We start from the raw sequence: 54,632 nt of genomic DNA, 5'->3' as shown, positions 1-54,632 counted from the left end.
CCGCGGGTGTGGCGCCGCGCACGGTCCTGGTGTTCGTGCATGGCGGGGGCTTCGTCAGCGGCGATCGCCGCATGGGCGACAGCCCGTTCTACGACAACGTCATGCTGTGGGCGGCCGAGCAAGGCATGGTGGGCGTCAACATCACATACCGCCTGGCACCGCAGGACACATGGCCGGCGGCGCAAAGAGACCTCGCAGCCGCGCTGCGCTGGGTGCGCCAGAACATCGGTACGTACGGCGGCGACGCCTCGCGCATCGTGCTGATGGGCCACTCGGCCGGCGCGACGCACATCGCCCAATACCTGGGACACCCGCAGTTCCACGTCGCGCCGCACGGCGGCGTGGTCGGTGCAATTCTGGTGTCGCCCCTGCCGCTGTTCGACATGAACATGTCGGACCCGTCGGTGCTGAAGGTCATCCAGAACTACTTCGGGCACGACGCATCGCGCTACGCCGAGCAGTCACCCATGCCCGGCTTGAGCACCCTGGACGTGCCCCTGCTGCTGGCCTTCGCCGAGCTGGACCCTGAGGACTTCCAGCGCCAGGTGCTGAAGGCGCATGAGGCGCTGTGCCAGGCCGGCCGCTGCCCTCCGCTGCTGGAGCTTCGCGGCCACACGCACCTATCCGAGATACAGGCCGTGCACACCGCCGATCACGCGCTGAGTGATGCCACCACCGAGTTCATTGCCCCCCTGCGCTGAGCGGGAAGGTCCGGGAAGCCGGGCTTCCCGAGGTCCCGGACCTCTTTTTCGGCAGTCGGGTGAAAGATGTCGTCTTCAATGCGGACACCCTGCACAACGTGAAGCCGGCTTCCAAAAGCGTTGCGTCGCTCACCGTCGGGATCGCGATCGATCAGGGGCTGATCCACAGCATCAACGAGCCTGTCTTTGACTTCTTTCCCCAGTGCGCGGATTTGCGTACGCCAGAGAAGGATCGACTTCAATTGCTGCACGCGCTCCCAATGACGATGGATCTGGCGTGGGTCGAGGCAACTCCAGCCACCGGAGAGAACAACGACGAGTCGCGCATGCACAGGGCGACGGATCCGTCCCGCTACGTCCTCGGTCTGGCGCCAACTGCGCCGCCAGGCTACGGGACGCCCTCTCGACGAATTTGCCCGAACAGAGTTGCTCAAGCCTCTGGGCATTACCGACTTCGAGTGGAGCCGGGTCAAGGGCGATACCGATGCCGGAGGCGGATTGCGCATGCGACCGCGCGACATGGCGAAGATCGGCCAGCTTGTCCTTGCGGGCGGTCGCTGGAATGACCGCCAAATCGTTTCCAGAGATTGGATCGAGACCTCGACGACATCAAAGATCAAGGCGACGGACGATCAACAACTGCAAAAGCAGGCGGCGATACGGCGGGCTAACCGTTGTGCCGCCAAACCCCTGGTGACACGCCGTACTCTCGCTTGAAGGCGCGGTTGAAGGCCGCTTCCGACTCGTAGCCGACGCCCTCGGCGATGCGCGCAAGGTTGACCTGGTCTCTGCGCAACATGCCTGCGGCCAGGATCATGCGCCAGTGCGCCAGGTAGTGCATGGGCGGCGCGCCCACCAGCTCTGTGAAACGGTCCGCCAGCACGCTGCGCGAGATGTGGGATTCCTGCGCCAGTGCCTCCACCGTCCACGCGCGTGCGGGCTCGCCGTGCATCAGCGCCAGGCAGCGGCCCACGTGGGGGTCGCGCAGGCCGGCCAGCCAGCCGGGGTTGTTGGCGGGCATGGATTCGATATAGCCCCGCACCACTTCCGCGAACAGCAACTCGGCCACCTTGGCGACCAGCAACTCCGAGCCGGGCGCTCGCGCGGCTGCGTCGCCCAGCACAAAACTGACGGATTGCTCGATCCACGGCCCCGCCGGCCTGCTGCGCAGCGCCGTGATGAAGAGGCCCGGAAGATTGGACATGACGGGGTTGGGCGCATCGCCTTCGTACGTGAGCCAACTGCACACGAGCACCGTGCGATCGCCATCGCCGCCGTAGCGAATGCGTTGCACCGCGGGCACCTGCGGGCGCACGACATGTTCGACGTCCACGGCTGCGTGGCGCAGGTGGCTCCCCAGGACATGCGGATCGCCGTGCGGCACGGCGATGACTTCGCCGGCGTTCACGCGAATCGGCTCTGCCCCCTGGAGTTGCGCCCAGCACTGCCCCTGCAGCACCAGATGGCAGATGGCAAGGCGTGGAGCGCCGGGCTTGAGCACCTGGGCCAAGTCCGAGCTCTTGGGGACGTTGAAGCACCAGGGCGCGCGCATGTCTCCGTTCAGGAACAGGGCGCCCTCCAGCCGGATGGTCCGCAGCACGTCCGACAGCACGTCCATAGTCACCTCTCGAGCAGCAAGGCCGGGGTTTCGGTCAATAACTCCGGAGGGGCGGTCAAACCACGGGCCTATCGGTTCGGCACCATGGGGCCTGGTCGCTTTTGGCCGATTCTACAAACAGGAGTATTAATATGCCCAAGTTCGTAATCGAAAGAGACATCCCCGGCGCCGGCAAGCTCACGCCATCCGACCTGAAGGCCATCTCGCAAAAGTCCTGCGGCGTCCTCAGCAGCATGGGCACCGACATCCAATGGATCCACAGCTACGTGACGGGCGATCGGATCTATTGCGTCTACCAGGCGACCGACGAGGACCTCGTGCGCCGGCATGCCGAGCTCGGCGGCTTTCCGGCCAATCGGGTGGACCGGGTGTACAGCGTCATCGACCCGGCCACAGCCGAGTAAGAAGGGCGACATAGCTGCTTCTCGGCTGCCCGATGACCTGATGTTCAACCGCGCGCGGATCGACGACCCGGGCGCCTATGCGCGCGGATGCGGCAGCGCGTCGTGGTTGCTCATCGTCGGCGAGGAATTCGCTTCCATGCCCGGCGGCATGTCATGCGAGCAGGTGCAGGCCGGCACGTCGGGCTTTCCGAGCTGCTTCCACACAACTGGCAGCTTTGGCGGGCCTGCTATCGGGATCGGCCTGCGAGGAGCCTTCGGCCCTACTTGGAATTGGCTTTGCGACCTCGCGAGGCTGTCTTTGTGGGCACGCTGCGACCGTACTGCTCCCACCACGCCGTGAGAGCGGCCATCGTAGGTCCGAGTCCCAGGGCCTTGCCTGTGATCTCGTATTCGACACGGGGAGGCACCTCCGCAAACACCGTACGGGACACCAGACCGTCCGCCTCCAACTCCCGCAGCTGCGCCGTCAGCATGTGCTGGGTTATCCCTGGAATTGCTTTGCGCAGCTCTCCGAAGCGATAGATCCGCTGGTTGAGCAACCACATGATTTCCAGCTTCCATTTGCCGGAAAGCAAGGCGAATGCCCTGCGCATTTCCTCATGCATGTTGGTGCTGCCGGCTGCATTAGTCAGTTTTTCCATACTAGCCACCGCTTTTTCATCCTACTTGTTCTTTTTGATCTTAGACGACATCCTCGCGGCCCTGACTCACCCTGATCTGGAAACCTGATGATCGAAAACTATTTCTACTGGATAAGCACTGCGCTTCTGTGCCTTCTGTATGTGGCTTCTGCGGTGATGTACATCACCAAGAGGAGCTGGGTCCGCCAGGCTCTCGCCGACCTTGGCTATCCCGAATACCTTGTTCCGATCCTGATTGCCGTAAAGCTCCTGGCGGTCGCGGCCATTCTTTCGCGTGTGAGCGTTCGGCTGAGTGACCTCGCTTACGCCGGCGTGTTCTTCCACCTGCTTCTGTCCGCGTCTGCTCACATGAATGTGCGCAAGGCCAGTGCAGCCGCACCTGCCGCGGTGGGCCTCGTGCTGCTGATCTCTTCATTCGCGACGCAGAACGCCGCTCGCGATATTCCGTCGCCGAACATCCCCGCCGCAACGGCGAAACAACCAAGCCTCGACTGAAGGAGATTCCGATGGCTCGACTCAATGGAAAGATTGCTGTTGTGACAGGAGCAGGACGCGGCATTGGCCGCGCGACTGCCAAGCTGTTTGCGGCTGAAGGCGCGAAGGTGGCCGTTCTTTCGCGGACTGCCGCGAATGTCGACCGTGTCGTCGCCGACATTCAAGAGGCCGGAGGCACTGCGCTCGGCGTTGTATGCGACGTGAGCGATGCTGGCCAGATCAAGGCAGCCATTGATACGGTCGTCTCGACCTATGGCGGTCTCGACATCCTCGTGAACGTTGCATTCGACCCTTCTGTCGTGCAAGCGACGGTCATTGGCATGTCGGTAGAGCAACTGCAGCGCAATTTCGAGATGGGTCCGATTGCCTACTTGCGCACCATGCAAGCCTGCCATCCCCACCTCAAGGCCAGCGGCGAGGGCCGGGTCATCAACTTCGCGTCGCTTGCGGGAGTGCTTGGCATGGCGCCCTACGCCCCATACAACATGGCGAAGGAAGCTGTTCGCGCGCTGACGCGATCTGCCGCCAGGGAGTGGGGAGCAGACAAGATCACGGTCAACAACATATTGCCCGTTGCAGACACCTGGGGCGCCGGAGCCGATGCACCTCCCGCAAACAACGCGCTCGGACGGCATGGATCGCCTGAGGATGACATTGCGCCCGTCGTTCTTTTTCTGGCCGGCAGAGATGCACAGTTCCTGACGGGCTACAGCCTGACTCCTGACGGCGGGATGATCATTGACAGCGCGCGCTGATTGACCGTGTTGGCAGCATGAGCGGCAACCCCGCGGTGGAGCAGAATTTCCCCTGGCCGCCTGGCAGTAGACGCCCAAGGCAAACGCCGGGTGCCCCGCATAGACACTTGTGAGAATCCACATGATTCAAATGAGACAACCCGAAGACGCGCCCCAGGCGTTTCAAACCGCCTGGAACAACCACGACATGGAGTCCCTCGGAGCGCTGTTCCATGAGGACGCGACATTCGTGAATCGGTTCGGGCACTACGTGCGCGGCGTCGAGGAAATCGTCAAGCTGCATGCGCCTATCCACGCAACCATCTACAGCGATTCCACGCTCGAGAACGAGCTGATCGACGTGGTCGCCATCAGCGATGGCGCGGCAATCATTCACTTCTGGAGCCGCCTCACGGCTGGTGCGGCTCACCCGGCGGGCCCGCACGCTGTCGACACGCTGATCCTTGCCGTGCTGACGCGGCAGGCTGGCGAGTGGCGAATCAAGGCGCTCGAGAACGTCACCCTGACGAATCCCCGCACAGGAGCAGCCGTGTTGAGGGACGAGCAGGGTTCCTGATCGAGCAGACAATCGAAGAAGCTCAATTCGACTTCACAGCCACACCATGCCCCGCCTCGACGACCCCCTCCACGACGCCGAAATCGGCTCCCGCGACAGCACGCTCGACACCACCCGGATCGACGACGTGCGCATCGGCGCAGTTCGTCCGCTCATCACCCCTGCCCTGCTGCAGGAGCGCGTGCCCGTGCGCGACAACACGCTGGCGCTGGTCGAAAGCAGCCGCAAGGCCATCGCCGACGTGCTGCACGATCGCGACGACCGGCTGGTGGTGGTGGTCGGTCCATGCTCCATCCATGACCACGACCAGGCCATCGAATACGCACAGCGTTTGAAGAAGGTCGCCGATTCCCTGCAGGACGACCTGCTGATCGTGATGCGTGCCTATTTCGAAAAGCCGCGCACCACCGTGGGCTGGAAGGGCTACATCAACGACCCGCACCTGGACGGCAGTTTCGCAATCAACGAAGGGCTGGAGCGCGCGCGGCGCCTGCTGCTCGAGCTGACGACCCTGGGCCTGCCGACCGGCACCGAGTTTCTCGACCTGCTGAGCCCGCAGTTCATTGCCGACCTGATCGCCTGGGGTGCCATCGGCGCTCGCACCACCGAGAGCCAGAGCCATCGGCAGCTGGCGTCGGGCCTGAGCTGCCCGGTCGGCTTCAAGAACGGCACGGACGGCAGCGTGAAGGTCGCGGCCGACGCCATTCTTGCGGCGCGCGCGCCGCACGCCTTCATGGGCATGACCAAGATGGGCATGGCAGCGATCTTCGAGACGCGCGGCAACGACGACTGCCACGTGATCCTGCGCGGCGGCAAGGCTCCCAACTATTCGGCCGCGGATGTCGCGTCCAGCTGCGAAGCATTGCTGGCGAACGGCCTGCGGCCGCAGGTCATGATCGATGTCTCGCACGGCAACAGCAGCAAGCAGCATCAGCGGCAGATCGTTGTCGCTGAAGACGTGGCGGCGCAAATCGCGGCCGGCGAGCGGCGCATCACGGGCATCATGATCGAGAGCCATCTCGAAGAAGGACGGCAAGACCTGAAGCCCGGCGTTGCGCTGAAGCACGGCGTGTCGATCACCGATGCCTGCATCGGCTTTGCCCAGACGGTACCGGTGCTCGAGGGGCTGGCTTCGGCGGTGAAGGCTCGGCGGCGCCTGTCGAAGGCGTGAGGCTGCGGGGGTGCCCGCTCGCCTGCGGGCGCCTTGACCTCAGAAAAGTATCACCCACTCGCCGCGCAGATACCGATACGTGTAGCTGGGGCCCGAGAAGGTGGTGCTGCGGCTGTAGCCGGCGCCAAAGCGAAAGACCTGCGATCCTCTGACTGGGCTTTGCAGACTCAGGTCCAGCAGTCTTGTTGGCTGATTCAAGTCGTGATTGATCGTCTCGTTGCCAAGCCCTGCCGTCAGAGCGGCAGTCCATCCCTGGAAACGATGCCGCCAGCCGACCGCCAGCATCGACTCGCTGTAGTTCTTCGGATTGAAATAGGCCCTGTCCACGTCCTCATGACTGCTCCGGTACGTTCGATAGCGCGCTTGCAAGGTCAGCCCCAGATCGAGCGATGGTTGATAAATCAGCCGCAGGCGGGCGTGGTCACGTCGATTGCTGTCGGAAAAAAACTGCTGTCCCAGCAGCCCCACCAGGGTCACGTGGCTTCCAAGCCCTTGGTCCACGGCAACCCCGACAAATGAAAAATCGATTCCGCGGTCCAGGGATTTCGGGGTTTCCACCCAGTCGCGCGTCACAAGAAACTCCACTGCCGTGCTCTTTGTCGGCGACATGCGGTAGCTGCCGTCGAGCGTCAGCAGCGTGTGCCCTCCCTGCTCGAACAGGCCGGCCTCCATTGCCCCTCCATCGCCGGTTCTGGTTTCGATCGAGCGGGCCAGAAATGAGATCTTCTTTCCGGCTCTTTGCCAGTTATTTTGACGGTATTGATAATCGCCGAGCCGGAATCCGAGAAAGCGATCGGCATTTTCAAAAGCAGGAAAAAACTCGACCGACACTCGCCGCGATTGAAAGTTATCGCTGTCGTTGGTCAGATAGAAATCCGTGCCGAAAGCCATGTTTGTTGTTTCTTCTTTGCTTTTTTCCTCCGCGCCTTCGCAGGGAGAGGCCAGAAAAACAAATCCCGAAGCAACGGCGGCAAAATATTTCAGCGCGTCGATCATTTTGTCCCCCAGGATTTAGGCCTTCTGAACAGTTCATCCAGATATCCGAGAACACTGGCTGGCTGCAGCAACAGGCTATATAGCAATACGTAGAAAAAGAAACCCTGAACATTCTTGCGCACGACCAGCCCTGTTTTCTTGAACGTCCGGCGCTCGATCAAGAACATCAGGAGGCTCAATGCAAATGCAGCCGGTATCAGCGCGAGAGTCATCGGACCCACAATCCAGTAGTAGCCGAAAAGGGCCATTGCCAACCCTGGTATGAATCCGATGGTGAATGCCAGATCCAGCCACGGAAAGAGCAGGTTCCAGTAAATGAAGAATGTCGACAAGCGGGGTTTCAGGAGAATTCCCGGGTGCTTGATAAAGGCTTCCGTCATGCCGCGCGCCCATCGCTGGCGTTGCTTGACCAGTTGCTTGAGGGTGCTGGGCACATTGGTGAACAGGCACGCGTCCTCGCAGTGGCCAACCCGATAGCCGGCCTTCAGCAGGGCCCATGTGAGCACGATGTCTTCTCCCACGCACTCAGGCCACCCGCCAACCTCCACCAGCGCGGCCCGGTCGTAGACAGAAAATGCACCTTGCGCAACCAAAGTGCCCTGAAACAGCGATTGCACCCGCTTGATTGCAGCAATGCCGTGGAAATAGTCCCACTCCTGGCAACGGGTAATCCAGTTTTGCCGTGAGTTTCGAACCAGGATTTTTCCCGCAACGGCCCTCGTATTGGGCGGGTCAGCCAGATAGCGCTCGACAATACTGGCCAGCGCGCCTCGATACAGGAAAGAATCGGCATCAACCGTGACGACCAGATTGTGCAGAACTTCCTTGAACCCGATGTTCAGGGCACGGGCCTTGCCTCCGTTCTTTTTCAGATCGACGAAGGTAAGCCACGGATATCGATTCTGGACGCGCTGGACAACAAGAGAAGTGCCATCGGTGGAGCCGTCATTGATCACGATGACCTGCAGAGGGCCAGGGTAATTTTGCCGGTCGATGCTGATAAGAGTTTCCTCGATGGAAGCTTCCTCGTTGTACGCGGCGACCAACATGGATATCGCAGGATAAGCGGACAAAGAAGGATGCGACGGCCTCTTGTCCAAAAGCAGGCTTATGGCCATGAATGCATTCATGAAGCCCGGAATAATGGCAATGCCATAGACCAGAAAAATGGCCAGCGCGGCGCCGACGTGGTATTTCAAATCGGCCAGCCAGAGTTCGGCGGCCCATATTGAAAACCCCATCCAGGCAATTGCGCCAATCAATGCAATAAGGAATTTCCCCGATACCGGCAGATAAATCCTTGATCGCGGCGCTTTTTGGCCATCTTCGTTCATATCACCCTCGATAGTTTCGGGAAACGTAACACTGATGAAACGCTCCGAACAGTCTATTTACACATTTTGATGCACTCCAACAACCATTAGTCAAGAAACCATGCCCGCCCGGCTCCGATGAAGGCTTCTATTTGTATCTGAGGCAGGCTGCGGAGACCTTGCGCGATGTCAATCGATCGCACGCAAACGCGTCGCAGCGCTGGGGGGCTCATCGGATCGCACCGCTTCGACAACCGCTCGTTGCATGGTGATGCATCAGACCAATGCGAGCGGTTGACGCCTGCATTCGCCCATGGCTACATTCCCCTCAAAAGCTCTTGGGGAGGCCACGTTGCCCAGACATGTGTACTTCGTACTCGCCTTCATTGCCATCGCAGTGCTCGCAGGCAACCTGACCGCAACGGTCGTCGTGTTGCGCAGCGACTTTTATTCGCCACTGCAACGACGACTCCAGCTGGCTCTGGTGTGGTTGATTCCTGTGATCGGGGCGGCCTGCTGCGCAAGTTTCGCATCCATTCACAGGCGTGCAGTTCCCAAGCCCGACAAGAGATTCCCGAGACCCGACTCCTTCGATTTGCCCGGTGGCGAGGCCAACGGTCTTTGAGACTGGCGGTGCCTGCCTGCCATCATTGGCGATCCAGCGCGCAAGGAGCGAATGAAGATGGGTAGTTTTTCGACGGAGCACTGGCTCGTCCTCCTGACCACGGCAGTGATATTCGGCATACCGCTTTGGCGGATCGTCGCGCGCACGGGCCACCCCGGCATCATGGCGATCCTGTTCCTCATCCCTCTGGTGAATATCGGCGTGCTCTGGTGGCTTGCGTACAGCAAGTGGCCCAGCATGCCCGAGCAGTCCTGATGCATGCCCGTGTTTGCTGATACCCAGGCCCTGCGCGAATCGCTGCGCAAGGCCGGGCTGAGCGACTACGCCCGGCGCATCGAGGCCTCGGTGCGGCCCGTGGTGATGTTCGTTCGCCGCCAGGAGAAGGACGACACGCTGCCCGTCGGCACCAGCAAGATGGCCGGCAACCCCGACCTTCCACCCGATGCGCCGTGGCCCATGCGCCCCGCGCTGGCCGCGCCCGAGCGACATCTGGCGCAGCTTCGCAAGCAGATCGAGGACATCCGGCACCCCAAGCCGTCGATGTCCGCAAGCGATGTCGAAGGGCTGCTGCAAACGATGCGCGCCAGCGGCGCCACCGAGAAAGACCTGGCGCTCATGCGCGACGCACTGCGAGGCACCAAGCGGCGCGACCCGAAGGTCGATGCGAGCCGCATCGCGTGGCTGCATGCTCGCATGGCCGCACTGCAGACCGAATTTCCGCTCGCCTTCATCGCGCAGCTCGACCTGAGCCAACTGTCCGCGCTCCCCGGCTTCGATCCGAAGCTACCGCGCAGCGGCGTGCTCTTCATCTTCATGGACGCGATGCGCGACGACGATGGCAAGACGCCGCTTCACCACGTGTACTGGCACGACGCACGGCCGGCCGCGCTGCGGCGCCGCGAATGGCCCGTCGAGCTCCAGCGCTGGAACGACCGCTGGTCTTCCTACGGCCATCCTGCAAGCCCCGAAGAAGCCTGGTCCCGTCTGCCGATGGCCGACCGGCTGCTGCCGCATTCCGGCCTCAGCGTGCCGCATCACTGGAAGACGGCCCTGCCGCAGCACAGCAGCAAGGCGATCTGGGCCTGGTTCCAGGGGGCAGACCCGCTGCAGCTGTCGCCCCACCTGCCTCCAGGCGACACCGCGCACGGCGGCAACTTCGGCGATCGGCTAGGCGGCTGGCCCGACGACATCCAGGGCCACGCCGAAGATGACGTGGACCCGGCGGGCGGGCACATCGCAGTGCCCGGCCAGACGCCATGGCGGCATCTGTTTTCGTACGGCGGTGAATACCATGCCGGCGCCCGCCGATCGGATTCCGTAGCCAGTGGCGACGGCAACCATTTCCTCATGATCCGCGACGAAGACCTCGCGCAACGCCGGTTCGATCGTGTGCGCGATACCTACCAGTCGACCTGAGCACCACGGAGGCAGGATGGCTGACAGCAAGAAACGCCTGTTCTTGAGACTCATGGCAATGCCCCTCGCCATGCTTGGGCTGCCCCCGCCGGCACCCGCAAAGCCCGTGTCGGAAAACATGCAACTGATGGGCGCCATCGCCCGCGCGATCGTGAACAGCGGCAGGCTCCAGGGCATCGACTGGGTCGAGGTTTCGGCGATCTTCGCGATCGATTCCGACGGCGACGTCAACGAGAGCTACGGATACGCCTACGATGCCCAAGGCAAGGCCCACGCGGCAACCTTTCTCGATGACGCCGTCGCACGTGAGGTAAAGGCGTATCGCGAATGGCTGCGCCAGAAAGATGACAAGGGCATCATCAAGATGCTCTTCCAGTTCAATCGGAACACGCGGCGGGTCCGTGCGGATTTCGAATACGACGATCCCCTGCGCTGGCAGGTTACGCCGAGAAATCTCGAGGCAATGATCGAGGCGCTACGGCCCAAGCTCGGATCGGCAAGCGGCAAGTGACGCAGCGATTGAGGAAACGCCGTGACCGAGCGATCTGATCTCCGAATAGGCGACGGCACCGTGCCCGTCATTCCCTACGACACCTTCGAGGCCGCGAACCTGTTCCTGGCGACCGGCCGCACACCCGAAGAAGTGCTGCCGCTGATCGGCCTGAGCCCCGCGCAATGGGAGCGGCTGCGCGAGACCTATCGATGGCTTCCCTACACCTATGGTGAAAGCCAGAGGCGCAGCTACTTCGGGGGGCTGGGTGATGCCGAGATACTGCGGCTCGTTCTGGCGCCGCGGTGGAACCTGAAACCGGGAGACGAGCCCGATCTGCGCTCGACATGGCATGTCCGCGAAGCCGTGCGGCGCAATCCACGCATCGGCCCTTTCGCTGGTTGCGACTGGCCGATCACCTGCATCGCCCCGCATCCCGAAGCGACCCTGTGCTGCTACACGCACGATGGGCGCACGGTCTACTTCGACGGCAAGCCGCTCACCGATCGCAGCGGCGAGGTGCTGGAAGTGGATGCCGGGAGCTTCGAGCCCGTTGGCGGGCGCTGGCTGCGCGACAGGCGTCGCATTTATGGACAGGGCGAGTTCGGATCCAGGCCGACCTTCTATTGGTACGTTGTCGAAGGCGCCGATCACTCGACTTTCAAGGCACTGAACCTTCGTTACGCGCACGACAGGGAGCGCGCCTACTACATCACCGCCAAGGCGATCCGTACGAAGAGCCCGGAGGCCTTCGAGATCGTGCCGGAGATACGGCTCAACTACCGCGACGGTACGCGCGATGAGCTGCATGACATCAGCCACATCGCTCGTGATCGTGAAGCTGTCTATTTCTACGGAACCCGCCTGAAGGGTGCCAGGCCGGAAAACTTCCGCGACCTAGGCCACGGCTATGCGGCCGACGGCACTACCGTGTGGTTTCTTGACGAGAAAAAGGTGATCGAAGGCGCGGATGCGGCCACCTTCACCGTTCCCGGTCCTGGCGAGCCGCATGTGCCCGGCCGCGTGCGAGGCCACGCAGCCACGGATCGCTACCGCGTCTACGTTGGGGCCGAGCTGTGCGACCCGCAAGAATGGATCGAGGATTGGCGCCCGTTCTTCGAGGCGCGGCCCGATCTCGGCGGCTGGTGGTGGCACCAGCTTGCGGGCGAAGCGGCGGGCAACAAGGGCCCGTCGCCCTAGGAGGCCGTCTTGCTCGCTGTTTACGACGGGTCGTAACCCGGCGCCGAACTGATCTCGTTCGGCTTGTAGATCTTGTGCTGCGCTACCCCGCTGCCCGCATCCGTCACCACCAGCAGCCGCCACAGCGGCTCGCGCACCGAACACGCGCTCTCTTCGCTGCTGAGCTTGAAGCTGGGCACCCCGGGCGCCGTGCCCTTCACCACGACGCGCAGGAGCGTCTGCCCCTTGGCGTTCGAGACTTCGAGGTCGAAGCCGATGTTCTGGGCGATCACGCTCTCGGCCTTGTAGCCGTAGCCGGTGAAGTGCTTCGTCACGTACTCGATGGCGGCTGCGTGCACTTCCTCGGGCGAAGCCTGGCCGATTGCGACCGCTGCCGCGGGCTCGGCCACCTTCGGCACGCTGCCGCGCGCCTTCGCGGCTTGCAGGTCGGCCTCGGTCGGAACCCAGCCGCGCGGGCCACGCACCAGCACCGCGAGCTTTTTCTCGGGCTCCCAGGTGGCGACGTGCCATTCGTCGTCGTCGCGCACGCGAGTGGAAACCTTGGCGTCCTTGTTGCTCTCCAGCTCGGCGATGGCGATGCGGTTGGTCTGCAGCACGGCACGGAAACCCTGGCCTGCGTCGAAGGTGCGCTTGAGCAACGCAAGCCGGTCCTTGGCGCGCTGCACCTGCTGCGCGTTGCGCGGGCCGCCGCCAACGCGATGCTGCGTATCGAGCGACTCGATGCAGAACCAGCGCCCGCCCGAACCGACACTCACGAACTCGCCCCAGATGGTGGCGATGACGTTGTCGCCGGTCGCCAGCCAGGCGTGGTCGAATGGCTTGTCCCGCGCGTCGAACACACCCATCTTGGCGACGATCTCGACCGGCGTGAGCCGTGGTCCTTTGAGCCGCATTTCGTCGATGACGGCGAGTACGTGGGGTTCGACTTCCTTGTCCATTCAGTGGAATTCTGGTGAGTTTGAGGGGGGTGGGAGTATGCCGCATCGCTTGCCGCGCCCACCGGGACAGGCGCGATCGTATGGCAGGATCAAAGGATGAACGAGCCCTCACGCCGAATACCGTATCGCACCTGGCCGGGCGCGCTCGCGGTGCTTCTCGCCATTGCCGTCTACGTGGGCGGCCTGACATTCTGGGACCGCCATACCTCGGGCAGCAGGCCGTTGCCCGTGGGGGAGACGATAGATGTCGGCCAGGCCCGGTTCATTCCCGCCGACGGATGGGAGATGGATGTGTCGCGCTCGAAGGCAGGCAAGTCGCTGATGCTGTTCAAGGGCGGCCACAAGTTCCTGGTGACCACGGGCCGGTGGGTGGGCGGACCCGACGGCCCCCTGATACGGCAGCAGCGGCTGATGGAGCGCGGCCAGCGCCTGAGCATCGAGGGCGACGTGTCCGACTTCGTCACCTCCTGGGGCCTGCAGGGCAAGACTTTCGCTTACTACGGCTCAAAGCTGGCCGGCCGGTTCTGGCAGGTGGTCGACCTGCGGCGCAAGTCGCTGGTGCAGATCGACTTCTACGGCTCCAACGACGGCATGGACGATGCGCTGACGGAAGCGCGGCGCATGCTGGACTCGATGGACCTGGAGGCGCCGCAATGAGTTCGCCCGCCTTCGAGCAGGGCGACGCAGGCTGGCCGGTTGGCACCGATTCATTCTTCCAGCCGCAGCGCGCCGCGTTCTGGGTGCTGACGGCGCTGATCGTCAACGGCCTGTTCTACACGGTCAGCATGTTCTCGATGGGGTTCCGCGTAGTGCCCGTTACCGCGTTTCTGGGGCTGCTGGTGTGGGGGCTCTACTCCCTGGCTTTCTTCCAGGCGTTTCGCACGCTGGACTTGCTCGAGCAGCATCCGCCAGAGGCTTATGTGCTGGCCTTTGCGTGGGGCGGCATGGGCGCTGTCTACTTCGCCGCGCCGGCCAACATCGCGATTCAGAGCCTGTGCGCGAAGCTGGTGTCGCCGGAGTTCGTCGCGGTCTGGGGGGCGGCGATTGCGGGGCCGATCACGGAAGAATTCCTGAAGCTGGCCGGCGTCATCCTGCTGGTGCTGGTCGCGCGCAACCAGTTTCAGACTTATCTCTCGGTGCTGATCGTTGGTGCGATGGCGGGGCTGGGTTTTCAGGTGATCGAGAACCTGAGCTACACCGTCAATTCGTCCATGCACTTTCCGCTCGAAAACCAGGTGTATCCGGTACTTCTGAACCTGCTGACGCGCGGGCTGCTGAGCGGGCTGTGGAGCCACGCGGCCTACACGACGATCGCGTCCTTCGGCATTGCATGGTTCCTGCTCCACCCGGAGCGGCCGATGGTGATGCGGATTGCCTGCGCGCTGCTGTGCTTCGGCCTTGCGTGGGCCATGCACTTCGTGTGGAACGCGCCGTTTCTGGAAGACCTCTTCGACGGCGGATACGGCGAGATGGCCGTACTGCTGATCGTCAAGGGCATTCCCGTTGTCATCGCGGCAGGGCTCTTCTGGCGGGTTGCCGTTCGCGAGAACGGCACATACCTGCATGCCCTCGCAGCCTGGTTCGTGCCGGAGCGCGAGTTGATTCGCGACGACGAATGGGTTCGCCTGGGCGCGCCCATGCAGCGCTACAAGGTCCGCAGGGAGATGGGATGGACCTTCGGCTGGAAAGCAAGGCGCCTGAAGACGCAGCTGCAGCGCGAGCAACTACGGCTGATCCGCAAGGCCGGCACCTATGGACGCGGGGCGCAAACGCTGCGGCATGAAGTGGCCATAAGGCGGCTGCGCGCGGAGCTGGATCCGCTCATCGGGGCGAAAGCATGAGGGCGCTGCTGTTGTTGATGCTCGCGGTGTTGGGAGCCGGATGGAGCGCTCCTTCGCGGGCAGTCACGCTCATCGAGCAGGCGCAGCTCACGCTGGCCTTGCGCGGTCAGGCTCCAGCCCAGGCACCGCAGCCGCAGACCGTCGCACTGCCCTATGACTGGGATCAGCGGCAGGGCGCAGTCGACGGCGAGGCACGGTTCGCGTTCGACATACCGGTGGCCGACCCTGCCGCGCCGCTGGCGCTGTTCGTGCCGCGCCTGGGCAACAGTTTTCGTGTGCTGGTGAACGGCCAGGAACTGGCCCGATTCGGCGCCTTCCCGCCAGGCCCCTACGACGATGCCTCCGTTGCGCCGCAGTACTTCGTGCTGCCGGCCTCGGGCTCGACGGCGCCGCATCGCGTTGAAGTCGTCATCGCGGCGCAGGCTGCGAGGCAGGGAGGGCTGTCGCCGGTGGTGGTCGGCAGCAAGGCCGAGGTTCTTCCGTTGTACGAAGACGCCCTGTTCTGGCATGTCAGTGGCGGACGCTTCATTGCCATCGTGAGTGGCGTGCTGGGAGCGCTGTCGCTGCTGGTGTGGCTGCGACAGCGCGAACCGATCTACCTCTACTACGGCCTGGGAGAGTTGTTGTGGTCCGTGCAGACAGCGCGCGTGCTGTTCACGCATGTGCCGCTGCCCTGGCCCTGGTGGGGTGTGCTGCCGCTGGCTGCGTTCCAGGCGGCGGTGCCACTGCTGTGCCGCTTCGCCCTGGCCGTGGTGGGACGCGACGACACCCGCCTGGCACGCCTGCTGGGCCTGATGGCCTGGCTGGCACCAGTTGCAGCCGTGCTGGGCATCATGGTGCCTTTGCTGTGGCTGATGCCGCTGTGGCGGTCGCTGGGCCTGCTGGCCGCACTGGCAATGATGGTCGTCGTAGTGCGCGTGGCGCTGCGCAGTGCCGTGCTGGAACACCGCGTGCTGGGCGTGGCCGTGGTGCTGGTCGTGCTGTGCGGCGCGCGCGACGTCTGGGTGATGCGCACATCGCCGGAGGCCTACGCGATGGTGCCGTGGATCCGCTTCGCCTGGGTCGGCTTCGCCATCACGCTGGCATGGGTCATCGCCGAGCGCATGCGCAAGGACGCCCGGGCGATGGCGGCAATGAACGCCTCGCTGGAAGCGGAACTCGCCGAGCGCAACGCCGCCCTGGAAGCTTCCTTCGCCCGCGAGCGGGAAGGAGAAAAAGCGCGCGGCGCACTGGAAGAACGCCAGCGCCTGACGCAGGACCTGCACGATGGTCTCGGTGGGCAGCTGGTCGGGCTGCTGCAGATGACCCAGCAACCAGGAACGGCCCTCGGCGATGTGGCATTGCACCTGCGCGACGCGGTGGACCAGCTCAAGCTCACGGTGGACGCCATGCATGGCTGCGAGGGCGACGTGGCCTCGGCCCTGGGCAGCGTGCGCTACCGCCTGGGGCCGCGCCTGCAGGCTGCCGGCATCGAACTGCACTGGGACGTGGGCCCCCTGCCGCTGATGACGGGCTGGAGCGTGCGCGAGTCTCATCAGACGCAGATGCTGCTGTTCGAGGCGTTCGCCAATCTGATGGCCCACGCGCAGGCGACGCGGGCCAGCCTCGGCGCAAGACTGGTGCCCACCAGCACCGGCGAAATCATCGAGATCGAGTTGCGCGACAACGGCCGCGGCTTCGATGCAGAAGCCAAGTTCGCGGGCAAGGGACTGACGAACATGCACACGCGCGCCGCCGCGCTGGGTGGCGCACTCACGGTGCGCTCTAAGCCCGGAGAGACTTGCCTGCGCCTGCGACTGCCCGTGCCAGCCGCGACAGCAGCCGGTAAATGAAAAAAGGAGGCGGGCTACACGCCCCCTCCCTTTCGCTTCAGAGCAATGCCAGAGCTCAGGGCTTCTGGGAGAAATCGAGCGCCGCGGTCAGGTCGCCCATCGGACGGCTGCCGTTCTTCACGAGCGCGGCGTCGCGCTCGACAAGGCCCTTCAGCGGCGGCAGCGACCAGCGGTGCGTGATGAAGCGCAACGTGGAGGCGGTGTCGTACTGGGTCTTGTCGATGAAGCCCTTCTTCGCGAACGGCGAGACGATGAGCGCGGGAATGCGCGTGCCGGGGCCCCAGCGGTCGCCCTTCGGCACGGTCGCGTGGTCGTAGAAGCCGCCGTTTTCGTCGTAGGTGACGACCACGAGCATGTTCTTCCACTGCGGGCTGGCCTGCAGCTTGGCGAGGACGTCGGCAATGTGCGCGTCGCCGTCGGCCACGCTGGCATAGCCGGCGTGCTGGTTCAGGTTGCCCTGCGGCTTGTAGAAGCTCACGGCGGGCAGCGTGCCAGCGGCGGCGTCCTTCAGGAAATCGGCATCGAAGTCCTTCAGGTGAGCGGCGCGCGCATCGGGGTGGGCGCTCGGGTCGAACGCGGCGTAGTAGTTGAACGGCTGGTGGTGGAACTGGAAGTTGGGCGTCTGCGCGGCGGGCGGCACTGAGGGCGGGAACACGCGGCTGCCCGTTGCGATGGCCGTGGTGTCCTTCCACGCACCGCCATACCAGGCCCAGCTGAGGCCCTTGGCCGTGAGCAGGTCGCCGATGGTGGCCTGCGTCTGCGCTGGCAGCGTGTTGGCCTTGGTCGGGTCGGCGAAGAGCTTGCTGGTGTCGCTGGTCGCCGGTGCGTTGCCGCTGGGCTGGTACGGCGGCTGCATGGTGTTGACTGCGTAGAAGTTGCCGGCGGCATCCTTCGGCGTCAGTGTGTTGTCGTTCAGGTATGTGGGCGCGGCGTTGAGCACCGAGGTCGACGCACCCGCGGCGGGCGTGAGGCGCACGAAGTTGCCGGCGCCGTCGGTGTCGATGGCCGAGATGCTGGCCTTGGCGGGTGACGAGGCAGCATCTGCGTTGGGGTACAGCGGCGCGCAGGCGCACACGAGGTACTGGTGGTTCAGGAACGAGCCGCCGAATGCGCCCATGAAGAAGTTGTCGGCCAGCGTGTATTGCTTGGCCACTTGCCACAGCTTCATCTTGGTACCGTCGTAGTAGCCCATGCTGAGGCCTCCGGCATCCGAGTAGGCGGTGAACTTGTCGTTCTTGCCGCCGTTGATCTGCATCTGGTTGTTGTAGAAGCGATGCACCAGGTCGCGCGAGATGATGGTCTGGTCGATCTTGGTGCCGGTGTTGTAGAAGCCCGCATCGGCATCGATCTGGAACATCTGGTTGGGCATGCCCACGGTCTGCGCCTGCGTGATCGTGGTGGTCTGGCCGGCCGCGGTGACACCGCCCCAGACAGGCGGCAGGGTCGGCAGCGTCGAGCCGTCGAAGTCCTTCTGCGGTTCCGGCGTTTTGGTCAGCGAAGTCGGGTTCACGCCCGGGATGCCGTTGGCGCCGGGAAACAGGCCGTACAGATTGTCGAAGCCGCGGTTTTCCGCGTAGATGACGACGACGTTGGTGATCTGGTCGAGCGCGAAGCGGTTGCGCAGCGCAGCGATCACGTCGCCGCCGGCACCGGCCTCGGCCACCGCTTCGGCGATGCGCTCGATGGCCTGGTCGATCTCGTTCTGCAGCGCGGTCTTGATGCCGGCGTCGGTGATCTTGTTGTGGTCGGCCAGCAGTTGTGCTTCGCTCACGCCCAGGCGTGCGGCCAGCGCGGTGCGCGCGGCGGCAAGGTTGCCGCCGTTGGCATCCATCAGCGCCACCAGTTCGGTGGTGATGGCGCTCACCACGCCATTGGCTGCGGCCGGTGCGCGGAACACCAGCGGCTGCGTGACGGCTGTCTCGGTGCTGGTCGTGGGGTCGAAGCGCTTGCTCGACGTGCCGATCTCGGCCACCACGGCGCCCTGGCCGGAGAGCGTGAAGGCGCCGTTGGCATCGGTAGTGGTGGCGAGTTCACCGCTGTCGCAGCGACCGTTGTTGTTGGTGTCGATGCAGACCTTGGCGTTGCGGTAGTAGCTGCCGGTGACGACGCCGGAAGTGGTCGTCGTGCTGCTGCCGCCGGAAGGGAACCCGAAGAAGCCCGAGTTGTTGTCGGAACCGCCACAGGCCACGACCATCGCCGCCGCCGCAATGGCTGTCGGCCAGGGAGTCAGGTGGCGCACGAGTTTGCGCCCGCGCAAAGACGCGCTGCTACGTTGGGATGAATTCATCATGAGTGGAGTTATGAGGTGTGGATGAACCAGACCGGCGGCCGGGCGCCGTGATGCTCTGCGTGACGCGTGACAGCCATGTTGCAATTCGTCGTACACCGGGATTGCTAATTCAGGGCTAAGAAATCTCCACCAAATGTCACGCCGCTGACATGTGTGAAACCGATCCTCGCCGGTTGCCTCGCGGTCCGGTCCGCCCATCCTTTCTCCACGTGCCCCCGACGACACGCTCCCTTCGCCGACTGGCCCTGCTTGCCGCGGCTCCCCTGCTGTGTGGCGTACTTGCCGCCTGTGGCCGCGATGCGCCCGCATCGCTGACTGCTTCGACGCCGGTACCGCCCCCCCAAGCCGCGCCAACGCCAGCCCCCGCAGCGCCCCCCGCTCAGCCCGCCTACGTCGGCGCCACCTACGCCCCCGTGCCCGGCCGGCCGCAACCCAGCGCCGCGCAGCTCACTGAAATCGGCCGGCGCATCTTCTTCGACGGCAGCCTCTCGGCCACGGGCAAGGCCTCGTGCGCGAGTTGCCACGACCCGCAGCACGCGTGGGGGCCGCCCAATGCGCTGTCGGTACAGCTCGGCGGCGCCGACGGCAAGCAGGAAGGCCCGCGCGCCGTGCCCTCGCTGCGCTACCTGGAAACGCTCATCGCCTTCACCGAGCACCACCACGACAACGACGGCGACGACAGCATCGACGCCGGCCCCACCGGCGGCCACATGTGGGACGGCCGCGCCGGCTCCGCGCACGAGCAAGCGGGCATGCCGCTGCTCTCGCCCTCCGAGATGGGCAACGCGTCTGCGGCTGAAGTGGCGGCCAAGCTCGAACGCGCGACCTATGCCGATGAACTGCGCAAGGCCTTCGGCGACGACGTGTTCAAGAACCCGGACGCCGCCTTCAAGGCCGCGGGCCTTGCGCTGGAGGTGTTCCAGCAGTCGCCGAAAGACTTCTATCCGTTCACGAGCAAGTACGACGCAGTGCTGCGCGGCGAAGCCAAGCTCAGCGTCGCCGAGACGCGCGGGCTGCGGCTCTTCAACGACGAGAACAAGGGCAACTGCGCCTCGTGCCATATCAGCGTACGCACGCAGGACGGCGCTTTTCCGCTCTTCACCGACTTCGGGTTGATCGCGCTGGCCGTGCCGCGCAACCGCAAGCTCAAGGCGAATGCCGATCCGGCGTTCTACGACCTCGGCCTGTGCGGCCCGTACCGCACCGACATGAAGGACCACCCCGAGTACTGCGGCCTGTTCCGCACGCCCACGCTACGCAACGTGGCGGTGCGGCAGAGCTTCTTCCACAACGGGGTATTCCATTCGCTGGAGGAAGCCATCCGCTTCTACGCGCAGCGCGACACCACGCCGCAGCGCTGGTATGCGCGTTCGGCCAAGGGCATCGTGCAGCAGTACGACGACCTGCCGCCGCAGTACCACGCCAACATCAACACCGATGCGCCCTTCGGGCAGAAGCGTGGCGACAGGCCGGCGCTGACCGAGGCGGAGATTCGCGACGTGGCGGCGTTTTTGCGCACGCTGACCGACGCGGACCAGAAGAACGCGCCGGTCAACGCTGGGCGCTAGCCTCCGCCCATGCGCTCGACGTTCGCGTTGAGCCGCACCAGCAGCGCTGTCAGTTGCTCGACTTCTTCGGGGGAGAAGCCGGCCAGCGCCTCTTGCGTGTGCGCATCCATCACGGCCTTGGCCTTGGGCAGGCGCCTGGCGGCCAGCGGGGTCAGCGAGATGAGGCGGCTGCGCTTGTCATCGGGGTCGGGCACGCGCTCGACCAGGCCGTCGCGCTCCATGCGGGCCAGAAGCTGCGCCATGCTGGGCTGCTCCACCTGTGCGATGCGCGCGAGCTCGGCCTGCGACAGCGCCTTGCTTTTCTTGAGCGACACCAGCACCGGCAGCTGACCCACGGCAAAGCCGAGTTCACGAACCCCGACGTCGGCAATGCGGGAGAAGCCGCGCGTCACGCGGCCGATGAGTTTCAGGGGATTGGGTGTCTCGGTGTCGGTCATGCCGGATATCTTACATGCATAGCCTCCTATGCTAATATAAATAGGAACCTATCCTTTATTGAGAAGTAATCCGAATGCACACCAATCCCCGCATTGCCATCATCGGCGCCGGCCCCGGCGGACTCACGCTGGCACGCATCCTTCATCTGTCCGGCATTCATGCCACCGTGTTCGAACGCGAAGAGGGCCCGCTCGCGCGGCCGCAAGGCGGCACGCTCGACCTGCACGAAGACTCCGGCCTGCTGGCCGTGCAACGCGCCGGGCTCGACAGCGAGTTCCAGCGCATCGCGCGCTACGACGACCAGGGCTCGCGCCTGCTCGACAAGACCGGCCGCGTGCTGTTCGAGGAGCCCGATGCCTCCGCCGGCAACCGCCCCGAGGTCGACCGCACCGCGCTGCGCGACATGCTGCTGGCGTCGTTGCCGGCCGGCTGCGTGCAGTGGGGCCGTGCGCTCAGTGACATGCGGCTGCAGGAAGGCGGGCGCTGGAACCTCTCGTTCACAGGCGGCAGCGAGGCAGGCCCGTTCGACCTGGTCGTCGGTGCGGACGGCGCGTGGTCGCGCGTGCGGCCGCTGCTGTCGCCCTACAAGCCGCAGTACAGCGGCCTGACCTTCATCGAGTTCGGCATCGACGACGTCGACCGCAGCCATCCGGCCATCGCGCAGCTCGTCGGCCGGGGCAAGCTGGATGTGCAAGGCGATGGAAAGGCAATCATCGTGCAGCGCAACGGCAACGCGCATATCCGTGGCTATGCGATCTTCCGCGCGCCGGCGGACTGGGCAGCGAAGCGCTTCGACTTCTCGTCGCCAGCAGCGGTGCGCAGCGCGCTGCTCGCGGAGTTCGCGGGCTATGCCGATGCCGTTACCGACCTCTTCCGGATGAGCAACGACCAGTTCGTCCCTCGTCTCATCCACGCGCTGCCGGTCGGCCATTGCTGGGCGCCCCGGCGCGGGCTCACGCTGCTGGGCGATGCGGCGCATGTGATGTCGCCGTTCGGCGGCGAAGGCGTGAACGCCGCCATGCGCGACGCCGCCGAGCTGGCCGCCCTGCTCGCCGGACAGGAAGACTGGGCCGCAGCGGTTGCCACTTACGAAATGGAGATGTTCGAGCGCGTCATCGAAGCGGCGGAAGGCTCGGCCGAAGCCGCCGCCGTGCAGATGTCGCACATCGGCGAGGCACTGTCGCTGGCGCACCTGCAGGAGCACCGCGCCGGCGCTGCCTGACACGCATCCCGGGTATCCGGTGCATATCGATTTGACTTTATTTTAGATATATCTAAAATAATTCCGATACACATCACAAAGGGCACCCACCATGAGGCATTTCCATCTCAACCATCACCACTGCCACACCGCCCGCGGCGAACATGAAGACGGCCTTTCCGGCGGTCGCGGACACCGTGGCGGCCGCGGCGGCGGACGCGTGTTCGGCCATGGTGGCCTGCGCTTCGTGCTGCTGCAGCTCATCGCCGACAAGCCGGCCCACGGCTACGAACTGATCAAGGCCATCGAAGACCGCCTCGGCGGCAGCTATGCGCCGAGCCCCGGCGTGGTCTACCCCACCCTAACGCTGCTCGAGGAAATGGGCTACCTCAGCGTGGAAACCGCCGACGGCAGCGGCCGCAAGCGCTACAGCATCACGGCCAGCGGCCAGGAATTCCTCACGGCCAATCGCGAGATGGCCGACGCCATGATGTCCCGCATGAGCGGCGGCGTCGACGGCGCCGGCCCCCGCGGTGGACGCCCGCCGCAGGTCACGCGCGCCATCGAGAACCTCAAGCTCGCAATGCGCATGCGCCTGTCGGGCGTGCTGACCGAGCAGCAGGCCCACGACTTCGCCGCGGTGCTCGACAGCGCCGCGCAGCAGATCGAAAAGATCTGAACCCCATCTCAACCCGCCCTGCTCACCCAGGACTTCTGCAATGACTGACTTCAGTACTTCATCTGCTTCCACCGCCCCCGACCGCACGCCGCGCCGGGTGCGCCACGACCTGCGCTTTCGCCAGCTCACGGTGAAAACCGCGCAGCGCGTGACGCCGCACCTGATTCGCATCACCCTCACGGGCGACGACCTCGCGGGCTTCACCAGCCCCGGCTTCGACGACCACGCGAAGATCTTCTTTCCCGATGCCACCACCGGCAAGCTCACGCTGCCCACCGCCGGCCCCGAAGGCCCGGTGTGGCCCGCAAGCGGCCGCCCCACCATGCGCGACTACACGCCGCGCCGCCACGACGCCAAGGCCGGCACGCTCGAAATCGACTTCGCGCTGCACGAAGCCGGCCCCGCCACGCAGTGGGCCGAGCAGGCCAAGCCCGGCGACATTGTCGGTGTGGGCGGCCCGCGCGGCTCGTTCATCGTGCCGACCGAGTTCGACTGGCACCTGCTGATCGGCGACGACACCGCCCTGCCCGCCGTCTCGCGTCGCCTGGCCGAGCTGCCGGCCGGCTCGCGCGCGGTAGTGTTGGCGGAAGTCGACAGCGAAGCCGACGAGATTCCGTTCGACACGCAGGCCGAACTCACGTTGAAGTGGGTGCACCGCCGCGGCACCAAGCCGGGCCTGAGCCCCGTGCTGCTCGACGCGCTGAAGGCCATGCAGCTACCGGCCGGCGATTTCCATGCGTGGGTAGGCTGCGAATCGGCCATCGCCAAGGCGCTGCGTGCGCACCTGGTGGGCGAGCGCGGCGCGAATCCGAAGTGGACGCGGGCCTCGGGCTACTGGCGTCGCGGTGCGGTGGCAACGCACGACACGCACGACGAGTAAGACGGGTCTTTTCAGTGCGGCACTTCGGCCGGGCCTGAGGCGGCCGCACTGCGCCTCGGGCTCTTGATCAGCAACAGCAGCGGAATCGCCAGCACCGTGATGATCATCATGATGGCGAAGTCGTCTAGGTAGCCGATCAGCGCGCCCTGCCGCGTCACCTCCGCATTCAGCAGCGCCAGCCCCGTCATCGTGTCGGGCGACATCATCTGCGGCAGCGTCGACAGCGCGGTATTGCCCGGCGCCACGGTCGACGCGATCTGCGCATGCGCCTTGCTCGAGCCTTCGGTCAGCAGCGCCTGCACGATCGAGATGCCCACGCTGCTGCCGATGTTGCGCAGCAGGCTGAAGATGGGCGTGCCCTGGTTGCGCAGCCGCGGCGCCAGCGTGGCGAAGGTGGCGGTCGACAGCGGCACGAAGGTGAAGCCGATGCCCAGGCCCTGGATGAAGCCCGAGACAATGATCAGCGTGCTGTCCATCTGCAGCGTGAGCCGCGTCATCTGGTAGAGCGAGAACGCCGTGAGGCCGAAGCCCACAGCCATGATCGCGCGCACGTCCACCTTCTGCACCAGCCGGCCCACAATGATCATCGCGATCATCGTGCCGACGCCGCGCGGCGCCGTCACCTCGCCCGTGTAGACCACCGGATAACCCATCAGCCCCTGCAGGAAGTTGGGCAGCAGCGCCATCGTCGCGAACAAGATCATGCCGACGATGAACGCGAACAGCAGGCCGGTGACGAAGTTGCGGTCTTTCAGCAAGTCGCGGTCGAAGAAAGACACGCCCTGCACCGTCCACGTGTGGACCACGAAGAAGCCGAAGGCCACCAGCGCGGCGGCGGCTTCGAGCTTGATCTCCCACGAATCGAACCAGTCGAGCTGCTCGCCGCGGTCGAGAAACAGCTGCAGCATGCCGATGGCCAGGCTCAGCGTCACGAAGCCGAAGATGTCGAGCTTCTCGCCCTGCGGCCGGCTCTCGGGCAGGTAACGTGCGATGCCCCAGAAGGCGAAGATGCCCACCGGCAGGTTGATGAAGAACACCCAGCGCCAGTCGAAATTCTCGGTGAGCCAGCCGCCCAGCAGCGGCCCGAGGATGGGCCCGACCATGATGCCCGCGCCCCAGATCGCCATTGCCTGGCCGACTTTCTCGCGCGGGTTGATGTCGAGCAGCACCGCCTGCGACAGCGGCACCAGCGCCGCGCCGAAGATGCCCTGCAGCAGCCGCGCGGCCACGATGCCGACCAGCGAGGTCGCAAGCCCGCACAGCGCCGAGGCCACCGTGAAGCCGATCACCGAGATGATGAACACGCGCCGCCGGCCCCAGTGGCCGCACAGCCAGCCGGTCAGCGGCAGCGCGATGGCCGAGGCCACGATGTACGAGGTGAGCACCCAGGTGATCTGGTCCTGCGAGGCCTGCAGGCTGCCCTGCATGTGGGGCAGTGCGACGTTGGCGATCGTGGTGTCCAGCGCCTGCATGATGGTCGCCAGCATGATCGAGATGGTGATCATGCCGCGGTGCGGCACCTTGGTTCCGGGCGCGACGCTCATGGCTTCTTGCCCTCGCCCGAGGTGATTTCCACCAGGCTGCCTTGCACCTTGGCGAGCAGGCTCAGCAGTTGCGCGCGCTCGGGCTGCGACAGCACCGCCATCACGCGGGCATTGAGCCCGTCGCTGAGGCTGAGCGCGCTGTCGAGCGCCTTCTCGGCGCTGGGCTCCAGATGAATCTTGTTGACGCGGCGGTCCGTGGCGCTGGGCTCGCGGCGGATCCAGCCGGCCGCAGCCATGCGGTCGCACAGGCCGGCCACGGCCATCGGGGTCAGGTCGAGCCGCTGCGCGAGTTCGGCCTGAGAGAGGGGTTCTTCATCGCCGTGCATGGCCAGCGCGCCGAGCAGGCGGCACTGGGCGCTGGTGAGGCCGATGCGTTCGCGCGCGAGGCGGTCGAACTCTTCGCTGTAGAGCTTGCCCACGCTCTTGACGAGGAAGCCGAAGCGCTGGGTGAAGTCCCTTTTCATAAGGGACTTGATTATCTACATGTTTATTAGTTGGGCCTTAGCAGGCCCCGCCCACACTCGCAGTCAAAGCCAGCCGGCGCGCCGGAACCGGTAGTAGAGATAGCCGCAGGTGCTGACGATCAGCCCCAGCGCCACCGCATAGCCGTAGCGGAATTTCAGCTCCGGCATGTTCTCGAAGTTCATGCCCCAGATGCCGGCGAAGGCGGTGCACACCGCAAAGATGCTGGCCCAGGCCGCGAGCCGCTTGGTGACTTCGCTCTCCTCGATGGTGACCATCGACAGGTTCACCTGGATCGCCGTGCCGATGGTGTCGCGCATCGCGTCGATCGAGCCGTTGATGCGCCCCAGGTGGTCGCCCACGTCGCGAAAGTACTCCTGCGAGCTCATGCAGATCTGCGGCACGCGCCCGCCGTGCATCTTGCCGGACGCCTCCAGCAGTGGTGCCACCGCGCGCTTGAGGATCATGCTGCGCCGCTTCAGGTCGTAGAGCTGCTTGATCTTGTCGCGCGCCGCGCCGCCCTGGCCGAAAAGCTGCTGCTCGATGGCTTCGAGCTCGTCCTCCAGCGCATCGATCACCGGAAAGTAGCGGTCGACCACCGCGTCCATCAACGCATACAGCACGAAGCCCGCGCCGTTGCGCAGCAGGTCCGGCTCGCGCTCGCAGCGCTCGCGCACGCCAAGAAAGCCCTGCTTGCTGCGGTTGCGCACCGACAGCACGTAGTTGCTGCCGACGAACACGTCGACCTCGCCCACGTTCGTGCAGTGCTCGCCCTCGGGCGATGGCTCGACCATGTGCATGACGACGAAGAGCGAGTCGCCGTATTCCTCCATCTTCGGCCGCTGGTGGCCGTTGCGGGCATCTTCCACCGCGAGTGGATGCAGGCCGAATTCGTGCTGCATCACGCTCAGTTCTTCCGGTGAGGCGTCGCTCAGCGCCACCCAGACGAAACAGCCCGGCCGGCTGATGTAGTCGCTGATGGCCTCGACCGAGATGTCGGCGAGCTTGGCGCCGTTTTCATAAGCGACGCAATTGATCAGCATCGGTACTCTTCCATGTTCAATCTGGACGTCGATCAGGTCGTCGCGTTGGAATTCGAAGTTGCGGCCAGTTGGGCGGTGGCCGCCAGCGAAGCCTCGATGGCTTGCGTTTCGCTCCTGAGCAGCGCGAGCCCCTTTTCAGCCAGCGCGGAATGGCTCGCAACATCGGCCCACAGGCTGGCCGCGGCTTCGGAGCATGTCAGCGATGCGAATCGGATGCGGCCTTTCGCGAGATCGACGAAGCGCGCCTCGCGCAGGGGGTCGGTCCGGTCCCAGGCACCGCCGATGATCACGCGCTTGCCGCGCTTGATGCGGGGTTCGAGTTCCGCGAAGAAAGGCAGCTTCGCCGACACCCAACCCAGCATGCCGGCGCTGGCCGCGGTGTCGAAGGCGGATGGAGCGGCGTGCGCTTTCGCAAAGTCGCGCAAGGCACCCAAGTTGTAGAGCACCGGGTCCTTGGGCCCCGCTGCGCCGCCTTCCACCGGCCTGATGACAGACGGGCTGTGGCCCGCGCGCCCCTCGGGCCGTTTCGCCTTTCGCAGCTCCGCAAGCTGGGCCGGTGTTATGCACAGATACAGCGCGGCAAGCTCTGCGGGCAAGGTGGCGCTGCCGGGCAGCGCAGCCGCGTTCGCTTCAAGGCCTTTGAAATCATCCAGCTGGGCCATGGGCGCCTTGTTTGTTCTTCACGCGGGGGTCGCGTCGGGGGATTTTAGAGTGGTGGGTGCGGGCCCAGCCGGCGCCTTGCGGATGTCCCATACAAGATAATCCGAGCCAAGGCTCGCTCGGATACCCCGACACAGACACAAGGCGAAATCATTGAATTCGAAGGATAAATCGACGGCATCCCCCGGCGGGGCAGAAGCAACGCTCGGGCACACCCCGATGATGGCCCAATATCTAGGCCTCAAGGCGGACCATCCGGACACCCTGCTGTTCTACCGGATGGGCGATTTCTACGAACTCTTCTGGGCCGACGCCGAAAAGGCCGCGCGCCTGCTCGACATCACGCTCACCCAGCGCGGCCAGTCGGCCGGCCAGCCGGTGGTGATGTGCGGCGTGCCCTTCCACGCGGTCGATACCTACCTGGGCCGCCTCATCAAGCTGGGCGAATCGGTCGCCATCTGCGAGCAGGTGGGCGAAGTCGGCGCCAGCAAGGGCCCGGTCGAGCGCAAGGTGGTTCGCGTGGTTACGCCCGGCACGCTGACCGACTCCGAACTGCTCAACGACAAGAGCGAATCGCTGCTGCTCGCGGTGCATGCGGGCTCGCGCAATTTCTGCGGGCTGGCATGGCTCAGCGTGACCGGCGCCGAACTGCGGCTGGCTGAATGCCCGGCCGACGCGCTCGAAGCCTGGATCGCTCGCATCGCGCCCAGCGAGCTGCTGTACAGCGCCGAAGTAACGCCTGCCTTCGAGCAACGCCTGAAAGCCGCGCGCAGCGCCACGCCCTTTACGCTGTCGATCCGCCCGGCGTGGCAATTCGACGGCGGCCTGGGCGAGCGCAAGCTGGCCGAGCAGATGGGCAGCAACAGCCTCGCCGCCTGGAACGCCGAATCGCTGACCAACGCGCATGCCGCAGCCGCCGCGCTGCTGGGCTATGCCGAGCACACCCAGGGCCGCGCGCTTTCGCACGTGCAGCGCCTGTCGGTCGAGCGCGACGGCGACCTGATCGAGCTGCCGCCCACTACGCGCCGCAACCTCGAACTGGTGCAGACGCTGCGTGGCGAAGACTCGCCCACGATGTTCTCGCTGCTCGACACCTGCATGACGGGCATGGGCAGCCGCCTGCTGAAACGCTGGCTGCTCTCGCCCCGGCGCGACCGCTCCGAAGCGCAGGCCCGGCTCGAAGCCATCGGCGCCCTGCAGTCGACCGTGCTCGGTGGCACTGCCGCACCGTGGCGCACGCTGCGTGAGCAGCTCAAGAACACGAGTGACGTGGAGCGCATTGCAGCCCGCATCGCGCTGCGGCAGGTGCGCCCGCGCGAACTGCTGGCGCTGCGGCTGGCGCTATCGAAAGCGGAGCAGCTTGCGCCCTTGCTGCCTGCGTCTGCAAACCTCCTGGCCCAGATCACCGAACGCCTGGCCCCGCCGCCCGGCTGCGCCGACCTGCTGACCAGCGCCATCAAGCCCGACCCGTCCGCGCTGGTGCGCGACGGCGGCGTGATCGCTACCGGCCACGACGCCGAACTCGACGAGCTGCGCGCCATCAGCGAGAACTGCGACGACTTTTTGCTGAAGCTCGAAATCAGCGAACGCGAGCGCACCGGCATCAGCAACCTGCGGGTGCAGTTCAACCGCGTGCACGGCTTCTACATCGAGGTGACGCAAAGCGCGCTCTCGAAGGTGCCCGACAACTACCGCCGCCGCCAGACGCTGAAGAACGCCGAGCGCTTCATCACGCCCGAGCTGAAAGCCTTCGAGGACAAGGCCCTGAGCGCGCAAGACCGCGCGCTGGCCCGCGAGAAGTGGCTGTACGAGCAGCTGCTCGACGCGCTGCAGCCCTCGGTGCCCGCGCTCACGCAGCTGGCCGGCGGCATCGCCACGCTCGACGCGCTGTGCGCGCTGGCCGAGCGCTCGCACACGCTGCACTGGCGCGCACCGAGCTTCGTGGCGCACCCCTGCATCGAGATCCAGCAGGGCCGCCACCCGGTGGTGGAAGCGCGGCTGGCCGAGAAGTCGTCGGGCGGATTCATCGCCAACGACACGCAGCTCGGGCCGCAACAGCGCATGCAGGTCATCACCGGCCCCAACATGGGCGGTAAGTCGACGTACATGCGGCAGGTGGCCATCATCGTGCTGCTGGCCTCCATCGGCTCGCACGTGCCGGCGGCAGCCTGCCGGCTCGGGCCCATCGACGCCATACACACCCGCATCGGCGCGGCGGACGACCTGGCCAATGCGCAGTCGACCTTCATGCTCGAGATGACCGAGGCTGCGCAAATCTTGCACAGCGCCACCGCGCAGTCGCTGGTGCTGATGGACGAGATCGGCCGCGGCACCAGCACCTTCGACGGGCTTGCGCTGGCCGCCGGCATCGCGGCCCAGCTGCACGACCGCAGCAAGGCCTTCACGCTGTTCGCCACGCACTATTTCGAGCTGACCGAGTTCCCGGCCACGCACCATGGCGCGGTGAACATGCACGTGAGCGCGACCGAGGCGGGCCGCGACATCGTGTTCCTGCACGAAATGCAGCCCGGCCCGGCCAGCAAGAGCTACGGCATCCAGGTGGCGCGGCTCGCGGGCATGCCCGCGGCTGTGGTCAACCATGCGCGGCAGGCGCTGGAGGCGCTTGAATCGCAGCATGCGCAAACTCGTGCACAGGTCGACCTGTTTGCACCGCCTCCGGTGGCCGAGACACCGCTGGCCAGCGCCGTAGAATCCGCGCTGGCCGCGCTCGACCCCGACACCATGAGCCCGCGCGAGGCCCTCGATGCCTTGTATGCCCTTCAAAAACTGAATAAACGTGAACTCGGTGCCGCATGATCCGGCGCCGGTCATGCCAGACGAACCCATGACTTACTGCGTAGGCATCAAACTCAACGCCGGCCTGGTGTTTCTCTCCGACTCGCGCACCAACGCGGGCGTGGACCACATCAGCACCTTCCGCAAGATGATCGTCTACGAGCAGCCGGGCGACCGCGTCATGGTGCTGCTGTCGTCGGGCAACCTGAGCATCTCGCAGTCGGTGCGAGAAATCCTCCAGGTCGAGGAGCTGCGCGAAACCCGCGAAGACGGTACGCAGGGCGAGCCCATCACCATCTGGAACGCGAAGAGCATGTTCGATGCCGCGCGCGTGCTCGGCTCGGCGGTGCGCCACGTGTACGACCGCGATGCCGAGGCACTCAAGCATGCGGGGCTGGACTTCAACGTGTCCTTCATCTTCGGCGGGCAGGTCAAGGGCGAAGGCATGCGCCTCTTCCTGGTCTACGCGGCCGGCAACTTCATCGAAGCCACCACCGAGACGCCCTACTTCCAGGTCGGCGAATCGAAGTACGGCAAGCCCGTGCTCGACCGCGTGCTCACGCCCGAGACGCCGCTCGACGAGGCAGCCAAGTGCGCACTGGTGTCGATGGACTCGACCATGAAGTCGAACCTGTCGGTCGGCCTGCCGCTCGACCTGGTGGTGTACGAGGCCAACAAGCTCGAAACCGACCGCGTGATCTGCATCGACGCCGACAACCCCTACTACCGCATGGTGCACAGCAGCTGGGGCCAGAAGCTGCGCGAGGTGTTCGACAGCATCGAAGACCCGGTGTGGGACGACAGCCAGACCGAGCATCCGCTGAAGATGCCCGCAACGCGCCACAGCCCGCTGCGCAAGATTTCCACGCCAGACGAAAAGCTGATCTGACCCCCGTGCCTCCGGTCGTCTTCTCGCACGGCAACAGCTTTCCCGCGAGCACCTACCGCGTCGTCCTCGACAGCCTGCGCAACCGCGGCTTCGAGGTCGATGCCATCGAGAAATTCGGGCACGACCCGAAGTACCCCGTCACCGACAACTGGCCGCACCTGGTGCAGCAGCTGGCCGACTTTGCGAAGCTGCGTGCCGACCGCGCAGGCGGACCGGTGTTCCTGATCGGCCATTCGCTTGGCGGATTCCTGAGCCTGATGTGCGCGGCGTTGCACCCGGAGCTGGCGCGCGGTGTGGTGCTGATCGACTCGCCCATCCTCGGCGGCTGGCGCGCGAACACGCTCAACGTGGTCAAGCGCACGCCGCTCATGAAGAGCATTTCGCCCGGCGCCATCAGCCGCAAGCGCAAGAACAGCTGGGAGCATCGCGAGGCGGTGTTCGAGCATTTCCGCAGCAAGAAGGCGTTCGCGAAGTGGGACGAGCAGGTGCTGCACGACTACATCGACCACGGCACCTTCGATGCAGACAAAGCTGGCGAGGACGGCCGGTCACTGAGCTTCGACCGCGACGTCGAGACCGCCATCTACAACACCCTGCCCCACAACCTCGGCGCGCTTCTGCGCGCGCACCCGCTCAAGTGCAAGGCGGCCTTCATCGGCGGGCGCCAGTCGGCCGAGATGAAGCGGGTGGGCATGGCGATGACCGAGCAGGTCACCAAGGGCCGCATCGCCATGATGGACGGCACGCACCTCTTCCCGATGGAAAAGCCGCTGGCAACAGCCGCGGCCATCGAAGCCGCGCTGCGCAACCTGCTCTGAGCGACCGCGCCGTCACCCCTGGGTGACGTGCACCCCGGGCCGCCGGCCCGCATTCCACTTGCCATCTAGCGCCCGCTCGATCTGCGCGGCCAGCTGCAGCAGCAGCCCGTCGTTCGCCTGCGCCGCCTGTGCCTGGATGCCCAGCGGCATGCCGTTTTCCTGCGAGGCCATCGGCAGCGAGATGCCCGGCATGCCGCACAGGTTGGCCAGCGGCGTGTACGCGAAGTTCTGCCAGAGGTTGGCGAACCAGTCGTAGACGGACGGGTTCGTGCTCGTCGTCAGGTACTCGCTGGTGCCGACCTTGGGCGTGGGCAGCGCGGTGATCGGCGTCAGGATGATGTCCCAGCGCTGGAAGAAGTCGCCGAAGGCGCGCGAGGTGGTGTTGAACACCGCCTGCATCTTCGAGCGCTCGGTGTACGAGGTGTGCAGCCCGGCTTCCCAGATCTTGATGTTGATCGGCTCCAGCAGCTCGGCCGGCGGGCGCTCCAGCCCCAGCCGGTGCAGGTGGCCGTCGATGACCTGCGCGAAGTTGCTGATGTAGCAGGTGGTCTGCGCGGCAAAGGCGGCTTTGAAATCGACCTCGGGCAGCACCCATTCGACGTGATGGCCCAGCCCTTCGAGAAACTTGCCGACGCGCTCCAACTCGGCCACGAAATGCGGCGTTGCACGGAAGTCGCCCCACTCGTGCGACAGCGCGATGCGCAGGCGGCCCGGGTCGCGCCGGATGAGTTCGCTGTACGGCTCGGCCGGCGACCAGAAGGGCATGAACTCGCCGGGCGCGCCGCCGCGGCAGTGGTCGACGAAGGCGGCGGTGTCGCGCACCGTGCGGCTGTGGCAGCCCTGGATCGACACCAACCCCGAGAGGTCCGACAGGCCCGGCGCCAGCGAGAACACGCCACGCGACACCTTCAGGCCGATGTTGCCGTTCACGCCCGCCGGAATGCGGATGGAGCCGCCGCCGTCGGTGGCATGCGAGAGCGGCAGCACACCGGCGGCAACGGCGGCGGCCGTACCGGCCGACGAGCCGCAGGTGGTGTATTCGAGGTCCCAGGGGTTGCGCGTGGTGTGCAGCGCGTTCTCCGCCGAGCTGCACACGCCGAACTCCGGCGTCGTGCTGCGGCCCACGATGTTGAGGCCCGCCTTGCGTAGCTGCTGCGTAAGAAAGCTGTCGGCCGCCGGGCGATGGCCCTGCATCATCATCGAGCCGAATTCCTGCAGCCGGCCCTTCAGCGTCGGCCCGAGATCCTTCATCAGGTAGGGCAGGCCCGCGAACACGCCATCGGGGTTCATGCCGTCCTTCAGCGGATCGGCCACCACGTCGTCGAACACCTCGACCACCGCATCGAGTTGCGGGTTGAGCTTCGCGATGCCCGCCGCGGCCTGCGCCGCCAGCTCCGCCGCCGTCACGTCGCCCTTGCGGACCCTCTCGGCCAACCCGATGCCGTCGTGATCGGCCCATTCGTTCCAGCTCATTGCCAGCGTCATCCGCGGTGCTCCATTCTTTCGAGATTTCGTTTCAAGGACTGAGCGCCCGATTTTGCCGAGCGTGTCGGCGCGACGCATACTCGCTCGTCCTTGGGTGAGCAGGAACGAGGGACAACGAGCGCATCGCATGACCGACACCGCCTGGATCGCCACCACGCTGACCGCCTCGCGCCCCCGCGCGGTGGCGGCGCTGCTGCGCTACTTCCGCGAGCTGGACACGGCCGAGGAAGCCTTCCAGGAAGCCAGCCTGCGCGCCCTGCAGCACTGGCCCGCAAGCGGCCCGCCGCGCGATCCGCTGGCCTGGCTGATCTTCGTGGGGCGCAATGCGGCGCTCGACGAGGTGCGCCAGCGCAACCGGCACGACGCGCTGCCCGAGGACGACACGCTCATCTCCGATCTCGAAGACTCCGAGGCCCGGCTCGTCGAGCAGCTTGACCACGCCCACTACCGCGACGACGTGCTGCGCCTGCTGTTCGTCTGCTGCCACCCCGAGCTGCCGCTCACGCAGCAGATCGCATTGGCGCTGCGCATCGTCTCAGGCCTTTCGGTGCAGGAGATCGCGCGTGCCTTCCTCGTTGGCGAAAGCGCGATGGAGCAGCGCATCACGCGCGCCAAGAAGCGCGTGGCGTCGGCCGGCATTTCCTTCGACACGCCGGGCCGGCGCGAGCGCGGCGAGCGGCTGGCCGCCGTGTGCACCACGGTCTACCTGCTGTTCAACGAAGGCTACTCGGCCAGCGGCGGCACCGAGCACGTGCGCGCAGCGTTGTGCGAAGAGGCGATACGCCTCGCGCGGCTGCTGCTCGCGATCTTTCCCGACGAGCCCGAGCTGATGGGCCTTGCCGCCCTGCTCCTGCTGCAGCATGCGCGCGCCGATGCGCGGCTCGATGCCGGCGGCATGCTCATGCTGCTCGAAGACCAGGACCGCGCGCGCTGGAACCGTACGCTGATCGGCGAGGGCCTTGCGCTGGTCGAAGGCGCGCTGCGGCAACGCCGGCCCGGCCCCTACCAGCTGCAGGCGGCCATCGCAGCCACCCACGCGCAGGCCACACGCGCCGAAGACACGAACTGGGCCGAGATCGACCGTCTCTACGTAGCGCTCGAAACCCTTCAGCCCTCGCCGGTCGTCACGCTGAACCGCGCAGTGGCCGTGCACAAGCTGCACGGGCCGCAGGTGGCGCTGGCGCTGACGGAACCGCTGGCCGGTGCACTGGCCGACTACTTCCACTTCCACGGCCTGCAGGGCACGCTGCTGATGCAGCTCGGCCACGGCGAGGAAGCCCATGCCGCCTTCGCGCGCGCCCTCGGCTTGGCCCGCACGGCGGCGGAGGCGGCGCACATCCGAACGATGCTCGACCGCCTCGGCGCGCCGCATTGATCCTCCCGAACCACGAACCACAGCCAGAAAAAGGAAGACCATGCTCTATTCCATCCTCATCTACGGTTCCGAATCCGCGGTGGCCGCCTGGGAGCCCGGCGTCGAAGAGGAGATGCTCGATCGCCACACCGACCTGCGCGACGACCTGCAGGCGCAGGGCCGGCTCGGCACGGTGCTGCGGCTGATGCCGAACGTGGCCACCACGGTGCGCCGCGCGGGCGACATGCACCCGCTGGTCACCGATGGCCCCTTTGCCGAGACAAAAGAACAGCTGATGGGCATCTACATCGTGGAGTGCGAAACCGTCGAGGAGGCCACGCATGCCGCGCACCGGCTGGCCTTCGAGACCGGCGTGTTCGAGATCAGGCCGATCACCTGGTACGACCCCGGCGTGATTCCGGCGCGGATTCCGCAGGTCTGAAGCTGCGGAAGATTTTTTCGGCAGCGTTGTCGGATCGCGCCGCCGCCGTCCGTCCTTGGCTGGAACGCCCGCATGTCGCGGGCGGCAACCCAAGGAGAAGACGATGTCCCAGACATTCAAGGACCGGTGCTTGGTGATTCATGGCGGCAGCGGCGCCATCGGCGGCGCGGTGGCCCGCGCCTTTGCCCGCGAAGGCGCCCGGGTGTTCATCACGGGGCGCAACCGCGCCAGGCTCGATGCGGCGGTGCAGGCCATCGTGGCCGAGGGCGGCCGCGCCGAGGCGGCGGTGGTCGATGCGCTCGACGAGCAGGCCATGGTCCGCCACGCCGGCGAGGTGGCCGAACGCGCCGGCGGCATCGACATCGCGCTCAACGCCATCGGCATCCTGCACGTGCAGGGCACGCCGCTGTCGGCGCTGTCGCTGGAAGACTTCTTCGTGCCCGTGCACGCCTACACCCGCAGCCCCTTTCTCACGGCCAAGGCCGTCGCGCCGCACATGGCAAAGCGCGGCGGCGGCGTGATCCTTTCAGTGTCGACACCGGCTTCGCGCCTGCCCGGCCCGGGCTATCTGGGCCACGCGGTGGCCTGCGCGGGCGTGGAGGCGTTGTCGCGCCACATGGCCGGCGAGCTGGCAGCCTTCAACATCCGCACGGTGTGCATCCGCTCGCACGCCATTCCCGAAGCGGCGTTCGGCGGCTCGCATTCCTACGAAGTGTTCCGCCCGGCCGCGGAGAGCATGGGGATCACGGTCGAGCAGATGCTCGCGGACAAGCCAGCCGGCCTGCTCGTGAAGCGGCTTCCCTCGCTCGACCAGATGGCGGCCGCCGCGCTGTTCGCCGCATCGGAAGGCGCTGGCGCGATGACAGGCGCGGTGCTGAACCTCAGCGGCGGCGTCACGCTGGACTGAGGGCGGCTCCCTAGAATCGCGCAGGTCATCCTGAACCTTGCCGACCTCCGCATGTCTCTCGAACTCCCGTCAGCGCCCGCATTGGCCGACGCACTCATCGTCGATCCGTTCTATCTCGCAATCTCCGCCGACTTCGAGCACGACATGCCGACCCGCAAGGCGGTGCTCGCCAGGTACTTCGCCTACTCGCTGGGCGAGGCCGCGCGAACCGGGCGCTTCCTGGCGACGGAAGACGGCAAGCTCGGCGCGGCGGCCTGGCTGCTGCCGCGCACGAATGATGTTGACGCAGCCGAGTCGGCGGCAAAGAACGAATTCCTCGCGAGCACACTGGGCCCGCGCGGCTACGACAACTACCACCGCATCGTCGAATTCATGGCCGCGCGTGCGCCGGCCGTGGTGCCGGCTGGGGCCTGGTACCTGTCAATCCTCGGCATCTCGCCCGCCGCACAGGGGCGCGGGCTGGGTGCGCAGCTGCTGGCGCCAACGCTGGTCGAAGCCGACGCGGCAGGCGCGCCGTGCTTCCTGGAAACCTTCACGCCGCCCAGCGTGGCGTTCTACGAGCGGCTGGGCTTTCGCAGCGCGGCGGAACACCTGGAGCCGGTCACGAACTCGGCGTACGCGATCATGTGCCGGCCCGCCGCGGACATACTTCGCAACAACCACGGAAAATAAGCAAATACCGTTACCCGTCGCGCCGCGCTGGCCGAAGAATCCGCCGCATGTCCCCTCTCCCGATCGAAGACGCCGAACCCGTCTCGCTGAGCCCCGCCCTCATCGTCGAGGACGACCCCGCCATGCAGGCTCGCCTGCGCTACGTGCTCTCCACGCTCGGCTGCAACGAGGAGCGCATTGCGGTGACCGACAGCGTCGCCGGGGCGCAGCAACTGCTCGGCGAGCATGGCTACGGCGTGGTGCTGGTGGACATCGGTCTGCCCGACGGCAGCGGCGTGGAGCTCATCGACTGGCTGCAGGCGCACCACCCGGGCATTCCGGCGGTGGTGATATCGGCCTGGCGCACCGAGGAAATCATCTTCGCGGCACTGCGCGCGGGCGCCATCGGCTATCTGCTGAAAGAGCGTGACGACGTCGAACTCGGCATCGCGCTGCGCAGCATCGAACAGGGCGGTGCGCCCATCGACCCCAGCATCGCGCGCCACATCCTCGCGTGGCTCGCAACGCACCAGCCGACGGCCGACGCGCAGGTGCAAGCCTCCGGCGCCGCACCCGCCGCCGATGGACTGGCCCCGCTGACGCGCCGCGAGCGCAAGATCCTCGAGCTCGTGTCGCAAGGCCTGAGCAATCGCGACATGGCCGAGTCGCTGTCGATCTCCAGACTGACCGTGGAATGCCACACCAAGAACATCTACCGCAAGCTGGCCGTCAATTCGCGCACCGAAGCCGTCTTTCAGGCGCGAAGACATGGCTTGCTGCGCTGACGGGCGCGCTGCTCCTCCTGCTTCTTGCGGCCAGCCCGGCCTTCGCCCAGGCAACCGCCGCGCCCGCGCTGCACGTCGAAGCCGTGCGCGGCACCGGCTGGAACGACACGGCCCCGCCCGCTGAAGGCTGGGCACCCGTCACCCTGCCCGACAGCTGGGCCACGCGCTGGCCCGGCTTCGACGGCGTGGTCTGGTACCGGCTGACGTGGCAGGAGCCGGAGCAGGTGCGCGAAACCGGCCTGCTGCTGCACTACCTCAACATGGCCGGCGAGGTGTCGCTCAACGGCACGCCGATCTCGCGCGACGACAGCCTGGTCGAGCCGCTCACGCGCGCCTGGAACACACCGCGCTACTGGCTGCTGGCGCCGCCGCTGCTCAGGCCCGGCACCAACACGCTGCTGGTGCGCGTATCGGGCCTGTTCGCCTATCAGGCGGGGCTGGGGCCGGTGAGCCTGGGCACGCCTGCCGCGATGCAGGCGGAGTTCGAGCAGGAGCGCCTCGTGCGCCGCGACCTGCAGGTGCTGGGCCTCGCGGTGAGCGCGGCGGCCTCGGCCTTCTTCGCCGCCCTGTGGCTGCTGCGTCGGCGCGAGACGGCCTACGGATGGTTCGCGCTGATGTCCGTGCTGTGGCTGCTGTTCGGCTACAACCAGATCGCAACCAGCCCCTGGCCCTTTGCCAGCAACCACAGCTGGCAGGCGCTGAACATCTCGACGCTGCTGGTCTTCGGCGTTTCCTACGTCGTCTTCGCGCTGCGCTTCTGCGGGCGGCGCATGCCCCGGCTGGAGGGTGCGGCGCTGCTGGTTGCGGTGGTCGGCGTGCTCGACCTGTGGCTGGCGCCCCACGCAGACCTGATCGCGCACCGCGCCATCTGGACGCTGGTGGGCGGCTTCACCGTCATCGCGGTGAACGGCACCTCGATCGTCCACGCCCTGCGCCACCGAAACAGCCCGATGCGCTCGCTCGCGCCGTTCATGGCGGTGTCGGCGCTGACGGACGCGCACGACCTGCTGGTGTTCACGCAGGTGATCGACAGCAACACCTACTACACGACGATGTCTTCGTACATCCTGCTGCTGGGCATGGCGCTGACGCTGGCCGCGCAGTTCGTGAAGAGCCTCAAGCGCATCGAGAACTTCAACACCGAGCTGATCGAGGAAGTGAACGCGGCCAAGGCCGACCTCGCCGCCACGCTGGCGCAGCAGCACGCGCTGGAGCTGACGCATGCGCGCATCGGCGAACGCGTGAACCTGGTGAGCGACCTGCACGACGGCCTCGGCGGCATGCTGGTGGGCAGCATCGCCACGCTGGAGCGCACGCCCGAGAACCTCAGCGCGCCCGAGCTGCTCGCCATGCTCAAGCGCCTGCGCGACGACCTGCGGCTGATCATCGACGCCACCGGCCGCGACGACGGCGCCCGTGCACTCGGCGAGCTGCTGGCGCCGCTGCGCCACCGCAGCGCCCAACTGCTCGACGCCAACGGCATCGACTGCCGCTGGCAGGTGTCGGGCATCGACACGCTCGAACTGCCGCCTTCGCAGAGCCTCGACCTGATGCGCTTCCTGCAGGAGGCGCTGACCAATGTGCTCAAGCACAGCGCGAGCCGGCGCGTGGACGTGACCGTGGCGCGCGCGGGCGCCGAGCTCCGGCTCAGCGTGCGCGATGACGGGCGCGGCTTTGCGGTCGAAGGCACTGGCGAAGCCGGCGGCGCAGGGTTGCGCAGCCTGCGCACGCGGGCGCGCCGCCTCGGCGCCGAGCTGCAGTTGCAGTCGCGCCCCGGCGAGACGCAGGTTGCACTGCGAATGCCACTCGCGAGCTGACTAGAGTTCGAGCACCAGCCGCCCTTCGCAGGCACGCGAGCAGCAGGCCATCATCTTCGTGTTGGCGTCGCGCTCCGTACGCGTGAGCACCACGTCGCGGTGATCGACCTTGCCGGAGAGCACGCGCACTTCGCACGAGCCACACAGGCCTTCTTCGCAATCGCTCTGCACGTCGACGTTCGCGGCGCGCAGCGCGGTCAGCAGGGTCTGGTCGGGCGGCACGGTGAGGACGAGGCCGGAGTCTTTCAGCTCGACCTCGAAGGCGTGCTCCTTCGACGGATCGAGCGTGGCGAGCGTCGACTCGAAATGCTCCACGCGCAGCGCGCCTTCGGGCCACGCGGCGCAGCAGCTTTCAAGCGCTTCGAGCATTCGCAGCGGGCCGCAGGCATAGACCTGTGCGCCGGGCACGGGTTGCGCGAGCAGGGCCTGCAGATCGTTGCGGCGCCCTTCGTCGGCAGCGTGCACGTGCAGGCGTTCACCATGCAGCGCGGCCAGCTCGTCGACGAAGGCCATGCTCGTGCGGCTGCGGCCGCTGTAGTGCAGTTCGTAGTCCATGCCCAGCGCCTTCGCGCGCCGCGCCATCGCGCTGACCGGCGTGATGCCGATGCCGCCGGCAATGAAGATCGCCTTCTTCAGCGACTCGTCGAGGCGAAAGTGGTTGCGCGGACCGCGAATGCGCAGCCGGTCGCCCGGCTTCACGTTCGCATGCACCCATGCCGAGCCCCCGCGCCCATCGGGCTCGTGCAGCACGGCGATTTCCAGCACGCCCGCCTCGTCGGGGTCGCCGCACAGCGAGTACTGGCGCGACAGCTCGGGCGTGCCGCATTCGACGTCGATGTGCGAGCCAGGCGTCCAGCGCGGCAGCGGCTTGCCGTCGGGCGAGACGAGGCGCAGCTTGACGATGCCATCGGCCGCCGGCGTCACGCGCTCGACCACCACGGGCCTCGCGATCGAATGCGCCGAAGGTTCGCCGATGCGCACGGGCACCTGCACATCGCGCAGGCCCTTGTTCGCGCGCTCGGGGTTGGCCGCCGGGTCCCATTCCACCCACAGGTGCTCGGGCCCGCGGAACGAAGTGTTCGGCACGTAGGTGAAGCGCTGCTCCGACAGCCGCATGTGCGGCAACCGGCGCGTGAACTCCTCCAGGAAGATCTGCATTTCCATGCGCGCCAGGTTCTTGCCCATGCACTGGTGCGAGCCGTAGCCGAAGGTGAGATGGTCGCTGGCGTTGTCGCGGCGGATGTCGAACAGGTCGGCATCGGCGAAGTGCCCTTCGTCGTGGTTGGCCGACGAGGTGACGATCAGCAGGCGCGAGCCCGCCGGCAGGTCGACGCCGTCGATCTGCGTGTCTTTCGTGACGAGCCGGCGCCATGCGGCCACCGAGCCGTTGTGGCGCAGGCACTCTTCCACCGCGTTGGGAATGAGCCCCGGGTCTTCGCACAGCTCGCGCCACACGTCGGGGTGCTGCAGCAGCAGCTTCATCGCGTTGGCCGTGGCGTTGGCAGTGGTCTCGTGCGCGGCCACGATGCCGGCCATCATCATCGAGTGCAGGTACGAGTCGGTCACCACCTCGGGGTGCAGCATCTGCTTGCGGATGCCGTACTGCATCCAGCCGGGTGCGTCGGGGTCTTGCCGCATCTTCTCGAGCACCTTGCCGGCGTACTGCCAGAAGTTGCCGACCGCGTGCGCCACGGCCACCTGCTCCTCAGGCTTCGGGCGGCCCCAGGTGTTGACCGTGTGCGCGATGGAATATTTGCGCAGCGTGTCCATGTCTTCCTCGGGCACGCCAAGGAAGTGCAGCGCCACGGTGAGCGGAATTTCCCACAGCATCTGGTCGACGAGATCGGCCTTGCCGTCGTCGATGAAGCGGTCGACATACGCGCGGGCCAGCTCGCGCACCATCGGCTCGTGGTGCTTCAGCGCCTCCGGCGTGAACGGGTCCATCAACGCGCGGCGGCGCGGCATGTGGGCGGGCTCGTCTTCGTTGACCAGCGTGCGGTTCAGCGCGAAGCCGTACGAGGCGAGCACCGCGTTGGCTTCCTCGCCGGTGGGCGTGATCTTTTCCAGCGCGTTCGACGGGCTGAAGGTGATGTTGTCGCGGAACACCGCCTTGATGTCCGCATAGCGCGTGAGCACCCAGTAGCCCAGCTTGGGGCTGTAGAAGATGGGCTCCTGCTCGCGCGCCCAGCGCACGTACTCGGGCGGGTCCTGCTGGTAGCCGTCTTCGAACGGGTCGAAGCCGGCGGCGCGCTGGCTCACGGGGCAGCCCGTGGGCGTGCGCTCGGAAGACAGCGGCCCGTGCGCGACGGGGCAGCCGGAAGTGCGCGATGGCAAGGCGGTGTCGGGCATGGCGGCAGACTCAGTCGAGAGTGATCTTCAGGTCGCGGATCAGCTTGTGCCAGCGCACGGTTTCGTTCTTCAGCAGCTCGGTGTACTGGGCTGGCGTGTTGCCCACCGGCTCCACGCCGAAATCGACCATGCGCGTGCGCACCGAAGGCTCGTTGATGGCCGCGACGATCTGGCGGTTGAGCGTGTTCACTACCTCCGGCGACGTGGCCGAGGGCACCACCACGCCGACCAGCGCGGCAGCCTCGACGTTCTTGTAGCCGAGCTCGGCGAAGGTGGGCACGTCGGGCAGCTGCGGCAGGCGGGTGGGGTTGGCCACGGCCAGCGCGCGCACCTTGCCGCCCTTGATGAAGCCGGAGCCCGCGGCCAGGTCGACCATCATGGCCGGCAGTTGCCCGCCGACCACGTCGGCCAGTGCCGGCGCCGCGCCGCGGTACGGCACGTGAACCATGAAGAGCTTCGCCTCCACCTTCAGCAGCTCCATCGCGAGGTGGTGCGGGCTGCCCGCGCCGGCCGAGGCGTAGTTGATGCCGCCGGGCTTGGCCCTGGCCTGGGCGATGAAGTCCTTGGCCGAGGCGAAGCCCGAGTTCGCGCCAACCACCAGGATCATCGGGAACTTGCCCATCAGCGTGACGGGCGCGAGGTCTTTCGTCGGGCTGTAGCTCAGCGACTTGTAGAGCGCGGGGTTGAAGACCAGCGTGCCGTTGTCGGCCGAGAGGATGGTGTAGCCGTCGGCCGGGGCACGCGCGGTTTCGGCGGCGGCCAGCGCGGTGTTGCCGCCGGGCTTGTTGTCCACCAGCACCGGCTGCGCGACCTGGGTGGACAGCGTCTGGGCGACCGTGCGCGCGAGGAAATCGGAACCGCCGCCGGCCGCGTACGGAACGATCCAGCGGATCGGCTTGGCGGGAAAGGTCTGGGCGCTTGCGCTGGCAGCAGCTGCCAGCGAAAGGATCACGGCAATGCACTTCTTCATGGGGTGTCTCCGGATTGGATATTGTGTATTGCGTAATTATCATACGCATAGCGTAATCACAAAATCGCGGGTTTACCCTGCCATGCGGACCGAGCACATAACATGAAGGCGACATGACCTCCTCATCCCCGGAACCCAGCTCCCCTGCCCGCGAGCGCCGCCAGCGCGTGCAATCCGCCGAAACCGGCATGGCCGTGCTCAAGGGGCTGGCGCACCTGGGCGGCCGCAGCAGCCTCACGGCGTTGTCGACGCACGTCGCCGAGAGCCCGGCCAAGGTTCACCGCTACCTCGCCAGCCTGATGGAAGCGGGCCTCGTGCTGCAGGACGCCGCTTCGCAGCACTACTACCTGGGCACCGAAGCCATCCAGATCGGCCTGGCTGCCATGCGGCAGGCTGACCCGATCCGCGCGGCCGAGCCCTGCCTGATCCGCCTGCGCGAGTCGCTGGAGGTGACGTGCTTCGTCGCGGTCATGGGAAACAAGGGCCCGACCATAGTGCGTTTCGAGGAACCGGGCCTGCCGGTGACAGTGAACGTGCGCGCCGGCTCGGTGATGTCGATGCTGTGGTCGGCCACCGGCCGCGCCTTCCTGGGGCTGCTCGACGAATCGCGCGTGCTGGCGCTGGCCGAACAGGAGCTGGGCGAGGCCACGCCCGAAATGCGGGCGCAGCTCGACGCGAAAGACCCGATCGGGCATTTGCGCCGCGAGGTGCGGCAGGCGCACTGCGCCAGCGTGAAAGACACCTACCTGCGCGGCATCAGCGCCGTGGCGGCGCCGGTGTACGACTATGCGGGCCGGGTGTGCGCCGTGATCACCGCACTGGGCGCCACGGGGGGCTTCGATCCGGCCATCGACGGGCCCATTGCCACGGCGGTGCGGCAGGAGGCCCGGGCCGCCAGCGCCCTGCTGGGCGCCGCAGCCTGAAGCTTCAGAGCCGAATCAATCGGCCCAGACCACCGTGCCGGTCCACGCCGTGGCCAGCACCAGGATGCCGAAGGCAATGCGGTACCAGGCGAACGGAATGAAGTTGTGGGTGCTGATGAACTTCAGCAGCCAGCGCACGCACAGCCAGGCGCTGATGAACGAGAACACCAGCCCCACGGCGAACAGCGGGATGTCGGCCATCGACAGCGCCGCGCGCTCCTTGTAGATGCTGTAGAGCCCTGCGCCGATCAGCGTCGGAATGGCAAGGAAGAACGAGAAATCGGTCGCCGCCTGGCGCGACAGGCCCAGCAGCATGCCGCCGATGATGGTCGAGCCGCTGCGGCTGGTGCCCGGGATCATCGCGAAGCACTGCACCAGGCCGACCTTCAGCGCGTCCCACGGCGTCAGGTCGTCCACGTGCTCGACGCGCACCGAGCCCGGCGGCCGCTTCTCTGCCCACAAGATGATGAAGCCGCCGATGATGAAGGTGCTTGCCACCACGGTCGGAATGAACAGGTGCTCCTTGATGACCTTGCCGAACAGCAGGCCCAGCACCACCGCGGGAAGAAAGCCGATGAAGATGTTCAGCGCCAGTCGCTGTGCCTTCGGTTGCCGCGGCAATGCGACAACGGTCGATTTGATCTTCTGCCAATAGACCAGGATCACCGCGAAGATCGCGCCGGTCTGGATGGCGATCTCGAAAACCTTGCCCCGGTTGTCGCCGAAGCCGCCGAGCAGCGAGCCCGCAAGAATCAGATGGCCGGTCGATGAGATCGGAAGGAATTCGGTCAGCCCCTCGACGATGCCCATGACGGCGGCCTTGGCCAGCAAAACAATATCCACGCGTACTCCTTTTAAGAGCAGCCATTATCACGATGGGTCGGTCAGGAGGAATTCAGGATCCCCAGTTCCGGTGATGTTCAGATGCAGTGCGTTAACACAAAGTAGTGCATTACCGGGCATGTGTGATGTCCGAAGGAGCTTGCGCCAAATGCGAACGCCAATGCCCGCCAACGGGCACGAAGAACATACCTCGACCGTCGACGACCACGGCGAAGACCGTCGCAAGAATGCACAGGACCTCGAGCGCGAGCAGTGCGCCTCGATGCGGCGCGTTACCGAGGCCACCGGCGCGTCGGCCCACGAACTGCAGCAGCTGATGCAGCGGCTGCTCGACATCGACCGCTCGGGCTCGAGCGCCGGCATCGTCGCGCAGGGCCACATCGCGGCCGACCGCATGCAGTCGGGCATGCAGGCACTCGACCTCGGCGACGGCCACCTGGCCGAACAGCACGGCGATGCCGCGCAGAGCATCGACTTCTGGCTGCTCGAGCCGCTAGACCCGGCGCACGACAAGAAGTGGTACGCCCGCTGGAAGTTCTGGAGCTTCATCCTCGGCGTGTCCGGTTCCGAAGCTGCACTCACCCTGCAGGGCCTGGCGCTGCGCCCCACCGAGCCCGGCGACACGCACGCGGACCTGGTGGCCAAGGCGCGCAAGGTGCTGGAGGCCTGGCGCCGCACTTCGGAGCCGCTCTTCTGGGCGGCCGTGGAATGCTACGTGCGGCAACAGTCGTTCTCGCTCGAAACACAGGCCTACCTGATGCACTGCATCGCCGCCATGTTCGCGGGCGACCCGATGAAGCTGTCGAACGCACAGAGCGAACAGCTCGCGGGCGTTCTCACCGACACCTACTGCGACGCGCTGGGCACCTCGGCGAGCATGCCCTCGGCGGACATCTACCGGCGCCTGTCGCAGGGCCTGGAAGCAACCGACCGCGAAACCGGCCTCACCCGCAACCTGGGGCGCAGCGACGCGGCCCAGATCGCGATCACGGCGCTGTTCTCGGTCATCGAAGGCTCGCGCTCACGCTACTGAGCCGTGCGCCGGCGCAGCGCGCGCACCGCGCTGTCGACCGTGGTCAGCACCGGCAGGCCGCTGGCGGCCTCGCAGGCAGCGCGTGCCCTGGCCATGCTGAACTGCGCCAGTGCAATGCGCGTGCAGCCGCGCTCTCGCAGCGCCACAGCCTGCGCGGCGATCAGGGCATCGTGTCGCTGCACATCGCCGGCATTCAGGGCGTCGAGTGCACCCTCGGCCAGCGCGGTTTCGAGTGCTGTGCCTTGCGGAAACTCCGGCGGCATCGAGGCCAGCGTGGGCGCAAAGGTCGCGATCAACCCGAGCCGCCCCTGCCCTTGCGCCGCCTCGTCGATCATGGCCTCGTTGGGCTTGAGCACCGGAATGCCCGCATGCCGCCGCGCCACCGCCTCGATGCACGGCCCGAAGGCCGAGCAGGTGAAGAGAATGCCCTGCGCGCCCGTATCGACCGCGTATTGCGCCAGGCGCTGGAAGCGCTCGTGCATCGCGGCGTCGAGCCCCTTCCCGTTGCGCGCCAGGTCGGCCGAGAGACTGTCGTCGAGCAGGTTCATGCGCACGGCCTCGGGCCAGTCGCGCGCGAAGGCTTCGTTGATGGGCGCGACGGAGTGCGAGAGCGCGTGGATCAGGGCAATGCGGGTCATGAATTCAGAGGCTCTTCAAAAGCTCAGATGCCTTTGGAAGAAGGATTGGCGAACGCTTCCTTCGTCTCGGCATTCAGCGGGTAGTTGATGTTGATGCCCTTCGGCGGAATCGGCGACATGAACCACTTGGCATAGAGCTTTTCCATCTCGCCCGACTTCATCATGCCCGACACCACGCGGTCGACCAGCGCCTTGAAGGCCGGGTCGTCCTTGCGGAACATCAGCGACTGGTTCTCGGTGCGCAGGCTCTCGCCGGTGATGATGAAGTCCTTCGGGTTGCGCGCATTCGCGATCTGCCCGGCCAGCAGGATGTCGTCGAGCACGAAGGCCTGGGCGCGGCCGCTTTCCACCAGCAGGAAGGAGTCGCTGTGGTCCTTGCCCGCGAGGTTGTTCACTTCAAGGCTGCGGCCACGGTCGGCCTCGCGCAGCAGGCGGAACGAGGTGGTGCCGCTGGTGGTGGCCACCGTCTTGCCCTGCAGGTCGGCAATGCTCTTGATGCCCGAATCGGCCTTCACCAGCATGCGCACGTTGTAGCGGAAGATGTCCGGCGAAAACGCCACCTGCTTCTGCCGCTCGATCAGGTTGGTGGTGGAGCCGCATTCGATGTCGACCGTGCCGTTCTGCACCAGCGGAATGCGATTGGCCGAGGTGACGGCCTGGTACTTGATCTCGATGGCCGGCATCTTCAGCTCGCTCTTCACCGCCTCGACGATGCGGTTGCAGATCTCGATGCTGTAGCCCACGGGCTTGAGGTTGCCGTCGAGGTACGAAAAGCCGAAGGACGACTCCCGGTAGCCGAAGGTGATGGCGCCGCTGGCCTTGATCTTGGCGAGCGTGTCGCTTTCCTGGGCCTGCGCGGCCGTGAGCGGCATGAAGGCCGCAAAAATCACCGCGAGCGCGGCACCAAAGGGAAACGGCAGACGAAGCTTGGGCATGGAACGCTCCTCGGAACGATGGTTGAAGAAAAAGCGGATGGGAAAGTGGTAGCGCTCAGCGCGCGGCGGCGCGTGTGACCGCATCGATGGAGGCCGCGAGCCGCGCGGCGATCTCCTGCAGGTCTTGCCGCGTGGCAATGAAGGGCGGCGCCAGCAGCACGTGGTCGCCCAGCCGGCCATCGACCGTGCCGCCGAAGGGGTAGCACAGCAGGCCGCGCGCCATGGCGTCCTTCTTGACGGTGGCGTTGACCTTCAGCGCCGGATCGAAGGGCGTCTTGCTCGCGCGGTCGGCCACCAGCTCGATACCCCAGAAGAAGCCGCGGCCGCGGATGTCACCCACGTGCGGGTGCGCGCCCACCGCCTCGGCCAGCATCGCGCCGAAGGCAACGCCGTCTTCGCGCACCTTGGCGACCAGCCCGTCGCGCCGGATCACCTGCTGTACCGCGAGCGCAGCAGCGCAAGCCATCGGGTGGCCGAGGTAGGTGTGGCCGTGCTGGAAGAAGCCGCTGCCGCTGGACATGGCCTCGACGATGCGGCGCTGCGCCAGCACAGCGCCTATCGGCTGGTAGCCGCCGCCCAGGCCCTTGGCGACGGTCATGAGATCGGGCACCACGCCCTCCTGCTCGCAAGCGTGCAGCGAGCCGGTGCGGCCCATGCCGCACATCACCTCGTCGAGGATCAACAGCACGCCGTATTTGTCGCACACCGCGCGCACCGCCTTGAAGTAGCCCGGCACCGGCGTGAGCACGCCGGCCGTGGCGCCGCCGACGGTTTCTGCCACGAAGGCGATCACGCGGTCAGCACCCTGCGCGAGGATGGCCGCTTCGAGCTCTGCCGCCAGGCGCAGGCCGTACTGCCCGGCGCTTTCGTCGTCGCGTTGCTCGCGGTACGGGTAGCAGGGCGACACGTGCGTGGCCGGCACGAGGATGGGTGCGAAGGGCTCGCGACGCCATGCGTTGCCGCCCACGGCCAGCGCGCCCAGCGTGTTGCCGTGGTAGCTCTGGCGGCGCGCAATGAAGTGCGTGCGCTGCGGCTGGCCGATTTCGACAAAGTATTGGCGCGCCATCTTCAGCGCCGACTCCACCGCTTCCGAGCCACCGCTAACCAGGTACACGTGGCTCATGCCCTCGGGGGCGGAACCGATCATTTCGTCGGCCAGTTGCTCGGCCACTTCGCTCGTGAAGAAGCTGGTGTGCGCATAGGCGAGCTTGTCGATCTGTGCGTGCATGGCGGCCAGCACCTCGGGGTGCGCATGGCCGAGCGACGACACCGCCGCGCCGCCAGAGGCGTCGAGGTATTCGCGGCCTTCGGCGTCGCGGATGAACATGCCGTGGGAGCCGGCGGCAACGGGCGGGGTCTGGCGAAGGTGGCGGTGGAAGACGTGCGTCATGGGGGCTGGCAACTGGACTCTCGGGTTGGAACTAACGTTTCCGCCGGATTATTGTTTGGAACATTTGTTCCGTCAACTGCCGCCATTCAACCCCTCCGGTACATTTGTTCCAACGACAGCCGAAGAGAGACACCACCATGGGCGCCCGAGAGCAGATCCGCCAGCGTTTCAACGAACTGAGCCCCGCCCTGCAGCAGGTGGCGCGCTACGTGCTCGACCATCCGAACGAGGTGGTCACGGGCTCGATGCGCAACGTCGGCACGCGCTCGCAGAGCACGCCCGCCACCCTCGTGCGTTTCGCGCAGCATCTGGGCTTCGAAGGCTGGCCGCAGCTCAAGGAAGCCTTCGCCGCCGACATGGGCCTGGGCTCCGCCGAAACCTACGGCGGTCGCGCCAAGCAGCTCGTCAGCCGCGCCAAGGACCAGACGCTGACCGGCGAAATGTTCGAGGTGCAGCGCCGCAATCTCGAAGCCACGCACCAGCAGAGCGAGCAGGCGCTGCAAAAGGCCTGCGCGCTGATCGAGAAGGCCCCGACAGTGCACGCCGCGGGGTTCAGGGCGTGCTTTCCGATCGCTTTTTCATTCGTCTACGTGTACCGGCTCTTCCGCGCCAGCGTGCACCTTGTCGATGGCCAGGGCGGCTCGCTGGAAATGCAGCAACGAGCCTTCGCCAAGGGCGACGCGCTGGTGGTGGCGAGCTTCGTGCCCTACTCGCGCGAGGCGCTGCAGGTGGCGCAGGCGGCCAAGGCGGCGGGTTGCCGCATCGTCGCCATTACCGACAGCATGACCTCGCCGCTGTCGCTGCTGGCGGACGAGACGCTGCTCTTCACGATCAACAGCCCTTCGTTCTTCCCGTCGGTCGCGGCCGGGGTGGCTGTGACGGAAGCGCTGGTCGAGCTGCTGGCCAGCCGCGCGGGCAAGCCGGTGATCCGGCGCATCGACCAGGCGGAGGCGCAGCTGTTCGAATCGGGGGCCTACCTCACGCCGCCGGCGGCGCGCGGCAGCTAGGGCCAGGAGCTCAGATCAGCGCCCGGGTGCGGCCGGCGGCCTGCTGGCTCAGGTGAAGCACCAGCAGGTCGCGGTTGGCGATGATGTGGTCGCGCATGGCGGTTTCGGCGCCGGAGGCTTCCTGCCGGCCCAGCGCCTCGACGATGCGGCAGTGCTCTTCCAGCGCCTGCAGAGCCTGCTCGTGGCGGTACAGCTGCATCGACGCGTCGCGGTTGTGCGGACGCAGCTTGCTGTCGAAGATGATCGGCAACTGGCTGGCTCGCTGCACCGCCTCGGTCAGCCAGCGGTTGTCCGCCAGTGTCAGCAGCTTGTTGTGAAAGGCCTGGTTCAGGTCCTGCCAGCACTCGGCCCGGACGTCAGTCCATTCGCCTCTGCCGTGCAGCACTTCGTACTGCTCGTCGAGCATGGCCGTCAATTGCGCCAGGGCTCCGCCTTCGAGACCGCGCTCGCTGATCAGGCGGCAGCACATGCCCTCCAGCGTGGCACGCACGCTGAAGGCGTCGAACACGTCCTTGGCGTTGAAGCGGCGCACCTGGAAGCCCTTGTTGGGCAGATACAACAGCAGCCCCTCGTCGGCCAGCCGCGCCATGGCGCCGCGCACAGGAGTGCGCGACACGCCAAGTTCGTTGGCGAGCGAGATCTCCATCAAATGGGAGCCAGGGGCAATCACACCATCGAAGATGCGATTGCGCAGCGTGTCGGCCACGGACAACGCTCGTGTCCGAGAGGGGTCTGGGGGGGTCATCGAAAGTCGGGAACTAGGGGGCGCCGGAAGCGGGTCGCGCGGATGGTACGGCCGCGTACAAAAGCTTCATATCCCCGATTTCCGTAAAAATTTTATTCCGGGACTTTTTCGATGATTACTTCAAATTTATTAACTTTTGTAAACTTCTCTTCAGCTGTACGCGTTAACCCGCCCCCGGTAGCCCTTTCGGACAGCCTGCCTATCTGGCAATGATCCAGTCGGCGATCTGTGGGACAACTTCGCGATCGAGCCCGTTGAAGCCGTGATACGCCATGGCCTCGCACGGGTCGCCCCTGTTCTCCCCGCCCTTGAAGCTCAGCAGCGCCTTCCTCGGCGAGTTCTCGAGCTTTCCCATGAGGACGGGCACGTTGGCAAACGCGCAGAGCGCGCAGCCATCCTGCTCGTGATGGACGACGAGAACAGGCACCCGGATCTTTTCCAGCGGCATTGCCGGAACGGGCCGTCCCCTGTCGTCGGTGAGGATGGTCGAGCTCAGGACGATGCCGTCCGGCCCTTCAGGGCCCGCGAGCTCGGTCGCGACGTATGCCGCGGACTGCGTACCCCGGCTGGTGCCCACAAGCCACACAGGCACCTTGGATTGCTCTCGCATCCACGCAATGACCGCCTTGAGGTCGGCCGCATGCTCCGGCTTCTGGCGAAAACCGCTGAGGTAGGGTGGACTCAGCCGGTCGGACGGCGCATCGACGACGGCGACCATGAGCCCTTGGTCCGCAAACAGCTGTCGCGTGCGAACGAGAAAATTCCCGGCGCCCCAGTTGAACGAACCATTGGGAAAGATCTGCAACCCGCCGTGCCCGCCTGCGAGCAGGATCACGGCAGCCCTTGGCGCTGGCGGCGACAGCACGAGCATCCGCTGCGTTACCCCGGGCCGGGTGGGAATGTCGACCACCTTCTGCGTGGTCTGCGCCTGGGCTGGCAAAACCAGCGCAATCAGGAAGAGAAAGCCCGCGATCCAGTACCTGGCAATGTTGCGCATAGACGATCTCCTGGGGGTACAGCTTTGAGTCCGTTTGCCGGCCGACCTGCATAATCGCGCCCTTTTTCCCTAGGGACGCCAGATGAATCTGGAAATCGCGCAATCCACGCCGACGGCGGCAAGCATTGCGAAGCTCGTTCAGGTGCACTACGGCCTGGGCGAAGTGGTCGAGAGCGAGTTCCTGCGGCGCAGCTTCAATCAAGTCTATCGGCTGAGCTTTGCCAGCGGGCGACGTGCCGTGGCGCGGCTCTGCGCCGAGCGGCCCCGAGGCGGCCCCAACATGCTGTTCGAATCAGCCGCGCTGCAGCATTGGGCGCAGGCCGGATGCCCCGTATCCCGTTGCCTGCCCACCGCGGACGGTGAAGTCGCCATCCATGTGTCGCTTCCCGAGGGCTCCCGGGCGCTGATGCTGTTCGAGTATCTGGACGGAGAGTTCACCGGCGATTCGGCCGATGACATCGAAGCCTTTGCGCACGGGCTGGCCGCCTTGCACATTGCGGGCGAAAGCTACCAGGGGCCGGCCAGCAGCTATCACCTGGACCTGGACTACCTGCTGCTGCGCCCGCTGCAGGGCCTGTTGCACGCTCCGACCATGACCGCCGAGTTGCGCCCGCAATTCGAGAGGCTGGGCCAGCGGCTGCACAGCGACGTCCTGGCATTGGGCGAGCTCAGCCGCGTGCTGTGCCACGGCGATGCGCACGGCAGCAACAACTTCATCGTGCGCGGTGCGCAGGAGCAGCGCGAGGCGGTGTTCTTCGACTTCGACGAGGCAGGCCCCGGCTACCTGGCCTATGAACTGGCGGTCTATCCGTGGAGCCTGCATCCGCGCACGCCCGATGGCGTACTGAACGACAAGGCAACGGGGCAGTGGCGGAACTTCATATCCGCCTATCGCGAGGCCCGGCCTGTCGCCGATGCCGACCTCGCCGCCATCGCACGCTTCATGGCAGTGCGGCAGATCTGGCTGCTGGGAGAGTGCGCAGGACGGGTTCCTGTCTGGGGCTCCCAGACCATACCGACCGACTATCTCCGCCGGCAGGTGACCATGCTGCGCAAGTGGGAAACATTGGAGTTGCCACTCTAGTAGGGCCCGGAACCCTCCCCTGCCAGCGCAAGTCAAACCGCTTGTCGCGGCGCCTTGTCGCGACAGGAGGTAATGACCATGAAGCAAGTGAAGCATTGGCAAGACCCCGTCAACGCCGTCGCCGGCGCCTGGCTGATCGTCTCGCCCTGGGTCCTGGGCTTTTCGGACCTGACGCCCGCCATGTGGACGATGGTGGCGACCGGCATCGTGCTCGGCGCGGTGGCGCTCGGTGCGACCTTCGTGCCCCGACAGTGGGAAGAATGGACCGAGGTCGCGCTGGCGGCCTGGCTCGCGATATCGCCCTGGGTGGTCGGCTTCCGTGGCGTCGAGACGGCGATGGTCAATGCGGTGCTCGTCGCCGCGGTGATCCTCGTGCTGGCGCTCTGGGTGCTGGTAACCGACAAGGACTACCTGGGCAACATCAGCGACCGTCCAGCGCATTGACCTGAGCGCCGGGCCTGAGGATGGGCCCAGTGTCCATCCTTCATATCGATCAGCCGCTTACTGCGTGCGCGAAGCGGCGGGTTGCGGTGCTGCCGCGTCCGCTTTGGCGTTGTTGCCATCGCCCATCCACCCAGCCTGCCAGCCCCCGCCCATCGCCTGGATCAGCGCGATGGCCGTGGTCTGGCGACTGACCTGCAGCTGCACAAGCGTGCGCCGCGCGCTCAGCGCGGCGGCCTGTGCGGTGACCACGTCGGTGTAGCTCACCTGCGCGGCGCGATAGCGGTTCAGCAACTGCTGCTCGGTCTTGTCTGCCGCAGCCGAGGCCTCGCGGCGAAAGCCCTCCTGCTCGGCGAGCGTCGCGCTCGCGGTGAGCTGGTCTTCCACGGCCTGGAAAGCCGTGAGCACGGTCTGCCGATAGCGCGCCACGCTCGACTCGTAGGAGGCCTTGGCCGAATCGACGTTGGCCGCGATGGCGCCCGCGTCGAACACCACCTGCGCCACCGAGAAGCCCAGCGACCACAGCGAGTTGGCCGAGCTGAACAGGTCCTTCACGCGGCTGGCGCTGCTGCCGACCGAGGCAGTGAGGCCAATGTTCGGAAAGTAGGCTGCGCGCGCAATGCCGATCTGCGAATTGGCCGCCGCCACGGTGCGCTCGGCGGCCGCGATGTCGGGCCGGCGCTGCAGCAGCGTCGAGGGCACGCCGAGCGGCACGCCGGGCACCACGGGCGTCCATTGCGCGGCCGGCAGGCTGAAGTCGGCTGGTGCCACGCCCAGCAACGCGGCAATCGCGTGCTCGTAGGTGGCGCGCGTGCGCTGCAGGCCCACGCGTTCGGCCTTGGCGTTGACGAGTTGCGTCTGCGCCTGCAGCACATCGGTCTGCGCGGCGATGCCGGCCTGATAGCGGTTGCTCGTGATCTCGAAGGCGCGCTGGTAGCCCTGGATGGTTTCGTCGAGCAGCACGATCTCCGTGTCGGCCTCGCGCAGCGAGAAGTAGTTGGTGGCCAGGTCGCCGATGGCCGACAGGCGCGCCGCGGCCAAGTCGGCCTCGCTCGCCTGGGCATTGGCCTGGGCGCTGCTCACGGCTTCGCGCAGGCGGCCCCACACATCCGGCGTCCAGCTGGCGCCCAGCGTGGCCGAGAAGGCATTCGACGGACTCGACGTGCTGCTGCCGCCCACCGTGCCGGAGCGCTTGCCGCTGCCGTCCAGCGACACCGACGGGAACAGCGCCGCCCGCTCGCCGCGCACCAGCGCCTGGGCCTGCGAATAGTTGGCCACCGCCGCGGCGATGTTCTGGTTCGACACCTGCACGCGGCCGGCCAGTTCGTCGAGCGTGGCATCGCCGAACAGCTTCCACCATTCGCCGCGGTCGAGCGCGTCGGCAGGCGCGGCGGGCAGCCAGCCTTCGGCGGTCTTCTGCTCCTTCCAGTTGACGGAAGCTGCGGTGGTGGGCTGTTCGTAGCGCGGGCCGACGGAGCAGCCGGCGAGCACAGCAGCCAGAGCGAGCGCCGAGAGCGGGAAGCGGCTCGCGCGGAAGGAGGAAAAGGAAAGCAGTGCGTTCATGGCGGTGTTCTTC

Annotated in this window: 55 protein-coding genes (1 of these 55 cut by a window edge); 33 read left to right on the top strand and 22 right to left on the bottom strand. The window is 66.2% G+C overall.

The annotated features are described in order from the left end of the window. Positions 1-701 carry the 3' portion of an alpha/beta hydrolase gene (locus tag ACTG4X_RS12505; protein ID WP_440533910.1) on the top strand. It extends 229 nt beyond the left edge of the window, so 701 of the gene's 930 nt are visible here — the last part of the coding sequence; the start codon falls outside the window, past its left edge; its stop codon occupies positions 699-701. On the opposite strand, the gene ACTG4X_RS12500 is transcribed toward ACTG4X_RS12505, so the two are convergent. Beyond that, positions 653-1,033 (bottom strand): hypothetical protein, encoded by a 381-nt coding sequence (locus ACTG4X_RS12500; RefSeq protein ID WP_440533909.1) that lies wholly within the window; start codon positions 1,031-1,033, stop codon positions 653-655. The genes ACTG4X_RS12505 and ACTG4X_RS12500 overlap by 49 nt on opposite strands. Positions 1,034-1,127: 94 nt before the next feature. Here ACTG4X_RS12500 and ACTG4X_RS12495 point away from each other — a divergent pair, with 94 nt between their 5' ends. After that, on the top strand, positions 1,128-1,418 hold the full coding sequence (locus ACTG4X_RS12495) for a hypothetical protein (RefSeq protein WP_306455266.1): 291 nt from the start codon (positions 1,128-1,130) through the stop codon (positions 1,416-1,418). Here the strand turns inward: ACTG4X_RS12495 and ACTG4X_RS12490 are convergent. Continuing rightward, complete coding sequence (locus tag ACTG4X_RS12490) at positions 1,369-2,319, bottom strand: AraC family transcriptional regulator (protein ID WP_440533908.1); 951 nt, start codon at positions 2,317-2,319, stop codon at positions 1,369-1,371. The two genes, ACTG4X_RS12495 and ACTG4X_RS12490, sit on opposite strands and share 50 nt — an antisense overlap. A gap of 131 nt (positions 2,320-2,450) precedes the next feature. Between ACTG4X_RS12490 and ACTG4X_RS12485 the strand changes: the two genes are divergently transcribed. Next, on the top strand, positions 2,451-2,723 hold the full coding sequence (locus ACTG4X_RS12485; protein ID WP_093059083.1) for a DUF4242 domain-containing protein: 273 nt from the start codon (positions 2,451-2,453) through the stop codon (positions 2,721-2,723). Between the two features lie 260 nt (positions 2,724-2,983). Here the strand turns inward: ACTG4X_RS12485 and ACTG4X_RS12480 are convergent, their stop codons facing one another. Beyond that, positions 2,984-3,364, bottom strand: a complete 381-nt coding sequence (locus ACTG4X_RS12480) for a winged helix-turn-helix transcriptional regulator (protein WP_354337529.1) — start codon at positions 3,362-3,364, stop codon at positions 2,984-2,986. A gap of 87 nt (positions 3,365-3,451) precedes the next feature. Between ACTG4X_RS12480 and ACTG4X_RS12475 the strand changes: the two genes are divergently transcribed. The 4 genes from ACTG4X_RS12475 to ACTG4X_RS12460 all read left to right on the top strand — a co-directional run bounded on the left by ACTG4X_RS12475 (position 3,452) and on the right by ACTG4X_RS12460 (position 6,341). Continuing rightward, the gene (locus tag ACTG4X_RS12475) at positions 3,452-3,859 is read left to right on the top strand and encodes a DoxX family protein (RefSeq protein WP_440533907.1); all 408 of its coding nucleotides are present in this window, start codon (positions 3,452-3,454) and stop codon (positions 3,857-3,859) included. A gap of 11 nt (positions 3,860-3,870) precedes the next feature. After that, on the top strand, positions 3,871-4,614 hold the full coding sequence (locus ACTG4X_RS12470) for an SDR family NAD(P)-dependent oxidoreductase (protein ID WP_440533906.1): 744 nt from the start codon (positions 3,871-3,873) through the stop codon (positions 4,612-4,614). A gap of 130 nt (positions 4,615-4,744) precedes the next feature. Next, entirely contained in the window at positions 4,745-5,170 is a 426-nt protein-coding gene (locus ACTG4X_RS12465) for an SgcJ/EcaC family oxidoreductase (protein ID WP_440533905.1), read from the top strand. Between the two features lie 46 nt (positions 5,171-5,216). Next, positions 5,217-6,341, top strand: coding sequence for a 3-deoxy-7-phosphoheptulonate synthase (locus ACTG4X_RS12460; protein WP_093177729.1), 1,125 nt, complete (start codon positions 5,217-5,219; stop codon positions 6,339-6,341). A 39-nt stretch (positions 6,342-6,380) separates the two neighbouring features. Here ACTG4X_RS12460 and ACTG4X_RS12455 read toward each other — a convergent pair whose 3' ends face one another. Further along, positions 6,381-7,337 (bottom strand): hypothetical protein, encoded by a 957-nt coding sequence (locus ACTG4X_RS12455; RefSeq protein WP_093177730.1) that lies wholly within the window; start codon positions 7,335-7,337, stop codon positions 6,381-6,383. Next, a complete protein-coding gene (locus ACTG4X_RS12450) occupies positions 7,334-8,671 on the bottom strand; it encodes a glycosyltransferase (protein WP_093082430.1) in 1,338 nt (445 codons plus the stop codon). The genes ACTG4X_RS12455 and ACTG4X_RS12450 overlap by 4 nt, the downstream gene beginning before the upstream one ends. A 292-nt stretch (positions 8,672-8,963) precedes the next feature. On the opposite strand from ACTG4X_RS12450, the gene ACTG4X_RS12445 reads away from it, so the two are divergent. Genes ACTG4X_RS12445 through ACTG4X_RS12425 form a run of 5 tightly spaced genes read left to right on the top strand, consistent with a single transcriptional unit; the run spans position 8,964 to position 12,381 of the window. Continuing rightward, on the top strand, positions 8,964-9,275 hold the full coding sequence (locus ACTG4X_RS12445) for a hypothetical protein (protein WP_093059076.1): 312 nt from the start codon (positions 8,964-8,966) through the stop codon (positions 9,273-9,275). A 57-nt stretch (positions 9,276-9,332) separates the two neighbouring features. Next, positions 9,333-9,530, top strand: coding sequence for a hypothetical protein (locus ACTG4X_RS12440; RefSeq protein ID WP_440533904.1), 198 nt, complete (start codon positions 9,333-9,335; stop codon positions 9,528-9,530). 3 nt (positions 9,531-9,533) lie between these two features. After that, on the top strand, positions 9,534-10,691 hold the full coding sequence (locus ACTG4X_RS12435) for a DUF1963 domain-containing protein (protein ID WP_440533903.1): 1,158 nt from the start codon (positions 9,534-9,536) through the stop codon (positions 10,689-10,691). Between the two features lie 16 nt (positions 10,692-10,707). Further along, positions 10,708-11,202, top strand: coding sequence for a hypothetical protein (locus ACTG4X_RS12430; RefSeq protein ID WP_440533902.1), 495 nt, complete (start codon positions 10,708-10,710; stop codon positions 11,200-11,202). Positions 11,203-11,223: 21 nt separating this feature from the next. Beyond that, on the top strand, positions 11,224-12,381 hold the full coding sequence (locus ACTG4X_RS12425; RefSeq protein WP_440533901.1) for a DKNYY domain-containing protein: 1,158 nt from the start codon (positions 11,224-11,226) through the stop codon (positions 12,379-12,381). A 20-nt stretch (positions 12,382-12,401) separates the two neighbouring features. Here ACTG4X_RS12425 and ACTG4X_RS12420 read toward each other — a convergent pair whose 3' ends face one another. Further along, complete coding sequence (locus ACTG4X_RS12420) at positions 12,402-13,319, bottom strand: protein NO VEIN domain-containing protein (RefSeq protein WP_440533900.1); 918 nt, start codon at positions 13,317-13,319, stop codon at positions 12,402-12,404. Between the two features lie 96 nt (positions 13,320-13,415). Here ACTG4X_RS12420 and ACTG4X_RS12415 point away from each other — a divergent pair, with 96 nt between their 5' ends. From ACTG4X_RS12415 to ACTG4X_RS12405, 3 genes are read left to right on the top strand one after another with little or no spacing between them, the layout of a single operon-like run. After that, positions 13,416-13,976 (top strand): hypothetical protein, encoded by a 561-nt coding sequence (locus ACTG4X_RS12415; protein WP_093082416.1) that lies wholly within the window; start codon positions 13,416-13,418, stop codon positions 13,974-13,976. Then, positions 13,973-15,160: a PrsW family intramembrane metalloprotease gene (locus tag ACTG4X_RS12410; protein ID WP_440533899.1), complete on the top strand. Its 1,188-nt coding sequence runs from the start codon at positions 13,973-13,975 to the stop codon at positions 15,158-15,160. The genes ACTG4X_RS12415 and ACTG4X_RS12410 overlap by 4 nt, the downstream gene beginning before the upstream one ends. Continuing rightward, positions 15,157-16,992: a sensor histidine kinase gene (locus ACTG4X_RS12405; RefSeq protein WP_440533898.1), complete on the top strand. Its 1,836-nt coding sequence runs from the start codon at positions 15,157-15,159 to the stop codon at positions 16,990-16,992. Before ACTG4X_RS12410 ends, ACTG4X_RS12405 begins: the two co-directional genes overlap by 4 nt. A gap of 55 nt (positions 16,993-17,047) precedes the next feature. Here the strand turns inward: ACTG4X_RS12405 and acpA are convergent, their stop codons facing one another. After that, complete coding sequence (gene acpA / locus ACTG4X_RS12400) at positions 17,048-19,186, bottom strand: acid phosphatase (protein WP_440534386.1); 2,139 nt, start codon at positions 19,184-19,186, stop codon at positions 17,048-17,050. Between the two features lie 245 nt (positions 19,187-19,431). Between acpA and ACTG4X_RS12395 the strand changes: the two genes are divergently transcribed. Beyond that, positions 19,432-20,850, top strand: coding sequence for a cytochrome-c peroxidase (locus tag ACTG4X_RS12395; RefSeq protein WP_440533897.1), 1,419 nt, complete (start codon positions 19,432-19,434; stop codon positions 20,848-20,850). Here the strand turns inward: ACTG4X_RS12395 and ACTG4X_RS12390 are convergent. Further along, positions 20,847-21,287 (bottom strand): MarR family winged helix-turn-helix transcriptional regulator, encoded by a 441-nt coding sequence (locus ACTG4X_RS12390; protein WP_440533896.1) that lies wholly within the window; start codon positions 21,285-21,287, stop codon positions 20,847-20,849. The genes ACTG4X_RS12395 and ACTG4X_RS12390 overlap by 4 nt on opposite strands. A 74-nt stretch (positions 21,288-21,361) precedes the next feature. Here ACTG4X_RS12390 and ACTG4X_RS12385 point away from each other — a divergent pair, with 74 nt between their 5' ends. The 3 genes from ACTG4X_RS12385 to ACTG4X_RS12375 all read left to right on the top strand — a co-directional run bounded on the left by ACTG4X_RS12385 (position 21,362) and on the right by ACTG4X_RS12375 (position 24,048). After that, positions 21,362-22,510 carry an FAD-dependent oxidoreductase gene (locus ACTG4X_RS12385; protein ID WP_440533895.1) on the top strand — a complete coding sequence of 383 codons (1,149 nt, stop codon included), beginning with the start codon at positions 21,362-21,364 and terminating at the stop codon, positions 22,508-22,510. 91 nt (positions 22,511-22,601) lie between these two features. After that, the gene (locus ACTG4X_RS12380) at positions 22,602-23,168 is read left to right on the top strand and encodes a PadR family transcriptional regulator (RefSeq protein ID WP_093059065.1); all 567 of its coding nucleotides are present in this window, start codon (positions 22,602-22,604) and stop codon (positions 23,166-23,168) included. Between the two features lie 40 nt (positions 23,169-23,208). Beyond that, positions 23,209-24,048, top strand: coding sequence for a siderophore-interacting protein (locus tag ACTG4X_RS12375; RefSeq protein ID WP_440533894.1), 840 nt, complete (start codon positions 23,209-23,211; stop codon positions 24,046-24,048). A gap of 11 nt (positions 24,049-24,059) precedes the next feature. On the opposite strand, the gene ACTG4X_RS12370 is transcribed toward ACTG4X_RS12375, so the two are convergent. The 4 genes from ACTG4X_RS12370 to ACTG4X_RS12355 form a co-directional block, all read right to left on the bottom strand. Next, positions 24,060-25,592 carry a DHA2 family efflux MFS transporter permease subunit gene (locus tag ACTG4X_RS12370; protein WP_093059063.1) on the bottom strand — a complete coding sequence of 511 codons (1,533 nt, stop codon included), beginning with the start codon at positions 25,590-25,592 and terminating at the stop codon, positions 24,060-24,062. Further along, complete coding sequence (locus tag ACTG4X_RS12365) at positions 25,589-26,056, bottom strand: MarR family winged helix-turn-helix transcriptional regulator (RefSeq protein ID WP_093082406.1); 468 nt, start codon at positions 26,054-26,056, stop codon at positions 25,589-25,591. Before ACTG4X_RS12365 ends, ACTG4X_RS12370 begins: the two co-directional genes overlap by 4 nt. Before the next feature lie 63 nt (positions 26,057-26,119). Further along, positions 26,120-27,097 (bottom strand): magnesium and cobalt transport protein CorA, encoded by a 978-nt coding sequence (locus tag ACTG4X_RS12360; protein WP_093082404.1) that lies wholly within the window; start codon positions 27,095-27,097, stop codon positions 26,120-26,122. Between the two features lie 32 nt (positions 27,098-27,129). Further along, positions 27,130-27,759, bottom strand: a complete 630-nt coding sequence (locus ACTG4X_RS12355) for a hypothetical protein (RefSeq protein ID WP_097199518.1) — start codon at positions 27,757-27,759, stop codon at positions 27,130-27,132. A gap of 217 nt (positions 27,760-27,976) precedes the next feature. Here ACTG4X_RS12355 and mutS point away from each other — a divergent pair, with 217 nt between their 5' ends. The 3 genes from mutS to ACTG4X_RS12340 are packed head-to-tail and all read left to right on the top strand — an operon-like array spanning position 27,977 to position 32,260. After that, the gene (gene mutS, locus ACTG4X_RS12350; RefSeq protein ID WP_093082400.1) at positions 27,977-30,574 is read left to right on the top strand and encodes a DNA mismatch repair protein MutS; all 2,598 of its coding nucleotides are present in this window, start codon (positions 27,977-27,979) and stop codon (positions 30,572-30,574) included. A gap of 28 nt (positions 30,575-30,602) precedes the next feature. Beyond that, the gene (locus ACTG4X_RS12345; RefSeq protein ID WP_440534385.1) at positions 30,603-31,442 is read left to right on the top strand and encodes a peptidase; all 840 of its coding nucleotides are present in this window, start codon (positions 30,603-30,605) and stop codon (positions 31,440-31,442) included. A gap of 5 nt (positions 31,443-31,447) precedes the next feature. Continuing rightward, positions 31,448-32,260 carry an alpha/beta hydrolase gene (locus tag ACTG4X_RS12340; RefSeq protein ID WP_354337544.1) on the top strand — a complete coding sequence of 271 codons (813 nt, stop codon included), beginning with the start codon at positions 31,448-31,450 and terminating at the stop codon, positions 32,258-32,260. Positions 32,261-32,272: 12 nt separating this feature from the next. On the opposite strand, the gene ACTG4X_RS12335 is transcribed toward ACTG4X_RS12340, so the two are convergent. Next, entirely contained in the window at positions 32,273-33,745 is a 1,473-nt protein-coding gene (locus tag ACTG4X_RS12335) for an amidase (RefSeq protein ID WP_440533893.1), read from the bottom strand. 127 nt (positions 33,746-33,872) lie between these two features. On the opposite strand from ACTG4X_RS12335, the gene ACTG4X_RS12330 reads away from it, so the two are divergent. The 6 genes from ACTG4X_RS12330 (at position 33,873) to ACTG4X_RS12305 (ending at position 39,701) form a co-directional block, all read left to right on the top strand. After that, a complete protein-coding gene (locus ACTG4X_RS12330; RefSeq protein ID WP_440533892.1) occupies positions 33,873-35,120 on the top strand; it encodes an RNA polymerase sigma factor in 1,248 nt (415 codons plus the stop codon). Between the two features lie 40 nt (positions 35,121-35,160). Next, positions 35,161-35,541 carry a YciI family protein gene (locus ACTG4X_RS12325; RefSeq protein WP_093177748.1) on the top strand — a complete coding sequence of 127 codons (381 nt, stop codon included), beginning with the start codon at positions 35,161-35,163 and terminating at the stop codon, positions 35,539-35,541. Between the two features lie 103 nt (positions 35,542-35,644). Beyond that, positions 35,645-36,448, top strand: a complete 804-nt coding sequence (locus tag ACTG4X_RS12320; RefSeq protein WP_440533891.1) for an SDR family NAD(P)-dependent oxidoreductase — start codon at positions 35,645-35,647, stop codon at positions 36,446-36,448. A 51-nt stretch (positions 36,449-36,499) separates the two neighbouring features. Next, positions 36,500-37,120 (top strand): GNAT family N-acetyltransferase, encoded by a 621-nt coding sequence (locus ACTG4X_RS12315; RefSeq protein WP_440533890.1) that lies wholly within the window; start codon positions 36,500-36,502, stop codon positions 37,118-37,120. Positions 37,121-37,167: 47 nt separating this feature from the next. Then, the gene (locus ACTG4X_RS12310; protein WP_093177752.1) at positions 37,168-37,884 is read left to right on the top strand and encodes a response regulator transcription factor; all 717 of its coding nucleotides are present in this window, start codon (positions 37,168-37,170) and stop codon (positions 37,882-37,884) included. Beyond that, entirely contained in the window at positions 37,794-39,701 is a 1,908-nt protein-coding gene (locus tag ACTG4X_RS12305) for a sensor histidine kinase (protein WP_097199523.1), read from the top strand. The genes ACTG4X_RS12310 and ACTG4X_RS12305 overlap by 91 nt, the downstream gene beginning before the upstream one ends. Here ACTG4X_RS12305 and ACTG4X_RS12300 read toward each other — a convergent pair whose 3' ends face one another. Both ACTG4X_RS12300 and ACTG4X_RS12295 read right to left on the bottom strand, forming a co-directional pair. Next, complete coding sequence (locus tag ACTG4X_RS12300) at positions 39,702-42,050, bottom strand: cytochrome P450/oxidoreductase (protein WP_440533889.1); 2,349 nt, start codon at positions 42,048-42,050, stop codon at positions 39,702-39,704. Between the two features lie 10 nt (positions 42,051-42,060). Next, the gene (locus tag ACTG4X_RS12295) at positions 42,061-43,020 is read right to left on the bottom strand and encodes a Bug family tripartite tricarboxylate transporter substrate binding protein (protein ID WP_440533888.1); all 960 of its coding nucleotides are present in this window, start codon (positions 43,018-43,020) and stop codon (positions 42,061-42,063) included. A 113-nt stretch (positions 43,021-43,133) separates the two neighbouring features. Here ACTG4X_RS12295 and ACTG4X_RS12290 point away from each other — a divergent pair, with 113 nt between their 5' ends. Further along, positions 43,134-43,943 (top strand): IclR family transcriptional regulator, encoded by an 810-nt coding sequence (locus tag ACTG4X_RS12290; protein WP_097199526.1) that lies wholly within the window; start codon positions 43,134-43,136, stop codon positions 43,941-43,943. A 15-nt stretch (positions 43,944-43,958) separates the two neighbouring features. Here the strand turns inward: ACTG4X_RS12290 and ACTG4X_RS12285 are convergent, their stop codons facing one another. After that, a complete protein-coding gene (locus tag ACTG4X_RS12285) occupies positions 43,959-44,786 on the bottom strand; it encodes an undecaprenyl-diphosphate phosphatase (RefSeq protein WP_093059047.1) in 828 nt (275 codons plus the stop codon). A 148-nt stretch (positions 44,787-44,934) separates the two neighbouring features. Here ACTG4X_RS12285 and ACTG4X_RS12280 point away from each other — a divergent pair, with 148 nt between their 5' ends. Further along, positions 44,935-45,819, top strand: a complete 885-nt coding sequence (locus ACTG4X_RS12280) for a hypothetical protein (protein ID WP_097199527.1) — start codon at positions 44,935-44,937, stop codon at positions 45,817-45,819. On the opposite strand, the gene ACTG4X_RS12275 is transcribed toward ACTG4X_RS12280, so the two are convergent. From ACTG4X_RS12275 to ACTG4X_RS12265, 3 genes are read right to left on the bottom strand one after another with little or no spacing between them, the layout of a single operon-like run. Continuing rightward, a complete protein-coding gene (locus tag ACTG4X_RS12275; protein ID WP_097199528.1) occupies positions 45,813-46,457 on the bottom strand; it encodes an aspartate/glutamate racemase family protein in 645 nt (214 codons plus the stop codon). The two genes, ACTG4X_RS12280 and ACTG4X_RS12275, sit on opposite strands and share 7 nt — an antisense overlap. A gap of 23 nt (positions 46,458-46,480) precedes the next feature. Continuing rightward, a complete protein-coding gene (locus ACTG4X_RS12270; protein ID WP_440533887.1) occupies positions 46,481-47,392 on the bottom strand; it encodes a transporter substrate-binding domain-containing protein in 912 nt (303 codons plus the stop codon). Positions 47,393-47,447: 55 nt separating this feature from the next. Then, a complete protein-coding gene (locus ACTG4X_RS12265; RefSeq protein ID WP_097199529.1) occupies positions 47,448-48,782 on the bottom strand; it encodes an aspartate aminotransferase family protein in 1,335 nt (444 codons plus the stop codon). 137 nt (positions 48,783-48,919) lie between these two features. Here ACTG4X_RS12265 and ACTG4X_RS12260 point away from each other — a divergent pair, with 137 nt between their 5' ends. Further along, complete coding sequence (locus tag ACTG4X_RS12260) at positions 48,920-49,789, top strand: MurR/RpiR family transcriptional regulator (protein ID WP_097199530.1); 870 nt, start codon at positions 48,920-48,922, stop codon at positions 49,787-49,789. Between the two features lie 10 nt (positions 49,790-49,799). On the opposite strand, the gene ACTG4X_RS12255 is transcribed toward ACTG4X_RS12260, so the two are convergent. Both ACTG4X_RS12255 and ACTG4X_RS12250 read right to left on the bottom strand, forming a co-directional pair. Continuing rightward, entirely contained in the window at positions 49,800-50,495 is a 696-nt protein-coding gene (locus tag ACTG4X_RS12255; protein WP_179830459.1) for a GntR family transcriptional regulator, read from the bottom strand. A 238-nt stretch (positions 50,496-50,733) separates the two neighbouring features. Beyond that, positions 50,734-51,531, bottom strand: a complete 798-nt coding sequence (locus ACTG4X_RS12250) for an alpha/beta hydrolase (protein WP_097199532.1) — start codon at positions 51,529-51,531, stop codon at positions 50,734-50,736. Between the two features lie 82 nt (positions 51,532-51,613). Between ACTG4X_RS12250 and ACTG4X_RS12245 the strand changes: the two genes are divergently transcribed. Together ACTG4X_RS12245 and ACTG4X_RS12240 are read left to right on the top strand one after the other, a co-directional pair. Further along, positions 51,614-52,615: a phosphotransferase enzyme family protein gene (locus ACTG4X_RS12245; protein ID WP_097199533.1), complete on the top strand. Its 1,002-nt coding sequence runs from the start codon at positions 51,614-51,616 to the stop codon at positions 52,613-52,615. A gap of 78 nt (positions 52,616-52,693) precedes the next feature. After that, positions 52,694-53,059, top strand: a complete 366-nt coding sequence (locus tag ACTG4X_RS12240; RefSeq protein WP_093059100.1) for an SPW repeat protein — start codon at positions 52,694-52,696, stop codon at positions 53,057-53,059. A 57-nt stretch (positions 53,060-53,116) separates the two neighbouring features. Here ACTG4X_RS12240 and ACTG4X_RS12235 read toward each other — a convergent pair whose 3' ends face one another. After that, positions 53,117-54,619 carry an efflux transporter outer membrane subunit gene (locus ACTG4X_RS12235; protein ID WP_093082355.1) on the bottom strand — a complete coding sequence of 501 codons (1,503 nt, stop codon included), beginning with the start codon at positions 54,617-54,619 and terminating at the stop codon, positions 53,117-53,119. Between the last annotated feature and the right edge of the window lie 13 nt (positions 54,620-54,632).

It is taken from the genome of Variovorax sp. YR566 (assembly GCF_051992195.1).
Taxonomy (GTDB): Bacteria; Pseudomonadota; Gammaproteobacteria; order Burkholderiales; family Burkholderiaceae_C; genus Variovorax.
The sequence above is the reverse complement of the archived record's forward strand: the minus strand, read 5'-3'. Positions and strand labels throughout refer to the sequence as shown.

Excerpts from the sequence above, each read along its gene's own strand:
- ACTG4X_RS12490 (WP_440533908.1), bottom strand. The coding sequence starts at position 2,319 with ATGGACGTGCTGTCGGACGTGCTGCGGACCATCCGGCTGGAGGGCGCC.
- ACTG4X_RS12485 (WP_093059083.1), top strand. The coding sequence starts at position 2,451 with ATGCCCAAGTTCGTAATCGAAAGAGACATCCCCGGCGCCGGCAAGCTC.
- ACTG4X_RS12480 (WP_354337529.1), bottom strand. The coding sequence starts at position 3,364 with ATGGAAAAACTGACTAATGCAGCCGGCAGCACCAACATGCATGAGGAA.
- ACTG4X_RS12475 (WP_440533907.1), top strand. The coding sequence starts at position 3,452 with ATGATCGAAAACTATTTCTACTGGATAAGCACTGCGCTTCTGTGCCTT.
- ACTG4X_RS12470 (WP_440533906.1), top strand. The coding sequence starts at position 3,871 with ATGGCTCGACTCAATGGAAAGATTGCTGTTGTGACAGGAGCAGGACGC.
- ACTG4X_RS12465 (WP_440533905.1), top strand. The coding sequence starts at position 4,745 with ATGAGACAACCCGAAGACGCGCCCCAGGCGTTTCAAACCGCCTGGAAC.
- ACTG4X_RS12460 (WP_093177729.1), top strand. The coding sequence starts at position 5,217 with ATGCCCCGCCTCGACGACCCCCTCCACGACGCCGAAATCGGCTCCCGC.
- ACTG4X_RS12455 (WP_093177730.1), bottom strand. The coding sequence starts at position 7,337 with ATGATCGACGCGCTGAAATATTTTGCCGCCGTTGCTTCGGGATTTGTT.
- ACTG4X_RS12450 (WP_093082430.1), bottom strand. The coding sequence starts at position 8,671 with ATGAACGAAGATGGCCAAAAAGCGCCGCGATCAAGGATTTATCTGCCG.
- ACTG4X_RS12445 (WP_093059076.1), top strand. The coding sequence starts at position 8,964 with ATGGCTACATTCCCCTCAAAAGCTCTTGGGGAGGCCACGTTGCCCAGA.
- ACTG4X_RS12440 (WP_440533904.1), top strand. The coding sequence starts at position 9,333 with ATGGGTAGTTTTTCGACGGAGCACTGGCTCGTCCTCCTGACCACGGCA.
- ACTG4X_RS12435 (WP_440533903.1), top strand. The coding sequence starts at position 9,534 with ATGCCCGTGTTTGCTGATACCCAGGCCCTGCGCGAATCGCTGCGCAAG.
- ACTG4X_RS12430 (WP_440533902.1), top strand. The coding sequence starts at position 10,708 with ATGGCTGACAGCAAGAAACGCCTGTTCTTGAGACTCATGGCAATGCCC.
- ACTG4X_RS12420 (WP_440533900.1), bottom strand. The coding sequence starts at position 13,319 with ATGGACAAGGAAGTCGAACCCCACGTACTCGCCGTCATCGACGAAATG.
- ACTG4X_RS12415 (WP_093082416.1), top strand. The coding sequence starts at position 13,416 with ATGAACGAGCCCTCACGCCGAATACCGTATCGCACCTGGCCGGGCGCG.
- ACTG4X_RS12410 (WP_440533899.1), top strand. The coding sequence starts at position 13,973 with ATGAGTTCGCCCGCCTTCGAGCAGGGCGACGCAGGCTGGCCGGTTGGC.
- ACTG4X_RS12405 (WP_440533898.1), top strand. The coding sequence starts at position 15,157 with ATGAGGGCGCTGCTGTTGTTGATGCTCGCGGTGTTGGGAGCCGGATGG.
- acpA (WP_440534386.1), bottom strand. The coding sequence starts at position 19,186 with ATGGTCGTGGCCTGTGGCGGTTCCGACAACAACTCGGGCTTCTTCGGG.
- ACTG4X_RS12395 (WP_440533897.1), top strand. The coding sequence starts at position 19,432 with ATGTGTGAAACCGATCCTCGCCGGTTGCCTCGCGGTCCGGTCCGCCCA.
- ACTG4X_RS12390 (WP_440533896.1), bottom strand. The coding sequence starts at position 21,287 with ATGACCGACACCGAGACACCCAATCCCCTGAAACTCATCGGCCGCGTG.
- ACTG4X_RS12385 (WP_440533895.1), top strand. The coding sequence starts at position 21,362 with ATGCACACCAATCCCCGCATTGCCATCATCGGCGCCGGCCCCGGCGGA.
- ACTG4X_RS12380 (WP_093059065.1), top strand. The coding sequence starts at position 22,602 with ATGAGGCATTTCCATCTCAACCATCACCACTGCCACACCGCCCGCGGC.
- ACTG4X_RS12375 (WP_440533894.1), top strand. The coding sequence starts at position 23,209 with ATGACTGACTTCAGTACTTCATCTGCTTCCACCGCCCCCGACCGCACG.
- ACTG4X_RS12370 (WP_093059063.1), bottom strand. The coding sequence starts at position 25,592 with ATGAGCGTCGCGCCCGGAACCAAGGTGCCGCACCGCGGCATGATCACC.
- ACTG4X_RS12365 (WP_093082406.1), bottom strand. The coding sequence starts at position 26,056 with ATGAAAAGGGACTTCACCCAGCGCTTCGGCTTCCTCGTCAAGAGCGTG.
- ACTG4X_RS12360 (WP_093082404.1), bottom strand. The coding sequence starts at position 27,097 with ATGCTGATCAATTGCGTCGCTTATGAAAACGGCGCCAAGCTCGCCGAC.
- ACTG4X_RS12355 (WP_097199518.1), bottom strand. The coding sequence starts at position 27,759 with ATGGCCCAGCTGGATGATTTCAAAGGCCTTGAAGCGAACGCGGCTGCG.
- mutS (WP_093082400.1), top strand. The coding sequence starts at position 27,977 with ATGATGGCCCAATATCTAGGCCTCAAGGCGGACCATCCGGACACCCTG.
- ACTG4X_RS12345 (WP_440534385.1), top strand. The coding sequence starts at position 30,603 with ATGACTTACTGCGTAGGCATCAAACTCAACGCCGGCCTGGTGTTTCTC.
- ACTG4X_RS12335 (WP_440533893.1), bottom strand. The coding sequence starts at position 33,745 with ATGACGCTGGCAATGAGCTGGAACGAATGGGCCGATCACGACGGCATC.
- ACTG4X_RS12330 (WP_440533892.1), top strand. The coding sequence starts at position 33,873 with ATGACCGACACCGCCTGGATCGCCACCACGCTGACCGCCTCGCGCCCC.
- ACTG4X_RS12325 (WP_093177748.1), top strand. The coding sequence starts at position 35,161 with ATGCTCTATTCCATCCTCATCTACGGTTCCGAATCCGCGGTGGCCGCC.
- ACTG4X_RS12320 (WP_440533891.1), top strand. The coding sequence starts at position 35,645 with ATGTCCCAGACATTCAAGGACCGGTGCTTGGTGATTCATGGCGGCAGC.
- ACTG4X_RS12315 (WP_440533890.1), top strand. The coding sequence starts at position 36,500 with ATGTCTCTCGAACTCCCGTCAGCGCCCGCATTGGCCGACGCACTCATC.
- ACTG4X_RS12310 (WP_093177752.1), top strand. The coding sequence starts at position 37,168 with ATGTCCCCTCTCCCGATCGAAGACGCCGAACCCGTCTCGCTGAGCCCC.
- ACTG4X_RS12305 (WP_097199523.1), top strand. The coding sequence starts at position 37,794 with ATGCCACACCAAGAACATCTACCGCAAGCTGGCCGTCAATTCGCGCAC.
- ACTG4X_RS12300 (WP_440533889.1), bottom strand. The coding sequence starts at position 42,050 with ATGCCCGACACCGCCTTGCCATCGCGCACTTCCGGCTGCCCCGTCGCG.
- ACTG4X_RS12295 (WP_440533888.1), bottom strand. The coding sequence starts at position 43,020 with ATGAAGAAGTGCATTGCCGTGATCCTTTCGCTGGCAGCTGCTGCCAGC.
- ACTG4X_RS12290 (WP_097199526.1), top strand. The coding sequence starts at position 43,134 with ATGACCTCCTCATCCCCGGAACCCAGCTCCCCTGCCCGCGAGCGCCGC.
- ACTG4X_RS12280 (WP_097199527.1), top strand. The coding sequence starts at position 44,935 with ATGCGAACGCCAATGCCCGCCAACGGGCACGAAGAACATACCTCGACC.
- ACTG4X_RS12275 (WP_097199528.1), bottom strand. The coding sequence starts at position 46,457 with ATGACCCGCATTGCCCTGATCCACGCGCTCTCGCACTCCGTCGCGCCC.
- ACTG4X_RS12270 (WP_440533887.1), bottom strand. The coding sequence starts at position 47,392 with ATGCCCAAGCTTCGTCTGCCGTTTCCCTTTGGTGCCGCGCTCGCGGTG.
- ACTG4X_RS12265 (WP_097199529.1), bottom strand. The coding sequence starts at position 48,782 with ATGACGCACGTCTTCCACCGCCACCTTCGCCAGACCCCGCCCGTTGCC.
- ACTG4X_RS12260 (WP_097199530.1), top strand. The coding sequence starts at position 48,920 with ATGGGCGCCCGAGAGCAGATCCGCCAGCGTTTCAACGAACTGAGCCCC.
- ACTG4X_RS12250 (WP_097199532.1), bottom strand. The coding sequence starts at position 51,531 with ATGCGCAACATTGCCAGGTACTGGATCGCGGGCTTTCTCTTCCTGATT.
- ACTG4X_RS12245 (WP_097199533.1), top strand. The coding sequence starts at position 51,614 with ATGAATCTGGAAATCGCGCAATCCACGCCGACGGCGGCAAGCATTGCG.
- ACTG4X_RS12240 (WP_093059100.1), top strand. The coding sequence starts at position 52,694 with ATGAAGCAAGTGAAGCATTGGCAAGACCCCGTCAACGCCGTCGCCGGC.
- ACTG4X_RS12235 (WP_093082355.1), bottom strand. The coding sequence starts at position 54,619 with ATGAACGCACTGCTTTCCTTTTCCTCCTTCCGCGCGAGCCGCTTCCCG.